This is a genomic window from Plantactinospora sp. KLBMP9567, assembly GCF_033446045.1.
Lineage (GTDB): Bacteria > Actinomycetota > Actinomycetes > Mycobacteriales > Micromonosporaceae > Plantactinospora.
Window position 1 is genome coordinate 1 of the sequence record NZ_JAWQRR010000066.1, and the last position, 50,137, is coordinate 50,137.

Genomic DNA, 50,137 nt, shown 5'->3' on the forward strand with positions numbered 1-50,137 from the left:
GGCAGATCCGGATGCCGGCTCGGTTCATTGACTGACCACCGATGGGAGGATCGGCGGTGTGATTGAACTGCCTGGGGGATCCTGGTGGGACTGGGACGTACTGCACTTCGACGGCTCCCAGCTTCGGTTGGCCGCGGGACACGACCTGACCTACCACCACGGTCTCGAGGTGGTCTTCACCGACGTCGCATACCTGGCCTGCCCGACCCAGTTCTGGGATCCTCGGTTCCGGGAACCCAACCTTGCAGAGCGCGCACTGGTGCGTCGGCATATCGGTGAAGAATCACCAGTGGTCGTTGCCTTCGACGTCGATGCACCGGCCGGGGGCGATCTTCTTTCCTGTCTCGTCGCAGCCGGGTCGGTTGAGGTGGTGCACGGCCCGGTCTACCGCTACTGGCGTGACAATCTCGCTGCTGGAGAACGACTGGCTCCGCACGTGCGCCCGCCGGAGCCATCCTGAGGTCCGCACCTTGCCGGCGCCGCGGCTACTACCGACAGCGACGTCCAGCGCGGCGTAGAGCGCGTGCCAGGCCTCGTGGAGCGAGGCGGTTGGTACCGGCTGCAGTCCACCGGCGGCGGCCTCGTGGTGGCCGTGCACGTAACGTACGGGCACGTGGGTCGCACACCGGTAGATCGGCTGTCGGGTGACCTGATCAGGTATGCGACGGAAGCACCGTCCTGTCAGGTTGTATCCGGTTCGCTGCCGTTGGGCCCCGGGCGGGACGATGTGTGGGTGAACGAACCGAGCAATGGGCACCGGCAGGGCGAAGCTGGCTGGTTCTCCGCCCGATGCATCTTCCGTCTGGGGTCCGACCCGGCGAGTCAGCTGTACGAAGAGCGGCTGACGCTGTGGCGGGCCGAGGACTTCGATCAGGCGATCGCGTTGGCAGAGGCAGAGGCGCTCGGGTACGCGGCTGAGCAGCCGGACATGACCTTCGCGGGGCTGGTTCAGGCGTATCGGCTGTTCGACGAACCAGGACACGGTGCGGAGGTGTTCTCATTGGTCCGAGAGAGCGGGCTGGAGCCGCAGGCCTACCTGACGAGGTTTTTCGATACCGGCAAGGAGAGGCAGGGTGACGCCAGCCCTGACGCCTGACCACACGGCGACCGAGCCGACCGCAACCCTTGCCCGCCACCTCACGCCTGACCTGCGGCGGATGAGGATGCCCAGCTCCAACACGGTGTTCACGCTGCGGCCCGGCATCGGGCTGGCACCGTCTTCGCTGCGGCACGATGGATGCTCGGCTGGAGCGACCCGGCACGGTACACCGAACGACACCAGGGTGCGGAGAGGAACCGTACGATCCGGCGGTGATCGAGATGCCATCACCCGTCGCGTTCCTTGGCCTGCCGCTGTGGCTTGGCCCTCCGGTGCTGCTGATCATCATGGTGACTCGGGTACGCGTCGTGCGCATCACATTCGGAGTCGGGCTGGTCGTCGCTCTGACCTTCCTCTTCGCCATCGCCTGCCAGCTACTGCAGGGCCAGGGTTTGCCAAACTGGAGCGAAGGGTTGGTGCTCTGGGGACCGACCACGCTCGCATTGTGCGCCATAGCCGTCCTAGCCGATGGACCCACATCGGCCGGCTCTGGACGAACGGCGAACCGTACCTCGCCATCGACGCCGCCGTTCGCCGTTCCTGGCGCGGCATGAGCGATGGCGAGTACGAACGGATCGTCGACATGCCCCCCGAGGACACCAGCATCGCCGTCGCCGGCTCTACCGCTCTTCTTGTCGGCGCTGACGGGGTCGTTCGTGACGACAGCTGGATGGAGGTGTTCGAGTCCGCGGAGGGCACCCTGGCGATCGTCCAGGCCTCGGGCCCGGACTATCGCGGAACCCTCGAATCGGCACTGCACCATTCATCGACCACCGATGACGTCGGTGATGCCCTCAGCATTCCCAGCGGCGACATCGCAATCTTCAGCGCCGCCCTCGACGGAACAGGCGAGCACGCGATGCCGCTGTCGCCGCCTCAACCAGGCCCGCCCCCGGCTGAGCATGGACCTCCGTCACGGGAGCCGGACACGGGACTGCTCCTGCCAACCCGCAGCAACGGATACAGGCTCAAAGTCAGGTGGTACACCAAAATTGACGACCAGAGCTGCTTCGCCCGGTGGCTGCTCCTCCCGACACACGACCGCCGACCCACATGATGCTCAACCAGATGCACGCGCCTCGGTGCAACCGACGCCGGCGAGCAGCGCCCGCCGTCGATTTCGGTGACGAGCGGATCGCGGCTTTCCGCATAGGGATGTGTCACAGGTGTGCGCCGCCGGTGGCGTCGAGATGCTGGCCGGTGACCCAGCGGGCCTCGTCGGAAGCGAGGAAGGCCACCACGTCGGCGATGTCGGCGGGTTGGCCGACCCGGTTGAACGCGGAGAAGGAGCCCCAGAAAGCGAGTTGTTCAGGGTTGTCCCGCAGCCAGACGGCGTTGCTGTCCACGTCGACGATGCCAGGGACCACCGAGTTGACCGTGATACCGCGTTCGCCGAGCTGCTTGGCGAGGGTGAAGGTGAGAGTGTGGATGGCGCCCTTGGTCAGCGAGTAGGTGATCATCGCCGGTGCGGCGATGCGGGTGACGCCGGAGGAGATGTTGATGACCCGGCCGTTGTTCCGCAACTGGTTCAGGGCCTGCTGAAGGATGAAGAACGGGGCTTTCACGTTCACGGCGACGATCTTGTCGAATTCGGCCTCGCTCGTGCGGACCAGGTCGTTGGAGCTCGCGATGCCGGCGTTGTTGACCACAATGTCGACGCCCGGTTCGGCGCCGGATTCGGTGAGGCCGGCGTCGAAGGCGGACCACAGCGCCTGTGCGTCGCCGGGTACACCCAGTTCAGCGCGGACCGCGAACGCGCGGCCGCCGGCTCCGGTGATGGCGGTGACGGTGTCGTTCGCGGCCGCCTCGTTGGTGCCGTAGTGGACGGCGACGAGGGCGCCGTCCGCCGCGAGTCGTGTGGCGATTGCCCGACCGATGCCTCGGCTGCCGCCCGTGACCAGAGCGGTCTTGCCGTTGAGCAGTACCATGATGCCGCGTGACCTTTCTGTAGTAATCACTATGTATTGCCTGGGCATCAGGCTAGCGAGCGCTATAGAATGTGTCAATGGCCAATGATCATCCCCGCCGGCGTGGCCGGCCCCGAGCCTTCGATCGGGACCAGGCCCTGTTGACGGCGCTGCACAAGTTCTGGCAACGCGGCTTCGAGCCGGTGTCGGTGGCCGAACTCACCGCGGCCATGGGCATCACGCCACCCAGCCTCTACACGGCGTTCGGCGACAAGAAGACTCTGTTCCGCGAGGTGGTCGAGCGCTATCAGCAGACTCACGGCGCGTTCTTCGCGACGGCACTCGCGGCGGAGGAGTCCGTGCGCGACGGTGTCGCCCGCGCGCTACGCGCCGCTGCGGTGGAGTACACCCGGCCCGAGCATCCACCTGGTTGCCTCGTCATCAGCGCGGCCGTCAACTGCACCGCAGCATCGGCTGACATCACCGAACTGCTGCGCGCCCAACGGACCGCCAACATCACCGCGCTGCGAAAGCGGATCGAGGCCGATGTCGCCGACGGCCGGCTGCCCGCCGGCACCGACGCCGGCCGTCTGGCCGTCCTCGTCGGCGTCATCCTGCAAGGCATGTCCCAGCACGCGCGCGACGGCGCCGGCACGGATGAGCTTCTCGCCGTTGCCGAAGCCGCTATGCTCGCCTGGCCCGCGAAGATCGACGCGTAACCGTTGCTTACACGCTGCGCATGATCCGATATCCGCTCATCAGCAGTTCCGGGCTCCCGTCAGACCGCCTCCACGTGACCGTGCGTGACGCGCGGATCGCGGCTACGAGCGTGCGTCTGTCAGCCATCATGTGCGGATGGCAGCAGACATCTCGACCACGCCCTTGAGCGATGCGGAGATGGAACAGCTCGTCGAGTTCCTCGCCCGGTAAATCAACACCGAGCTTGACCAGTTTGAGCATTGGCGGGTCGAGTCAGCCTACGGACCCGCGTTCATCGACATCTCACGCCACGCGTCGCACGACGCCCACTGGGCGATCTGGCCATTGCCCGCTCCCGTCGGCAAGGAGTCCTGAACGACAGCGCGTGCTCACCGGCTCGGCATGAAGTCTTCCGACCATGCGCCCGCCGCTTCGGTCAACGCCCAGGCTCCTTTCCGGTAGTGGCTCCTTCCACCCGAGTGGATGACCCACGAAGATCAACCACAAGAGCGGAACCGAGCCGGCCGTTCCATGCTGACTAGGATGCGGCGATGCAGATCTCCATGTGGGTCCCCTATGACGAGAAGCGACTACGGCGCACGCTCCGGTTCCTCCTCCGTCCGCAGCTGAAATCCGTCCGCATCCTGGGCGGAGTGCTGATCGTCCTCGGCCTCGCCCTGGTGGCACTGGAGCCCTCGATGCCGATGGCCTACGGAGCTTTGGTCCTCGGACTGCTGTTCGTGGTCGCGATCGCACCGATCACGGTGGCTCGGTCGGTGCGTATGCAGTCCGACGTCATCAAGGACGGGTTTCACATGACGCTGGACGACGAGTGGGTCACGGTGGCCAACCCGCTCGCCGAGTCGCGGTTTCGGTGGGCCGGCCTCGGCCGCGTCATCGAGACCCCCGAGGTCTGGTACATCATGTTCGGCAAGATCCAGGCGATCACGATCCCGAAGGACCTGTTGACCGAGGAGCAGCGGGCCGAGTTCGCCGCGTTCGTCAACGGGTTGCAACCCGCCTGGAAGTGACCGCCGCCCATGGCGAAACAGTCACGAGCCAAGACGATGGGGCCGCGAGCCGGCCGATCGTCGGGTTCGGCGCAGGCGAGCTTGACTACCCCGCCCTGAGCACGTCGTCGAGCGGCCAGGCGCGGCGCAGCATAAGCAGCCCGCGGACCGTACGAAGGCGCTGGTGTTCGTCGCACAGTGAACCCGACAGGGCGGTGTACAGCGCCGAGCAGGTGACGGCGATCGGACGCTGGGGCATGTCGTCTACCCATGCCGCACTCGGCAGGACCAGCCACGACCCCACCCGAGCAGGAGGCCCAAACGCACGACATTCGGCAGATCCGTGCGCTGGGGAAACGGCTGGGCTTAGCAACAGCATCACGCAACGTCACCGACTTGGATCGCCGTCAGGCCAGGCGGCGTGTCGCCGGACGTAGACCGAACTCAAGCGCCGGTGTGCACTTGCAGCCGTACCTACCTCTGCACTCGGACCTGTACACCGACACCACCCAGCCCAAGCCGGCCGGTCCCTCGACCTGGCCGGGCTCCCCACCGATCTGGCCCGCATCCGCCCCGACCAACTATCTGGCCGGCAACGGCAACAGGTCGCGATCGCCCGCGCCCTCGTCGGTAAGCCGGGCTGCTGATCGCCGACGAGGCGACATCCATGCTGGACGTCTCCACCCGGGCCGGCGTCGCCACCACCCTGCGCCACCTTGCCGACAGGCATCGGCTGGCTGTTCTGTTCATCACCCATGACCTCGGCGAAGCCGTGCAGAGCTGCCACCAGATCCTCGTGCTACATCGTAGAGCGGCCCAAGCCGGACGGCCCGACGAGGTCGTCGCAAATTCGAACCCCGGCGATCGAGCGGATCTGGTAGCTGCCGCTCGCCGACACCTCCGACCCCCATCGTCAGACCGCGACACCGAACGGCAGTGATCACCGCCAGCAGCCCCGGCAGGACGGCATCGGACACGGTACTCCACGCTACCCAGGCCCGTTGCCACACCAGCACAGATTCGATGTGGTGCGGCGCCTCGCTGACGGTCTCGGACCCGGCAAACTTCGACGAGCCGGGCGGGTCAACGGGCCGACGTAGCCACTACCACCAGGCACATCGCTCCGGAAAGAAGGACGGTTCGCGGCTGCCCCGACCATGCTCCGACCGCTGGAGCAGGCCACCCCGAGAGGCCCAACAGCCTCCACCTCGTGAGACGATGTGATACGCGAAGCCAGCGACATTCGCAAGCATCGCTCGAGAATGCCGCTGACCTGCGACTTCAGGGTGGGCCGGAGGTACCACCATGCGAACCACACCGCCACGATCGCCGGTGACCCGCTACCGCTGACTTTGCCCAGCTCAAGGGCACTGGACGGTGCCCGATGAACCCGACCCGCCCGTCCAAACCACCGGTGCGGTTCACCGATGCGGAAGAGATCAACCCGTTCCAACTCCTCGATCTTCATGGCCATGCCGTCGCTCGGACGCCGGAATCCGGACGCGTTGCCGTCTTGGCGGATCTGGCGTTGTCCGCTGCGATGGTGTCCTGGTGGACTCGCTGGCAACCCTCGACGATCCACACCGCTCTACGGGCGAGCGCGGACCTGACGGACGTCGCGAAAGCGACCGGTCTCGACGCGAGCGACGTCCTCCGGTGGTGGCGGCGATGGGCTGATGTCCAGACGCGGCTGGACATCGGCGGACGTCCGTCCGTGGACCCCATCGAAATCCGGGCCATCGAGCGTCGGCTCGGGCTGGGGGTGGTTCGGTGACGCCGACCCGGCTTGCCCGAGACGTGAGCACGGTGGCGGTGGCCGGGATTGCTGCCTGGTCGTCATGGAGCCACATGGTCGCTGTGGCGTTGAGATTCGGTGAGCGTCCCGAGGTTGCCTATGTGCTGCCGCTGTCGGTCGACGGGATGCTGGTTGTCGCGTCGGCTGCCATGGTCGAGGACAAGCGCGCCGGTCGGAGGGTGCGCTGGTCGGCCCGGACGGCGTTCGCGGTTGGGGTGGCGGCCAGCGTGGCGGCGAACATCGCCGCCGCCGAGCCAAGCCTCGGCGCGCGGATCGTGGCGGCATGGCCGGCGGTGGCGCTGCTGCTGGTCGTGGAGATGCTGACCAGAGCGCAGCCGGCCTGGGGCAACGACCACCGAGCTTCAGACACCGCCCAGCCGCCTGTCTCTGACACTGTGTCTGCGTCGCCACAGGTGTCGCTTCCGTTGGAGGTTGTGACCGAGATGAAGGAGGCGCAGCGGACTGGGGTCGCCGACGGTCCGGCGACGAGCCAGGTGTCGGCGCCCCTCCGGCGGCGACCCTCACGACGCAAGCGGGTGACGGGACGCGCGGAGCGGACAGCAGACGTTGTAGCCCGGCTGCGTGCCGAGCGGCCGCAGGCCAGCCCGGCGGAGTTGGCTCTGGCCGCCGGCGTGTCCGAACGCCATGTCCGACGCCTTGTGGCGGAGAAGCCTGAGGACGCACAGCCAGCAGAGAGTTCTTCTTGATGGTGCTGATGACCTATGACAGCCTCCCAAATTCCGTTTTCCTCTCTCGCTCCACGGCATATGGCTCCGGGCTGCGACGGCCGGGACACGAAGAGTGGACCAAAGTCGCTACACTCCCCGGCTGTACCCAACGGGCGACGGGGAGACGTGACGCGGTGCGCAAAGCAAATCTGGGCGTGTTCGGCGTAAGCCTCGGCGTACTTGCCGCCACCATCGGCTGCGGAACCGCACCGGAGGCGCAACAGCCACCAGCCCAAGCGACAGCGAGCGCACCGAGCGAGCGGCCCACCTTTGACCCACCGCGCACATTCGACGTCTCCGACCCCATTCCGCTACCGGACAGCGCGTCACTGTCGAAGATCAACCTGGGTGGACAACGCGTCGAGCCGCTACCCCTGTTACTCGACGGGAACCGCCTCTGGATCTCGTCGGTGGACCGGCTGGAAATCGTTGACATCACCTCCGGCATGGTCACCGGCACGCTGCGACCCGCACATCAGCCTGCACTGTCGCCGTCGACGCAGAACCCGTTCGTCGGCGGTAACCCCGCTCAGCCGCCGATCCTGGCCGGAACCGGTGCGCAGCGCCGTGTGGTGACTGCCTTCGCCGCCACTGCGCCCGGCAAGGGCACGACACCGCCGCGCCCGGTTATCGAAATCCTCGCCGTTGACGCCGGGACCGGGCGTGAAGCTCAACGTGTCGAGATCGAGCCCAGTGACGAAGATCAGCACGAGTTGACGCGGAAGCACCCGGTCGTCATCGGCGCGTCCGGCCCCGTGGTCGTCGCCCAGGTCGGCACCGACACCGTCGCCGTGAATCTCGATGATCGACGCGAGATCTGGCGCCGTCCGGATTTCGCCCTCGGAGCCGTCGCTGGCAATGTGGCGGTCGGTACCGACGCCAAGGCCGCAGTCGCGCGTGCGCTCGCCATCGAAAGCGGCGCGGAGCGCTGGCGCACCGAGCCCGCAGGGACGATCACCATCAAGCCGGGCAGCCCGAAGATCGTGACCGCCACCGGCGCATCGCAAGGCCGCAAGCAGTTCTTCCGCCTCCTCGACACCGCCACCGGCCGCATGCTGGACGAGTCAACGGCTACCAGCAGCACTGCCTACAACATCACCTGTCTCCACGACGGCCGCAGCGTCACCATCTGCCAGGACCAACGCCAGGACTGGACGGGTGCCTTCGACGACAGCGGGAAGTGGCTCTGGGAACTACCCGGCAAGAAGGCCAACCGCGTTGCCCCCACCGTCACGACCGCATGGCACGGAGCCGTTTACGGCCGTACGGCGAACGGCCCTGTCATCCTCGACGCTCGCACCGGCGAGGACCGGGAGACGGCTCCCGGCCTCACACCGTGGCTCGTCAACGAACACGCCGCGATCGCCAGCCCACCGGATGCCAGCGGCGGGGTGAAGCTCTACCGCGCCACCGGCTGACTGGTGCACGACCCGAGCCAGCCGTAGGTACCGCAGCCCTCGATGCTGTGGCTCAGCAATCACCTTCGGTGGCCGTCAGTTCGTCTGTCCGGTCGGTAGGTGCCGGCCGATGTAGCCGACATAGATCCGTCCGCTCTGCGCCGTATCGTCGTAATAGTGCATGCGAGGGCTGATCATCGCGAACTGAGCGATCTTGAAATGCGCACCCATGAAGATTTCGCCCGCCGCAATGACGGAGACCGGCACGGGTAGCACCCGCTTCCTCCAGAACGCCGGGTTGGTTCGGACCGCCTCGCTCTCGTCGCGGGCGTGTCGTCGCGTCGGCCACTCGTGGCAGCCATCCGGAGTGTTCTCCAGGAAGCCATGCACGTCGCGATCCCAGCGCCCGTCTGCCTTCGCAGCTGCATAGTCCTGGAGCACCAACAACGCGTCCCAGGTCTTCGAAGCCCAGGCACCCAGGGGGTCGTTGCTGTCGAGTTCCTCAGCACAGTCAGGATCGCCCGTGAACACGACCTGCTGGAGCCTTGGCAGCCAGCGGAGCAACTCGCCGAAGCTGTCCGGCCGGGAGACGTCCGCTTCCGATGGCTGTGCCGTCCAGGCCACCTCTGCTTGCCCCATGGAGGCGAGCCGGTGGCGTAGCGTCCGTTCAGTCTCCGCGGACCGGGTCAGGCGCTCTACCGCGTCCCGGTTCTCAATCTGCTCATCATCCAGCTGCCATTTGACGTCGTGATACGCCTTCTGTGTCTCATCGAGTTCGGCTTGGAGCTGCGCGAGTCGGGATGCGATGTCTTTCTGTGCCTCCTGCGATGACCGACCGACCTCGATCAGACGCACGATCTCGTCGATTCGGTCGACGGTGAGGTCATCGATTCCTACCTTGATCGTCAGGTAGTCCAGCAACATGCCTTGCTGCGCGCTGACGTCGTCTTGCCGGCGATCACTCTCTCGCGTCTCGACGGCCGCCTGGGGCTGCGACGGAACGAGCGATGGCCGCTTCGAGCTGATGTCGCCGAGCCGGTGCACCAACATGTCGTCGGCGATACGTTCCAGCATCCGGTGTACCCGCGCCACCGATGCGGGTAGCGGCTGTTCGAGAGCCTGAAGTTGGGCGTTGGAGGCGAGGACCCGCGCGAGCCGGGGCTGTTCGTTATCGTCGGCGATCCGTTCGGCGCTCAGCACCCGATGCCGCAACCCGTCGACGACGGAATCCGGTTGAACCTGAGAGCGGTAGGTACGAAGCCGGCCGGGCAGTACGGCGTGGGCCTGGCCGAGCCGGTCGTTGAGCGACTGTGTGGCCGCCCCGTCCAGCACGTAGCACGAGGCCATGCCGATGGTGAACCGGGTCAGGTTGGCGATCCGGTTAGTCCATGGGACTGAAGGCAGCGAGTCGTCGTTGCCTGCGACGAAGACGACACCTCGTCGCTCGGTGTCGATGAGCGCTCGGTGGACCTCGTCGACTTCGTCGCCGCGGATGACGATTGGTCGCGTTGTGAGGCGTGCGGCACCGTCCCAGGCATCGATGATTTCAAGCATAGGGGCGAGGAAGCGGGGGGTGCCTGCGAGGCGGGGGCGGCTGCGTGGGTCCTCACTGTCGGGGTCGGGTGATTCGATGTCGATCCAGGCCCACGCCGCCCGCTCTCTCGCGTTGGGCGAGTGTACAGTCAGTTGGATGATCCACTGCCCGTCCGGCTTCGTCTCGACGATCCGTACGCGCGTTGATGTCGATCCATCCTGCCCCTCGTGCTGCAGCAGGAGGGCCCTGACGTTGTCGCCGATGGTCGCCCACCGATTCTCATGAAGCGCGGACGGATCCCAGCCCTTGGGGCCCGCGATCCAACGGTCGAGTTGTTCCCGTACCAGTGGCTGCAAATGGTTCCGCTCGCAATGGGTCGTGAACACAGACCTGAAACCGAGCATTGCGCCGTCCCGAGGGGTTACAGGCGAGAAGGCTGCGTCGAACGCGTCGCCGCACTCGCTCGATGCGGCCCCGGTGGCCTGCGTCTGCTACCCCAGCACCTGGTCTTGGTTCGGAAGCTGGAGTAGCGGCGGCGGTGTCGAGGGCGGCATCTGGACAAGGAAAGGTCAATCCGCTTGCTTGCTGGTCACCGAGATGAGCTGTTGATCATGGTGCGGATTCCAGGTCATTGAGGAGCGCATGTACAGGCGCCCAGCACATCCGCACCGTGTCCAGGTCGGGCACGAGCCCATAGTCGATCTGGTGACGGGGGTGGACGAAGTTGCGGTAGTCCCGGACCTTCTCCATGAAGTCCTTGGCATCGGTCTGAACCCACTTCTTCCGATGCGCGTACTCGAGGAGCAGGTGAAGGCCCGCTCGTTCGGCCCGAACCCGTCGGCCGTTACGGTCGACCAGGCCGTTCCTTCGCACGGTCTCGTCGCGGTCAGTCACCACGACGTGCAGCAGTCCTTCGACGAAGCTGCCGATTCCGATGATCGCCAGCGCGTAGGCTCCGTTGTTCTGGCAGATGGATGCTTCGTCGGCGCGTGCCATGAGGATGTCGACTGCCTTGCTGTTGGGGGATAGTCGTCGCACCCGCTCGTGGAGGTCCGGCGGCGGCCCGTACAGGGGAACGTCACTGCTCTGGCTGATCTGACCGAGCACGGGGCGCCCACCGACGTAGGTGATGGTGAGCTGTTCGGGAGCCAGGATGCGGTTCAGTTCTTGTGCGATCGGTTCGGCGGCCTCGACGCCGCCGTCGTACTCCAGCGGATCACCGATGCGACAGAGCAGCCGGTCGAGGGCGGCGGCATCGTCGGCATGGGAATTGAGTACTTCTGTCAGCCAGGGGATCCGCGGCGAGCCGTCGTACTGCGGATCGCCAGGCCACCGGACCCGGTGCAGGAACCGCTCGATCTGCGTGCCGGTCCGTTCGTAGGGACCATCGACGTCGCAGATCAGGCGGGCGACGCGTTCCAGGGTCAGCGGGTCGAGGGCAATCATCGGGATACCTCCCGGTCGGCGCGCTGCTGCGCGATGTCGAGTGCTTCGGTCAGGTGCTGGAGGATGACTGAGCCCCGTTTGCGGAAGCCAAGTTCGCTCATGGCCTCTTGGAGGCGCTCATCCCGATCACGCTGGAGCTGGTCGCTCACCAGCCAGGTGCAGATCTGTACCAGCTGTTCCCGCGTGTAGTCGGTGATCCGAAGACCGATCGGCACGTCGGGGCGCGGACCACGGCGGGTCGCCGGCGGCGCCGGTTGCTGAGCGGGCCGGCGTGCCGGCGGTACGGGGTGGCTCCTCGCGGCGTGGTTGGCGCGGTCGACCGCCTGCTTCCAGCGGGCGATGAGTCGGGCTGTCTGGCCTGCTGGGTCCAGGTACCAGTCGGTCGACCAGATGCGGTGGAACTCCCATCCGAGGCGCTCGAGGTGCTGCTGGCGTAGCCGGTCCCGGTCCCGGGCGCTGTGTGCCTGGTGGTACGAGTGACCGTCGGTCTCCACAGCGAGGACCATGCGGCCGGGCTGGTCCGGGTGGGCGAGTGCCAGGTCGATGCGGTAGCCGGAGACGCCCCACTGCGGCACGGCGTTGATGCCCTGCTGCTGGAGAGCCTTCAGGACGCTGCGTTCGAGGCCGTTGAGCTCGACCCCGGTGTGCTGTCGCGCGCCCAGGTCGCCGCCGAGGTCGACGAACTCGAGGTAACGGCGGAGCAGTTCGGGTCCGCGGTTCCGTGTTGCCGCGGTCTGGTTCGGGTCCATGTCGTGGTGGGAGAAGGCGCTCACCACGGTCATCCGACTCCGCGCTCGGGTGACCGCGACGTTGAGGCGCCGCTCACCGCCCTCCTGGTTGAGCGGTCCGAAGCGCAGCGGAAGTCGGCCGTCTCTGGTCTTGGCGTAGCCGATACTCAGGATGATGGCGTCCCGCTCGTCGCCCTGGACGTTCTCCAGGCTCTTGATGAAGAACCGCTGGCTCGCGGCTCGGTCCTGGGAGAAGAAGTCGTCGAGGTGCTCATGCTCTCGGCGTCGGCTGCGCAAGGTCGCCTCGATCCGAAGGGCGTGCTTCTGCCCCATCGTGATGACGCCGAGGCTCTCGTTCGGTCGCTGCTCGGCGTGCTCGAGAATCAGCTCGACCGCCCGGATGACCTCCTCCGTTGACGAACCGCCCTGCCCGGGGGCGACACGGCCATCCACCGTCTCCAAGCGCAGCGGGCTGTCGACCTGCACCCCAGGGAACGTAACGAGGGACCGGTTGTAGATCTCGACGTTCGAGAAGGCGATCAGGCGCTCGTCTCGGCTGCGGTAGTGCCAGGTCAAGCGGTACCGGTCCGAGATGAGGCCACCGAGGACGTCAAGAACGGACTCGTAGTCCTCAAGGCTTTCGTCGCCGAGATCATCGTCTTCGCCAGCCGGGCTCTGCTGAACGAGGCGCCGGAAGAACGGCGTGGGTGGGAGCTGCTTCGGGTCGCCGGCGACGACGAGTTGGGTGCCCCGCATGATCGAGGCGACCGCGTCGTGCGGCTCGATCTGGCTCGCCTCGTCAAAGATGACTACGTCGAACGATCGCTCGGGCGGCAGGATGCGGCTGACCACCAGTGGTGACATGGCCCAGCACGGGAACGCGGTGAGGAGCACCTCCGGAGCGCTGCTGAGCAGCTTCCGAAGAGATAGGTGCCGGCTCTTCTTGGCCGCCTCCCGCCGGACGAGGCCGTTCTGGTCGGGATAGGCGTCCCGGGACTTACGCAGGTTCACTGCCACGTTGCGGCGCACGTGTCGGGCCGCCATCTCGATGTGCCGGCTGTCCGCGGCGCGGAAGTCCTGGACCACTGCGGCATGCTGCTGTCCCACGAACTGACCGAGGTACGGAACCCGCATGCGCATCTCGTCGAGGACCACCTGCAACCAGGAACGCAACAGAGTGTCGGCTGCCTCGTCGCTCGAGACCTGCCGGGCGGCCAGGTCATCAAGCATGTGGCTCAGTCCCAACGAGCGGAACAGCTGCTGCTGTTTGTTCAGGTCGGGCATCAGGAACAACGTCTCGCGGTCGGCGTTCAACTCGGCGAGCGTGTTGGCCGCAGTGGTGGTAGGTCCACGCTCAAGGCCGTCGATTCGGGCACATGCCGCCACCGCGGCGAGGTGGTTACGCACCTGCGTGAAGGACGACATGCACAGGTCGGCACCCGCCAGAGCAGTGGGTGCGCTGTCCTGACGGCTGAGCTTCCGCCACCGCTCACGTTGGTCCACCGCAGCGACCAGGCCCTGGTACATCTCGGATCGCTTCCGGGGGCCGGCCGGACAAGTCCGCCGCAGCTCGCGGCGCAGTTGGAACCGGCGGAAGATGCCGAGCGGCTCCGGCCGGCGCGGCCGGGATCGCCCTGGTGCTGTCGCGTAGACGAAGTCGTCCAGATCCCGGCCGAAGACCTGCTCGCCGTAGCTGGCGATGGTGCGGTCGACCTCGCTGAGCAGGTCGAACAAATCCGTCCAGGCAGCGAGGTCGTCCGGTACGTCCAACCCCGCCCGGTCGACCAAGTCCCGGATCTGGCGCTGTGCGCCCTGCAGGGCACCGGCCGCGAGTTCGTCGAGATGCACCAGCACCTTGCCGACGTCGTCTGGGGTGCGGATGGAAGCCTTAGCCCACGGCGACTCCCCGCGCCAGATCCTCAGGCCGCCGCGATCCACGAACGTCCGAAGGTCCTCCCGCGCGGACTCAAGCCTCGACCGGTCAAGGTTCCGCAGCTCGGACGCGCGCAGGTTGTAGCCGCTGACGTCGCAAGTCGGAAGCGCGAGGAGCTGCTCGATGACCTGAAAAGCGCTCACCCCCCAGGGCTGCCGAACCTCGTGCAGCTCGGCCGGGTGCCGTTTCGCCGCAGCCCGGCGGCTGTGTAGGCGGCGGTGCAATTCGTCAGTGTCGACGGGTGGCTCGGCGCTGGTTTGGGTGAGGACGTTGGCGATGCGCTGGGCGACCTGCCGCTTACTGATCTTGCGGTCGTGCAGGTCGAACACCAGATTGTCGAGCCCGACGTCGCCAAGGCGGTTCATCACCGCTTCGATGGCAGCCCGCTTCTCGGAGACGAACAGCACGCTGCGGCCCATCGCGGCCATGTAGGCGATGATGTTCGCGATCGTCTGGCTCTTCCCCGTGCCGGGTGGACCCTCGATGACCACATGCCGGCCGGACAGCACCGCGTCAATCGCCGACTGCTGAGACGAGTCCGCGTCGTGGACCAGGAACTCCTTGGTCGGATCGATCCGATCGGCACTGGAGCTGGACCCCTGAGCTTGCTCAGTGCGCAGCTGTTGCCGAGCGTCGCGATCGCCCGCCATCGCGCCGATCACCGGATGTGATGCCAGCAGCTCGGCCGAGTTGCGCAGGTCCTCGACCATGGGGAGCTTGTCGAAGCTGAAGACGCCGGCAATCACCGCGGGCTCGAGCCGGAGAGACAGGCCGCTGGGAGCGACTGCCTCGGTGATCAGCTCGTATGCAGCACTGAGCTGCTGGTCCGGGTCAGCGATCTCGGACAGCATCGCGCTCAGCTTCTCGCCGAGGGCGCTGATATCCGCCTCCACGCCATACTGCCGCTCCAGCGCGTACAGGAGAACGGGATTGATCTCGGGTGACTCCGACAGCTCCAGCGTGAAGTCGTTCTCCGTCGCCGTCCTGCTGTCCAGCGCAAGCTGCTGCAGAATCAGCGGCGCCCGCAGCGGTTGCATCGGCACGGACCCCCGGGTGTAGGGACCGACCATGCAGAGCAGGCCGCGGGTCACCCAACCAGCCTGGATGCCCTGCTCCTCCTCCAGCTCAACCAGCTTCCGGCGGAGGCTGCGGGCAGTATTGCAGGCGGTGTTGTGCCGGTCCTGGTCCGGGAACAGCGTCCGCAGGCGAACCTTCTGCCCCCGGAGCAGGTCAGCGACCACGCCGGGAGCCGCGTCAGCGAGATCGAGGGTAGTGGTCTGTCGCTCCTTGAAGTAGAGCAGCGTGTTGCGCGGGCCGAAGTCGATCAGTTGGTCTGCCCACCGGCCGGCAGCCTGTTCAACGAGGTGGAGCACATCCGGTTGGGTCAACAGCATCTCGTCTCCAAGTCAGTCGACGTACACCAGTGCTGATCCGCCGGGCCGTCGGCCCGAGGCAAAGCCCTCCAGGATAGGGCGCTCGACACGTTCATCTATGCATCAGATTTCCGACACCGACGTCATCGGAACGACCCCACTCAGTAACCTCCACCTCGTTGCCTGGAGTGCCGCCGCGCCTTGTCGGCACATCGAGCAGGCCGAGATGTTGCAGTACCGGGGCGCGGCTTGGCGCAGCTGAAGGCCAACTCGAACAGGCGCTGCGTGGCGCGGGAGAGGCCGTAGCGGGCGATCCTCGCCGGGACTTGGTCTCCGATGCATCGATGGGGGAAGTCAGGGTCAGCGAGTGACGGCGGCCGGCGGCTTCGGCGGCTCGTGTGCGCGAAGAAGGTTGGTGGCATCGACGGTGGCACTGACCAGGGCGCACGTCGTCGCGGTGAGGGCGAGCCAGAACGTCACGGTGCTCTTCCACTCCTCGGCGATCTTCACGGTCACCACCTGGGTGACCTCGGTAGCCTCGGTAGACCGGCCTCGCCGATTGCTCGGGTCAGGCTGACGACGCCAGCCGAAGCGGGCAAAGAACTTGGCCCAGGTGTGGTTCGACCGGCCGCAGCCGAAGATCACACCGTTGACCTTGCGTCCGCACCGGTCGCCGTTCTGGGTGGTCACGCCGCACGTCGTCGGCGCCTTCACGGCGAGCAGCCAGGCCGGGATGGCGATCGCGATCGACGCCGACCAGGCGAGGCTGATGAGGTCGAGCGTGACGAGGTAGTAAACGACGCCGACTATGGCCAGCGCCTCAACGCCGAGGATCAGCATGGCCTGATCTCGCTTCAGCATGTAGGGGCCTCCGAGTGGTCAAGGAGCGCGACGATGTCGAGGAGTTCGGCGCGGAGCCGGGTCAGCTCGGCTGCGGTGACGCCGAGTTCGTAGTGGTGGTGGTGACCGGCGCGGGACAGCGCCCACCACAGGTAGCTGGCCCGGCGCCCGAGGTCGGGGCCGGCGTAGTGGGCGAGCAGCAGCAACTTCGGTCGCTGCACCCGGGTCCGTCCGATCTCCGGACAGACCCGATCCCAGTACCGGTTCATCGCTGCTTCCAGTTCGTGACGAAGCAGCCACGCGCACGCACGGGGCCAGGCTCCACGGGTGCCTCGGATGACGCTGCTGAGCATCCGGTCGGCGGTGGCGAGGTACAGGGACGTCGTCATCGCAACCGCCCCACGAGCGCAGCGGTGTTGGCGACCATCGCCCGGACAGGCATGCTCCGGTGTCCGTGGACCGCCTCCGCCACCGCTTTGACCGTCCGGGTGGCCTGCGTGCCGTAGTCACGGTCGAGACGAGTGAAGAGCTCCGGGCGGGGTACGAGGCGGCCGAAGAGCCCGAGGCTGAGTCGGTCCTTCACCGTATGGGCGCGGCTGAGTCCTTCCAGGATCTGCTGGTAGGGCGTGCCGAGCTGATGCTGGGCGGCGCGGTAGCGATCCATGCTCACCGACTCGATCGCCGACCGGCAGAACCCGGCGACCATCAGGTACTTCACCTCGTCCGAGATCTCCGCAGCGACCAGGGCGCGGGCATCGTCGAGGTAGCGGTCCGCCGGGTCACAGACCTTGCGGACCTCGACGATGGAGCCCTCGCGGCGGGTGACCTCCCGGACGTCGGCCTCGATGTCGAGGCGGCGAATCGCTTCCGGCAGCCGGTCGTCGTGGGTGAACACGATGACCTGCCGGGTCAGGGCGATCTCCCGCAACACCTCGGCCAAGCCATCAATCTTGGTGGGGTCCATGCTCTGCACCGGATCGTCGATGATCACGAACCGGTACGGGCTGGTCTCGGCGCAGGCACGGGGCAGGAAGACCGCCAGGCCGAGGGCGTGCAGCTCACCCTGGCTCATCACCGCGAGCGCGCTGGTCTCGACGCCGTCGGCGGCCACGGGGAACAGGACCCGGCGGGTGTTGTTCACTCCTTCCATCCGCAGCCGGTGCAGCTCGACGTTGCTCTCCTGCCGCAGCTTCTGCCACACCCGGTCCGACTGGGCGGCGAAGCTGCCCAGCCGGTCGGCGCGGATCGCCTTCTCGGCGATGTCGAGAGCCGCACGAGCCTTGGTGAGAAGAGCCAGAGCCGGCGCCTCGGCGCGGACCACGGCCGCGGCGTCGACCCAGCGGCGGGTCGCGGCGCCGGAATCGCGCCAGGCATCGTGACGCTGGGCGAGCCAGCCGGCCGCCGCCTTCATGAGGGTGGTGTGCGCCGCGACGACACTGTCCCAAGCGGCCCGATCGGGGCTGAGGCTGGCGAGAGCATCCCGTACCGCCGTACTCGCCGTGGGGACGTGGGGTGCCAGCGCGGTGGCGGCTGGTTCCAGGAGCCGGCGTATGTCGCCGATCAGACCATCGACCGCACGGCGGGCGTTCGCGCATGCCTGCTGGGCGGCGCGGGCCACCGCGGCGGCTGCGGCCAGTCGGGCGAGTTCTTCCTCCGCCTGCGTACGCCAGTCCTGGTCGAGGGTGCCGGCACGGCACACAGGGCAAGGGCCGTCCCCACGGTCGTGGTGCACGTCGAGCGCGGCCCGCAGGAGCTGAGCGCTCCGGTCGGCGACGCCGCTGTCGGTGGCGGTGGCCTGCCGCACCGCCGCCTCGGACTCGTCCAGGGCAACCAGTGCCCGACCGAGGTCGGGCAAGTCCTGCTCGGCGAGCCGCCGAGCGGCTTCCGCTGCGGGCTTCTCCGATGCGGCGGTGTCGCTGCAGGCAAGGTCGGCCAGCCTGGTCAGGTTCGCCCGGCCGGCCTGCGTGCTCAGGGCGTTCAGGGCGTCGCGGGCACGGTTGTCGTCGATCTGGCCGAGCTGTTCGCGCAGCTCGGTGAAGGCCGCCTTGAGCGCCTTGACGCGGTCGTCGTAGACCTTGCGCCGCTGTTGCAGCCGGACGTCGGTGTCGCGTAGCGGTCCCAGGCCGAGGATCGGCGCAATCGAGTCGTACAGTTCGGCCGGCTTGGCGGTGATGACCCGTTCGAGGTCGCGGGCGGACAGGAAGGGCCGGTACCTGGCGGCCTGACCGATCCACTGCGGCACTTGACCTGGCGGCATCGCGGCGCCGCCGGTGGTCGTGGTGACCGTCGCAGAAGTCAGATCGGTGGCCCCGGTCGGCCAAGTGCGGAGGGTCGTCACCTGCTGGCCGTCGTCGAGTCGTAGGCCGAGTCGGATTTCCGATACGCCGTCGTGGTGCAGGTTCCGCCAACCCTCACGGAAGGCCGCCGGGCGCTGAGCCCAGCGCAGGGAGTCCTCGGTCAGCGTGTACTCGATGGCCTCGGCGATGCTGGACTTCCCGGAGCCGTTGCGGCCCACGAAAACGGTCAGCCCGGTCTTGGGCAGCCGACCGACCGTGACCTGCTGACCGATCCCGCGGAAGCCGGCGACCCGGACCTCTTCCAGGAATGCCTGTGGCGAGGAACCGTCCGCCTCGGCCGACTCGGGCGACGCCGGAAGAGCCTCACCCCGCAGCACGGCATCGAGAACCTGCTCACCGTGGAAGGCGGCAAGAACCAGGTCGCCGACCGCGCGTGGCACCTGGGACTGCTGGAGGCGGTCGGAGAGCTCCTGGTAGAGCGTGAGCGTGTCGTTCATCAGACCCCCTGATGTCGTTGGCACATCGAGGGAACCGCAGTTAGGTCGCCTACACTGTCCTACATACTGTTATCCCCGGATAACAGACAGGTGTTCGTCCTTGAGACTCCGGGACTCGTACCGTGATGGCCGAAGCGGGAGGTGAGCCATGGAGACGGAGTTGATGTCGCAGCGCGAGATCGCACTGCTCGCGCGAGTCAGCAAGCCTGCGGTCACAGCCTGGCGCCGGCGGCACACCGACTTCCCTGCACCCGTATCGGGCGACCACGGCCAGCCCCTTTTTCCCGCAGACGCGGTCGTGGCTTGGCTACTCAGGACCGGACTCGGCCACGCCGACCCGAACACCCTGCGCGCTGAGCAATCCATGCACACGCTGGCGGCGTACGCCCGGCGGCACGGCGGCCGACGCGCGGTCGCCGTCCTCGGCGCCGCGCTCTGCCTCCGCCACCTCGCCGGCCGCGCGCTGCCAGCCGACCCGCTGCCGCTGGCCCGCCGCCTCGATCCCGATGACGAGTTTCTGCTGCACGAGCTGGCCGACGCGCCCGAGCCGGCCGGGCTGGCCCCGCTGGTCGAGCAGCTGATCGAGGGAGCCTTCGACGCTTGGCACGCCTGCCGGTTCCTGCTCAGCTCCGCCAACCGCCTCGGCTGGCCCGAACTGACGGCAGACGCGCTCGCCCCGGAACTGGTCGCCCTGATTCGCCGCGTCGCCGACGTGCCGACCAGGCTGGGCGCCCGCCACGCCATCACCATCGCCGACGGCAATGCCGGCACCGGCGACCTGCTGACAGCGCTGGTGAGCGACCTGGACCGCGACAACCTACGGGTCACCGCGTCCGTTGCCGACGAGGAACTCGCCCGTTTGGTTCGCCGGCAGTTGCTCCTCGCCGACCTGCCCGAGTTCCAGTTCGACATACGCGCCGACGAGCTGGCCGAGGAGTTCGCCGAACCGGACCTCATCGTCACCCGGCTCGCCTACCGGCCCGCCGAGACCCGAGACGCTCTCACCGACCTCGACCGGGTCGAGGCGATCACCGATCTACTCGGCTCGGGCCGCACAGCCATCGTCGTCGGTCCCGCCAGCAGCCTCGTTGACGAGCTACGGGACGGCGCTGCAGTGATGCGTCGAGCGGCGCTGCTGGGCACCGGCATCGTCGAGGCAATCGTGCGGCTACCGGGCGGGGTCTTTCCGGCCAGGCCGGGCCATCCCGCCGCGCTGTGGCTGCTGACCCGGGACCCGGTGCCAACGGTCAAGGGCCGCTTGCTGCTCGCCGATCTCAGCGGTACCGCGCTCGACCAGGCCACGGTCGATTCCGCGGCCGAGGACATCCTCCTCTGGCGCGCCGAGGGGCACCGTAGCGACGGCCACGATCCGCGGATCGGCCGGACCGTCCCGCTGGAAAGCCTCGACCTGCGCCGAGGTGCCGCGCTCCGGCCGCCGGGTCCGACATCGGTCGCACTACGTGCCCGGCTCGCCGCCGACCGACCAGCCCTGATCGGCGAGGTCGAGCGCCGTCTCACCGACGCGGAGCAACAGAGCATCCGGTACGCGCAGGAGCACGGTCCACTGGACACCAGGTCGGTACAGCGAGACGGAAGCAGGCCGAAGGAACTCTCCCTCGGAGCGCTGCGCACGGCTCGTCGGGTCCGCCCTCTTCCCGGGCACCGCCTGTCACCTGGGCATGCCGGACCGCGTGGCCACCACCGGGTCATAGGTGCCGAAGAGGTTCTCGCGCAGTCATCGAACCGCTGGATGGACCGGCTCACGCTCGCCGCCGAGTACCCCCACCTGGCCCTCACCGAACCGGGTGACCTCGTGGTCACCACCGTCCCCAAGTTCGGGGTCTTCCTGGAGGAGGACGGCTTCTCGGTGATCGAGTTCCCGGCTCGCGGCCTGCGCATCTCCCCCGGCGACCCGCTCACCCCGCGAGTCCTCAAGGCACTGCTGGACGCCGCCCGCAACACCACCCGTAGCCCCGGCGCGGTACGCGGACCAGGGTTGCGGGACGCCACGGTCCCCGATCTGCCCCTAAACGAGGCGGCCCGCCTGAACGAGGTCCTGCGCCGCCTGGAGGAGCGCGAGCGTCTACTACAGCGGCAGGCCGGCCTTCTCGCCGAGTTGCGCGAACTCGCCGTGACCGGCTTCGCCGACGGCACCCTCACGACTCTGTACGGTACGAACTCCTGAACGAGAGAACGGAACACACCGTGCCCCCACGCAAACGCGCCAACGGACAGGGCGAACTGCCCGGCATGTCCAGCACCAAGCAGATCCAGGACATCCTGTGGAAGGCCGCCGACAAGCTGCGCGGCTCGATGGACGCCGCGCAGTACAAGGAGTTCGTCCTTGGCTTGGTCTTCCTCAAGTACGTCTCGGACGCGTTCGCTGAGCGCCGCACCCAGATCGAAGACAGCCTATCCGACATCCCGGAAAACCGCCGCGCCCAGTTCCTCGACGAACGCGACGAGTACACCAGCGCCAACGTCTTCTGGGTTCCCGAGAACGCCCGCTGGGACCACCTGGTGGAGAACGCACCCGGTGGCGTCGGCGCGCTGCTCGACAACGCCATGGACGCGATCATGCATGAGAACCGGCCGCTGACCGGCGTCCTTCCGAAGATCTTCAACCGGGACAACGTCGACCAGAAGCGGCTCAAGGAGCTCGTCGACCTGATTAGCGACGCCCGCTTCACCGGCCACGGCGACCGAAAGGCGCAGGACGTCCTCGGCGAGGTCTACGAGTATTTCCTGGAGCGCTTCGCCCGCGCCGAGGGGAAACGTGCCGGCGAGTTCTACACCCCGTCCAGCGTGGTGCGGGTCCTCGTCGAGGTGCTGGAGCCCTACTCCGGACGGGTATACGACCCCTGCTGCGGCTCCGGCGGCATGTTCGTGCAGTCGAAGAAGTTCGTCGAGGCCCGCGCCGGCCGCGAACACACCCATGACATCGCCATCTACGGCCAGGAGGCGAACGAGCGCACGTGGCGGTTGGCGAAAATGAACCTCGCCATCCACGGCATGGACCCCGTGGGCATCGCCGACCGCTGGGCCGACACGTTCTTCGACGACAAGCATCCGGACATGCGGGCCGACTTCATCATGGCCAACCCACCGTTCAACATGAGTGACTGGGCGCGCCGCGAGACCGACCCACGCTGGCGCTACGGGGTGCCGCCGCAGAGCAACGCCAACTACGCCTGGCTCCAGCACATGCTCTTCAAACTCGGCGACCGGGGCAGCGCCGGCATCGTCCTGGCCAACGGCTCGATGTCCTCGAAGCAGTCCGGCGAAGGCGAGATCCGCCGCGGGATGGTCGAGGCGGACCTGGTGGCGTGCATGGTCGCCCTCCCGCCGAACCTCTTCCGCACCACCGCGATTCCCGCCTGCCTGTGGTTCCTGACCAAGGACAAGAGCCCGCAGGGCGCGCGCGCGCTGACCGACCGTCGCGGCGAGACCCTCTTCATCGACGCCCGCGCCCTCGGCACGATGGTGGACCGCACCGAGCGCATCCTCACCGAGGACGACATAGCGAAGATCGCTGACACATACCACGCCTGGCGCGGCACCAGGTCCGCCAAAACCAAGGGCCAGACGTACGAGAACGAACCCGGCTTCTGCTACTCCGCAAAGCTCGACGAAGTGGCCGCCCACGACCACGTCCTCACCCCCGGCAGGTACGTTGGCGCTGCCGAAGCCGAAGAGGACCCGGACGCCGAGCCACTGGCCGACCGCATCGACCGCCTCACCAAGGAGTTGTACGCCCACTTCGACGAATCGGCCCGACTCGAAGCAGTCGTCCGCGACCAGCTCGGGAGGCTCGATGTCTGAGTGGCCAGTTGTTCGTTTCGAGGACCTGGCAGCTCGCGAAAAGAGCGCCATCTCGAAGCCGTATGGCTCCGCCTTCACCGCAAAGGATTACGTCGATGTCGGCGTACCCATGGTGCGAGGGGTCAACCTGGGAACGGGAAGATTTGCGGACGACAACTTCGTCTACATCTCTGACAGCAAGGCAAATCAAATCCCCGGCGCCAATCTACAAGGGGGTGATCTCGTGTTTACACATCGGGGCGTCATCGGCCAAGTCGCCATGGTTCCGCGTTCGCCGAGGTTTCCTCGATACGTTCTCTCGACAAGCCAGGTCAAGGCTCGACTTGATTCGAACCTCGCGCTTCCAGAGTTCTACCTGTACTGGTTCCTGTCACCCGCCGGCCAGCGCGCACTACTCAGCAGAATCTCGACCGTTGGGGTGCCCGGTCTGGCCCAGCCCGTTGCAACGATAAAGGCTACCCGAGTTCCCCATCCTCCGATGAAAGTACAGCGATCGATAACAGATGTCCTCGGCTCACTGGATGAAAAGATTGCGGTCAACGACAGAGTTGCATCGATGGCCGATGCACTAACTGTGTCCCTCTTTCAAATCTGGGTTCAACGGGAAGAGCTCAGTACCACCTCCCTGCGGGAGGTTGCCACCGTGGTGCTAGGCGGGACACCGGACCGCAGCGTCCCGGAGTACTGGACCAGCGGAACCGTCAACTGGGTCAACTCGGGTAGCGCGAACCTGCTTCGCATCATGAAACCCTCAGCGCGCATAACGGAACTGGCATTGCAGAAGAGCGCGGCGAAGATGATGCCCCAAGGGGCAACAGTCCTTGCAATCACCGGCGCCACACTTGGTCAAGTCTCTCGGCTCGAAATCGCGTCGAGCGGAAACCAATCCCTGGTAGGCGCATGGGTCGACAATCCCGCACTTAATGATTGGCTGTACTTCTGGGTGCGACAAAACATCGGAGATCTAACCCGGCATGCGACGGGGGGCGCTCAGCAACACATCAACAAGGGCGTGGTCGAGAGCATGACAGTCGCGCTGCCCTCATCAGATGTGCTGGGTTCCTGGCATGAAGCCGTCCGACCACTTATGGATACGATTGCTGAGACGCTGAGGGAAAACGCGACGCTCGCTGAACTACGGAACACGCTGTTGCCGGAGTTGATGTCGGGGCGGCTGCGGATCAAGGATGCCGAGAAGGTTGTTGAAGAAGCGGTTTAGGTAACGAAAGACTCTGGGGAGGGTGGGGATGGGATTGGACGGGCGGATGAACGAGGCGGGCTGGGAGGCGCTCGCGCTGGAAGAGCTCGGCGAACTCGGGTGGGAGCCCGGGATCGGTAAGGACGTCGCGCCGGGATCGGGGCAGCGACAATCGTGGGCCGATCTGGTGCTCATCGAGGACCTCCGTGCCGCAGTCGAGCGCCTCAACCCCGACCTGCCGCCTGTGGCAGTCGCCGACGCGGTGCGGGCCGCCACCGATGTGGCCTCCCGGGAGGCACTCGCCGAGAATCGGGAGGCACACAAGCGGCTCGTCCACGGGATCCGCTCGGTCGTCTACACCGACGCGTTCGGCGCCGAGCACAACCCCACCGTACGCCTGGCCGACCTGCACGACCCCGACCGCAACGTCTACCGGGCGATCAGCCAGGTCACGGTCATCGACGGCGACGCCCGGCGCCGGTTCGACATCGTGCTCTACCTCAACGGCCTGCCCGTCGCCATCGTTGAGCTGAAGAACGCCGCCGACGAGAACGCCACCCTGCCCGGCGCGCACGCCCAGCTCCAGACATACCTCGCGGAGTTCCCGCTGGCGTTCCGGCATGTCGTGCTTTGCCTGATCTCCGACGGGATCACCGCGAAGTACGGCACCCCGTTCACCCCCTACGAGCACTTCGCACCGTGGAACATCAACGACGAGGGTGAACGCGTCGACACCAGCTCCCCCGAGTACGACGGCCCGGAGGCGCTGACCGTTGCCCTCCACGGCCTGTTCAACCAGCGGCGTTTCCTGGAGTTGACCTCCGGGTTCGTCAACTTCACCTCGACGACCAAACGGATCGCCAAGGCCCATCAGCACTTCGCCGTCATCCGGGCCCTCGGGTGCATCGTGCGAGCGGCGCAGGGCGATGGAAAGGCGGGCGTCGTCTGGCACACCCAGGGCTCCGGTAAGTCCGAGGAGATGGTGTGTACGGCAGCGCTGACCGTCCGCCATCCTGCCCTGAAGAACCCGACCATCGTGGTGCTCACCGACCGGACCGACCTCGATGACCAGCTCTTCGACACGTTCCAGGAGAGTCAGGGCCTGCTTGGTCAGGAGCCGATCCAGGCCGACAGCCGCGCCGAGCTGCGGTCAGAGCTGTCGAACCGGAACGCCGGCGGCATCATCTTCACGACGTTGCAGAAGTTCGGGCGTACAAAAGAGGAACGGGAGGCCGGAAGGCCACATCCGCTCCTCTCTGACCGCCGCAACATCCTGGTGATCGTTGACGAGGCGCACCGCAGCCACTACGACAGCCTGGACGGCTACGCCCGGCACCTGCGCGACGCGCTGCCGCACGCCACCTTCATCGCCTTCACCGGCACCCCGATCGCCACCGCCGAGGTGAACACCCGCGCCGTCTTCGGCGACTACATCGACGTGTACGACCTCAAACGTGCCGTCGACGACGACGCGACGGTACGCGTCTATCACGAGCCGCGGATCATCCCGGTGTCGCTGCCACCGGAGATGGATCCGGAGAGCATCGATGAAGAGGTGGAGAGGCTCACTGCCAGCCTGGACGACGCGGAGCGGCGCAAGGCCGAGGCGTACGTGACCACCATGAACACCATCTACGGCGCCCCCGACCGGGTCGAGAAGCTCGCGAAGGACCTGGTCGAGCACTGGGAGAGGCGGCGCGAGCTGATGCGTCCGCAGCTCGGCGTGCCGGGCAAGGCCATGCTCGTCTGTGCGACCCGGGAGATCTGCGTCCGCGTCTTCGACGCCGTCAGGGAGCTGCGGCCCGACTGGGCGGACCCGGCCGTCGACAAGGGCAAGATGAAGATCGTCTTCCACGGTGTGCCGAGCGACAAGGAGGTGCTGCGCCCGCATCACCTGCGCCCGTCGCAACAGAAGACCGTCCAGGCCCGCGCCAAGGACCCGGATGACGAGCTGGAGCTGCTCATCGTGCATTCGATGCTGCTCACCGGCTACGACGCACCCCCCATCCACACCATTTACATGGATCGGCGGATGAAGGGTGCCAACCTGATGCAGGCGTTGGCGCGGGTCAACCGGCGTTTCCGAGAGAAGCAGGACGGCCTGCTGGTGGGCTACGCCCCGCTGACCGAGAACCTGCGGAAGGCGCTCACCGAGTACACCCCCAGCGACCAGGAGGACCAGACCCTCGGCAGGGAGATCGACCGGGCGATCAGCGAGGTGCACAACGAGATCTCCGTCATCGAGGCCATGTTGGCGCCGGTGAAGTGGCGGGCGATCCTCGACGACAAGAAGAACCCGACCCGCTGGCTTCGGGCGGTACGGAAGGCCGCCAACTTCCTGCGCGACCCGCGGACCCCCGGCAACCTGGCGGAGCCAGGCGCGAAGCCGCTGCATCAGCGGTTCCGCGAATCGGCGGGCCGGCTGGAACGCTTCTACGCGCTCTGCGCCACCAGCCGCGACTTCATCGGACGTGCCGGCGACATCCAGCGCCTACGCCGCGACATCCACTACTTCCGCGACGTCCGGGTCTGGATCGTCAAGGAGGAGGCCGCCGACCGGGAGGCCAAGGGCCTGCCCAACACGGCCGAGGTGGAACGCTACCTGTCCCAGCTCGCCGCCGAGGTGGTTGACGCAGCCGACATCACCGACATCTACGAGGAGGCGGGTCTCGGCAAGCTCGACATCACCGAGCTCAACGGGGTGGCGTTGCAGCGCCTGCAGAACTCGGAGACCCCGCATCTGGCCGTCTCGGCGCTGCGGCGCCTGATCCAACAGAAGATGCGCGAGGTCACCAAGCACAACGTGGTCCGCCAGGAACGCTTCTCCGCCCAGCTTGAAGACCTGATGAACCGCTACATGCGTCAGCAGCTGACCAGCGCGCAGCTGATCGTCGAGCTGGTCGAGCTGGCCAAGGAGGTGTCCGCGGACGCCCGGCGCGGCCAGCGGTTCGACCCTCCGCTCAACCACGCCGAACTGGCCTTCTATGACGCCGTCGCCCAGAACGGCGCGGCCACCGAGCTCATGGGGATCGGCAAACTGGCGGAGATCGCCCGGGAACTGGTCAAGTCGATCCAGTCGTCGATCACGGTGGACTGGTTCTCCCGCGAACCAGTACGCGCCAAGCTCCGTACCCACATCCGCCGTCTGCTGGCCCGCTACGACTACCCACCGGACCACGAGCGTGCCGCCATCGACCTGGTCATCCGCCAAATGGAGACCTTCGCCAACGAGTGGACACCCGGCGGGCAAGCGTCGGAGCGCTGACAACGCCACAGGATCGCCAGGCACTCGTATACGACGATCAGATTGGACGTGAGATCTCGAAGGCACAGCCCCAGGAGAGAGTGACGCCAGCCCCGCTGTGGCCGTAGTTGTGGATCACCCTGGCGCCATCGAGTTGCTCTTCTTCGATCCTGACGTTTGGCCGTGTGGGGCGTAGGCCGACCCGGTGCTCGACGACCTGGACGTTACGGAGACGTGGCTCGATTTCCGCGCAGCGGGCAAGTATGGCCGCAGCAGTGCCTGAGTCGGGCTCCTGGCTACACTCACCAGGTTGGGCGGTGCCGCCGAGGACCAAAGTCTCGCCCTGCGGATAGAAGTGCAACAGGTCGGGCGAGAGCCCGGTGTCTTCCGAGAAGAACTCCGTGATGCCGGGGTTCTCGACCACGACGAGTTGCCCGCGGATCGGGGTCAGGTTGGGGTCGGGTACGAGGTCGCGGGCGCCCATTCCGGAGCAGTTGACGATCAGTGGGGCAACCTGAACGGCCTCGCCAAGTGCATCGATTCGACGGATATCGATCATCCCACCGGCTGCCTTCAGTCGTCCGCGCAGGTAGCCAAGGTAGACCGGCATGTCGACCAGCGGTGCCCTGTACCGCCAGCCGGTGGCAAAGCTGTCCGGCAGTTCGCTCGGCTCGCACATCCGGAACCCGTCGAGCTGATCGCCCCACTCCGGCGGTTCGACGGGCTTGCGGGACGCCTCGATTCCGGAGACGAGCCGGACCCCGGTCGCCGGATCGGTGGCGAGCTGCCGCAGCACGTCGAGTGTCTGGGCGCTCCAGACGCGTACCCGGTCGACGGGTTCGACGAGGTAAGGGCCCCACATCGCGCCTGCGGCGTACGAGGTGGTTCGCTCGGGTGGCTCGGCGGCCCAGATTTTGACCCGTAGTCCGGCTTCGGCGAGGCAGACGGCGGTGGTGAGGCCGGATACGCCGGCTCCGATGACCAGGGCGTCGAAATCGGTGCGGGTCATCGTTTTACCGTAGTGTCAGGTTGGTTGGCGCGCGAGCGCGTTCTCAAGGTCGGGGAGCAGGTCAGAGACGCCCTGGTTCCGCTTCCGTCGGCGGAGTTCCTGCGCGAGCGTGCCGAGCAGGGCGGTGCTACGGGGTGAGCGGACTTGCTCGAGCCGGGGCAGGGCCATCCGCGTTACGGTACAGGCGTCGTCGAGTTTGCCGTGGGCGGTGTAGCCAAGAGCGAGCCAGGCGCCTTCGTAAAGGGCCCGCCGCTGGTAGGGCACGTCCGATCGACGGGCGTACGCGCCGGTCCGCAGGAGTGCCTCGCCCTTGCGGAGCAGGGCTTTCCCGTCGCTTGCTCGCCCGTTCGCCACGACCTGCCGTCCGGCGAGGATCATCGCGTAGCCGACCTGGCAGTCGAGGTGGTTGGGAGTCAGGTAGTACATCCACTCCGGGTCGCAGTCGGGATGCCGCCTCGCGAGGTGGTCACGGGCTTCCGTCCAGGCATGCTCGCACTGGTCGACCTGCCCGGCGGCGGCGTGGGCGAACGCGAGGCGGGACAGAACGGATGCCTGGACGCTCGCGGCAGACCGGTCGGCGACCCGGCGGGCGGCGCTGCCGAGGCGCAGGCCGTCGTCGGCGTCGCCGTGTGAGGCGGCCTGGAAGGACAGGTCGGCCAGGATGTGCGCTTCCATGGCCCGGTATCCGGCGTCATGGGCGGCGCGTAGGCCGGTGAAAAAGTAGCGCTGGGCGAGACCCTGCTGTCCGGCGTCGAATGCCTTCCAGCCGGCGAGTTGGGCGAGGTCGGCGAGGGCGACCAGGAGTCGGCGGGTCGTGGCGTCCGTGTGGCCGCCGTCGCGGAGTACGAGCAGGACCGCGCGGACCTGGGCGCCGACGTAGCCGAGGCCGGCCGCGCCGCCGCGCTCGTCGTCGAGCAGTTGTAGGCGCGGCACGCTGGCTTCGATCTGGTCGACGAGAGGGTCGTCCGGTGTCGCGGTCGGAAGGGCGGTCCCGTTCGCCGGAAGGTGCAAGCCGAGGTAGATGTTGACGGCCTGGGCGAGGGCTGCCCCGGAGACGGAGAGGAACATCCTCCTGTCCACCAGTCCTCCCAACAGCCAGTCCTCGGCGACCAGCATGGTGCTCGCGAGTGTCCACGGCCCGTCCATGCCGGTGCTGGCCGCCATTACCAGCGTGCCATCCGCGGTGTCCAGCTGCCCGTGCCATAGGTCCCCTGCGGTCACGATGCGGCCAAGGCGCCGGGAGATGACGTACGCGGTCAGCGCTGGCAGCGGCGGGCGGGGGATGCCGCCGGCATCGCGCCAGTGGTAGGGCGCGGTTTCGGCGAGTGTGCCGGGTCCGAAGAGTCGGTTGATCTCTCGTGCGAGGGTGCGCGGGGTGAGGCCAGCTTCGGCCATGTGCGCGGCGAGGGTCTGGTTGGTGCGGTCGGGTGGCGATCCCATCGACTCCTCCGCAGGGTCAACCGACAGTACCGCGAAGGTACCGGATCGTGTTGGCCGCTGTGGCCCATGGAATTGACGCTCTTGACGGTTCTATCCCCTGCCCGAGCGGTGCCGGTTCGCGGTCTGCTGAATGCGTCCCCGCCGGCGCACCGCCAGGAAGGCTGCGCCGGCGGGTGAACCCCGACGGGCGAGCGGAGGACCTGATGCGTACTTCGGCGATGACCCAGACCAAACCTCCATGGGACTGGGAGTTCGACTGGCACCTCACGAACCGCTGCAACTTCTTCTGCGAGTACTGCCACCCGCAGATCCGCTACGTGCTCAACCGCAAGCACCTTGACGAGCCGGCCCCGGAGCTGGTAGTCCAGCGCTTCGACGAGCTGGGCAAGGTCTGTCTGGTGCACATGTCCGGTGGCGAGCCGTTCATGTTCCCCGGCTTCGTCGAGCTGTGCCGGGGGCTGGCCGGAAACCACTTCATCAGCATCAACACCAACCTCGCTTCCGACGACGTAACGGAGTTCGCCGAGCGTGTCCCGGCGGGCCGGGTGGCGAAGATCGTCGCCGCGATCCACCAGCCCGAACGCGAGCTGCGCGGTCTGGAACTCGACGCCTACGCCCGCAACTACCTGATCCTGCGGCGCGGCGGCTTCGACGTCACCGCCCTGTACGTGCTGTACCCGCCGCTGCTCGGCCGGTTCGCCGCCGACCTGGACCGGCTGCGCGAGCTGGGTGTGGACCACGTCCGGGCCAAGGTGTTCAAGGGCGTGTACGAGGGCGTCCGCTATCCGGAGGGCTACACCGACGAGCAGAAGGCACTCGTCTTAGCCAACTCCGGCGAGTACGTCTTCAACCGGCCCTACCTCGACGGGATGCTCTCCTTCCGAGGCCAGGCGTGCACCGCCGGTGTCACCTCGTTCAAGGTCACCGTCACCGGTGACGTACGCCGATGCGCTTCCGTGCCCACCGGCTACGGAAATCTCTACGACGGCACCTTCCGGCCCGCCGACGTCAACGAGCCGTGCCCCGCCAAGCGGGTTCTGGTCCTGTCGCAGTGTCTGTCCTACCTCGTCGACCCTCCAGCCCGCCCTGAACCGGGCGTCGACCCGGACGACCTCTGACCTTCGAAGGGCCTCCCATGCAGATCTCGATCCGTCATGCCTGCGACGACCCGGACGACCAGCCGTTCGACGTCGCCGAACGCAAGGGCATCGGCCACCCGGACAGCCTCGCCGACCTGGTCGCCGACGCCTTCTCCCAGCGCTACTCGTCCTGGTGCCTGCGCGAGTTCGGTGCCATCCCCAACCACTGGGTCGACAAAGTGAACCTCGTCGGCGCCGCCGCCGACGTCCGCTTCGGTGGCTTCGATATCCTCAAGCCGGCCGACTGCTACCTCTTCGGGAAGATCACTGACCAGGTCGGTGACACGCAGGTGCCGATCGAGGAGATCTTCCGGGCCGTCGTCCTCGACGTCCTGCCGGCCGCGCTCGGTGACCGCCGCATCCTCGAACACCTGCGCCTGCACATCAACAACACGCGCGGCACCGCCGTCGACCACGACCCGAGGTTCTACCGCCCCGAAGCGGCGCTGGACATCAACGCAGTGCTCGCGACGGAGTCCGTCGCCAACGACACCGTGGTCTGCGTCGGCACCAGCCGGCGCGGCCTCGCCGCCGATCTCGCGATACGGCTCGAACGGCGACTCACCAGCGAAGGATTCCGGCAGGTCGTGGCTACTGCCGGGACCGACGTGAAGGTCATGGTGGTTCGAATCGGCTCCGCGCTGGAGGTCACGGCTGCCGTGCCGTTCCATCCCGAACTGGTCGGCTCATGGCAGGCGTACCGAGAGACACTCGGCGAGGCGCAGAGCATTGTCTCCGCCGAGCTGAAGTCCCTGCTCGACCAGGATTCCCGAGCCCGGGACGTGACCGGCCTGTCGCTGCACCTCAACACGAAGGATGTGCCGGGTCGCGGCTATCTTGCACCGTTCGGCACCTCGCTCGGCAAGGGCGACTGCGGCGCGGTCGGGCGCGGCAACCGGTACAGCGGCGTCATCGAGCCGCTGCGCCCGGCGAGCGGCGAGGCGCCCGCCGGCAAGAACCCGGTCCACCACGCCGGCAAGATCTACACCGCCATCGCCGCCGAAGCGGCCGAGCGGGTGCTGGCCGAAACCTCGGTGTATGCCGAGGTCACGATCGCCGCCCGCAACGGTGGCCAGCTCGACGCTCCGGCACACGTCCTGGTTTCGGTGGACCGTGAGGTCGACGCCATCGCCGAGGCCGAGATTGAAGAGGTGGTGCGGCGCGTCGTCGCCGGGGCCTCGACCTTCGCCACTCGCTTCCTCGCCGCCGAACCGCTGGCACGATTCCGGGACGGAGCCCCGCTATGACGACGAAGACCCTGTCCGAGGTGCACCAACGACACATCGCCGCCCTCCGCGACCAGCCCGCGGTCATCGACGCGGAAGGTTTACGCATCGGCTCGCAGTACGTGATGTTCTTCGCCGAGGCCGACCTGATGCGCGAGCACGTCACCCGCCTCACCGAGGGTTTCACCCGCCCCAATGTGTTGGAGGTTGGGCTCGGTCTCGGTGTGTTCGCCGCCCAGCTATCGAGGCGTGAAATCGGCTCGTACACGGCGATCGAACCGCACCCCGGCGTGGCGCTGATGGCTCGCACGCGGGTGGTCGAAACCCTCGACGCACCGGCACGGGTCTACGCCGACCCGTGGCAGCTCGTGACGCTGCCGACCGGCGTCTTCGATGCGATCATGTACGACACCTGGCCGCCGGACGGACACGCTGACTCCGACTTCGCCGAGTTCGTCGCCGACGTCGCGTTGCGCTGCCTCCGTCCGGGTGGCCGGTTCAGCTTCTTCCACAGCGGCACCTCGATCGGCCCGGCCCGCCGCGCGGTCCTCGACCGGCACTTCGCGGCCTGGACCGCCAGCCCGCACACCATGCCAGCCGAGCAGACCCCGCCGCACTGGACCAAACCCAGCCGAGACTTCCTGATCCCGATCGCCATGAAAGGCGGCGCCTGATGACATCGCCGATCGCGCCGGCGGTCTCCGCGCAGCAGATTGACCGGTTCGCCACCCACGGGTACCTCGTCCTGCCGGACCTGATCCCGCCCGCCACCATCCAGGACCTGCGGGTCGAGGCCGACACACTCCTCGGCCACCGGCTCGCCCGGATGGTCGCCACCAGAACGCTCGACCCACGCGTCACCTGGTGGCGCCTGGCCAGCGGCGACCCGTACGTCCTCAAGGTCAAACCTGTGGTCGACCTGTCCCCGGCCGCCACGGCGGTTGCCGACAGCCCCGGGCTGCGCGCCGTCGTCGCCGACCTGCTCGGCACGCCCCCGACACTGATGGACAACAAGCTCATGTACAAGCAGAGCGTCGACATCACCGCCGGATGGGCGGCGCTACCGGTGCTCGGCGAAGAGGTCCGCAAGCACACCGACGCCGCCTACTACGCGACACGCGGCTACCCCCGGGTGCTCACCGTCGCCGTCTGCCTCGATCCCTGCACCGAAACGGCCGGTGCGCTGCGGGTCTGGCCCGGCAGCCACCGCCACACGATCGAGATGATCCCGACCGACAACCAGGGACCCGTCGTACCCGACACCGCCGCGCCCGACACCGCCGCCGTGACTCTGATAGCCGAGCCCGGTGCGGTCCTGATCTGGGACGCCGCCCTGGTCCACGCCAGCGGACCGAACACCTCGGGCCACCCGCGCCGGCTGCTCGTGCTCGGCTACAGCCCCGCCCGCCCAGACGACGGGAAACCGCGATGAAGATCCTCATGCTCGGCGGCACCCGATTCGTAGGCCGGCACATCGTGGAGGAATGCCTCCGACGCGGAGACGACGTCACCGTGCTCTACCGGGGCCGCTCACCATCGCCCTTCGCCGGAATCGCCCACCACGTCCTGACCGACCGGCGCGCACCAACCCTCGAAGCCGCCGCCGTCCTCGCCGAACCGTGGGACGCGGTCATCGACACCAGCGCCCGCGACGTCGACGACCTGCGCCAAGTCCTGCCCCTGATCGGCAACGTCGGACAATACATTCTGGTCTCCACCTGCGGGGTTTACCGCAGAGCGCCCAGCCGACACGGCCTGACCGAACGGGCCCCCACGATCGAGGCTGACGTCTCCCACCCGGTACACGCCTCCGCCACCCGCAAGCTCCGCTGCGAGCGATACCTTCGACGCCGCCTCGACCGAACCAACACACCCCTACTCATTGCCCGCCTCGGCCTGGTCATCGGCCGATACGACGACAGCGATCGCCTCGCCTACTGGCTGGAACGCGCGCTGCGCGGCGGCGACGTCCTGGTCCCGATGGACGACCGCCAGGCCATCCAACTCATCGACGCCACCGACGCCGCCCACTTCCTGCGCAACGCCGCAGCCCGGCAACTTACCGGCGTCGTCAACGTCGCCGGCGCCCGAACCAATGCCCGAACCCTGGTGGACACGGTCCTGACCCGTGCTGGCCGAGCCGTCACCGCTTGCCGGGTGGGCGAGGCCTTCGCCCTCACCCACCGAGTACGCCCATGGACCGAAATCCCGCTGTGGCTGCCCGCCAGCAGCCCCGAACTGGCGCTCATGTCGGTCGACAACAGCCGCGCCACCAGCGCCGGCCTCACCCTCCGACCCCTGCCCGACAGCATCACCGATGCGCTCGGCTGGCAGGCGCTACGACGCGGCTGGTCACAGCGCTGGCTCGATCACGCCCGTGAGCGGAACCTGATCCAGCGGTGGAGGGGATGAGGCATGCTGCCCTACACCCAACCCGCGCCGTACCACTCGCAATGGGGCGAGGACCGCTGGCTCGCCGAGAACTATTATCTCCCGGCGCACGGAGTCTTCGTCGACATCGGCGCGGGTGACGGCGTACGTGGCAGCAACAGCCTGTACTTCGAAAACCTCGGCTGGCGCGGACTCTGCGTGGACGCCGACCCCCGCAACCACCAACAACTCCGGCAGCGCTGCTGCGCCGTGGACACCTGCGCGGTATCCGCCACCCCCGGGCTCTGGCCATTCGGCATGTACACCCACAAACCCTCGTGGTCTGGCCTGCAACGGCGCGGCACCGACTACCAAGAGATCCTCGTCGCCTGCCGGCCTCTGGAAGACCTCCTCGACCAGTGGTGCATCGACCAGATCGACCTGCTCAGCATCGACGTCGAAGGCACCGAACTCGACGTCTGGGACTCCTTCGACCACACCCGGCACCGGCCGACCATCGTCATCGTCGAATTCGACAACGACCACCCCGACCGGCAGCGCCGCACCATCCAGCGCCACCTCGGCCCAGACACCTACGAACTGGTCCACGAGACACCAGCGAACCTCATCCTGCTCCGAACAGACCGACCATGGCGGCGACGCCAATGAACAGGCCCGGACTCTCGATCAAGCAGCTACTACCCGCCGGCAAGGTGATCGTTGTCTGCGGTCGCGCCGACGACGCGGCAGCCTGGCAAGACCTGCTCGGCCCAACCCGTTGCCTTGCCCTCGCCCTGGACGACGCACCGCCCGAAACCCGACGCCGGACGCTGCGCGGCGCGTCCGAACAACTCGCGTGGCAACACCACGCCATCGCCGGGCTCGACGGCTCCGGCTGGCTCGCCGGGCCGGCGGACGCTTTCGACCCCGACAACACCGCGACGCTCGTCTTGCCCGACCCGCTCGATCCGCCGCGTGCCGGCATCCGGAGACGGATCGGTGTCAGGCCGCCTGCGTGGCGGCTCTTCGAGGACAAGACCGTGGTCGACACGCTCTGGGACGCCGCCGGTGTCCCCCGAGCACGGTCGATCGTCAGCGACGGCACCGCCGATCTCGCCATGCTTGGAGCGATCGTCGATCAAGGCACCGGAGTCGTCTGCTCCTGTCAGCGAGTCGGTGCCGGACCGTCGGCCGGCGGCGACGGCATCTGGTGGTGGCGCAACGGTCCACCACCGACAACCATCCCCACCGAGCCCGGAACCTGGCGAGTTCGGCTGATGCCGCTCCTCGAAGGAGCCCCGATACGCCTGCACGGCCTGGCCCTCACCACCAGGGTCGTCCCCTTCCCGCCCATGGAACTTGTGACGCTTGCCCGGCCTGAGCGAGGGACTTTCCTCTGCGCTGGTGCTGTTCCCACTCTCGGTCACGCTGCCGACCTCGTCGCCCAGACCGAGCAGATCGGGACTGGTCTGCGCGAGCGCCTCGGTTACTGCGGCGGCTTCTCCGTTGACGGCATTCTCACCGCCAGCGGGTTCCTCCCCACCGACTTCAACGCCCGGCTCACCTCCGCTATGGAGGCGGCGCCTTCCGAACGTCGAGTCCTGCTCCACGCGGTCAATCTGCTCGCGAGGGATGGATTCGAGCCCGACATCAGCGCTGTCGAGGAACTGGTGGAAAAGACCTTTACCGCAGGCACCACCTGCACGATCTTTGGTGCCGCCACGCACGCCGACGAGACGGCCTCTCGGGTAGCGCTCCGTTGGGATGGCGACCGGCTGGTCGCCGATCCGAGGGGGGCCGATGGAGCTCTCGTCCTCACCCCGTCCACGCGCGGCTGGCTGCTGACCGCGACCCTTGCCACCGACCGGCTCCCGATCGGTGGCCGGGTCGGACCCTGGGCGCCCGAGGTCTTCCGGATCAGCGACGAGGCCCTCGGCACCAACTTCGGCCACCTCGCACCACCATTCGACACGCGCCCTGTAGTAGCCCGATCCAGCTCTACGTCGGTGAATCGCTTTACAGCAGCCGAAGTAGCGCGACGTACCTCCGCGCAATAGGGCCGCATGAACTCGCAGACGAACGGTGATGGGATTGCAGCGCATGACGACCGAAGGTATTTGAGCGCGGTCGCGGCCAGATGAGGTATTCGGAGCCTTGTGTCGCCGCTGACTCGACAGATTCCCATCGTGACCCAGGATCCTCGATGCCCGGCAACGCCGAATCGACCCGCCGTCACAGCCTGACTGCACCCTGGTAGGTGGTGGGCTTGAAGGATCCTCGGAATCTACACGTCGCCTTTGGTGCGATGAAGGTGCCCGCCCAACGGGTCTACTCGTCTCCGGGGAGTTTCAAGGGCTCGTCTTCGTTGGACGGAAGCAGCTGAAGAATTTGACCGGAAGACGTCATGAGGTAGCGAATTTCGGTGTCGCCATCCACTCTGGGTGGGGAGACCTGGGCACGGAGCTGCTCTTGCCGGGCCACCACCGATTTGTCGGAGTCGTACCATCGGCCCTTGAGTTCGATTTGGGTGAGGCGCTCGGTCAGTCCAGCCGAAATTGTGTCAGCCTCGTCCAACTGATGCACCTGCGACTCCAAGAACTTGCGCAGCGCGGCGAAAGGGTTATTGGGGTCGGCAAGGGCGTTTGCTGCAGCGTCGGCGACCATTGCCTTGCGTCGTATCGCAATGGCTGCTCGCGCCAAGTGAAGCTCCCGGAAGAAGTGGTCCGCTTCCTTCACCTTTCCGCCGAGCGCGTCCTCCAGCCGTCGATAGTCGACCTTGCCGTCGGCGTCCGCTAGTTCGTCGATGACACTGCGGAACTTCTCCAAGAACTGCTGAGAGCGGTGGAACTCGTCGTACGCGCTCTTCAATGCAAGCTCAAGATTCGGATTGCGGCCGTCAAGCATTAGACTGATCGCGCGGGACAACTGATCATCTGCGGATCGTTGATCCTTGATCCGTTCGATGTAGTGGCGCTCCTCTTGCCGGCCGAGGATGGCCTCGACTCGCCGCTGATGCGCCCGCTGTTCACGTTGAGTCAACATTTCCATTGCCATGACGGTTCCGGCGACGGCCAGGACGGGCCAACCGGCTGCAACTGCCCCGCCGGCTGCGACAGGCTTCAGCACGGCCTGGTTCGTGATCCTCCTGCCACTGCGGGCAAATCCTCTGAACCCGGAGGTTCCGGCGGCTTTTACGAGCTCTGCACCCTTCGGCAGCACTACACGAAACAGTGTCGGACTTTCCGGGTTGAGGGCGTTGACTATCCCGACCATCGCCTGTTGAGCCGCCGCGTTCACGGGCACAGTGCGGAATTTCGCGATGTCCGACTCGCTCACCGGGTAGTACTCAACGGCGACTGGCACTGCTGCGGCTTCGAGTGCATCCCAGATCGCAGTCGGCGTCGAGCCGGCGGATCGGAAAACGTCATTGGGAACCAAAAGCCCTGCTGGAGGAAAGTCGAGGTCACTTACGGAGATGGGGCCTGACACCACTCCTGTTCGCGGGACACGGGCCCGTCGCGAGAATCGCCAGATGAGCCCTGCGGCGATCACTGCGATGGCCACGACGGCGATCAACGTAGGAAGCATGACCATGAGGCTAGTCATGTCATCCAACAGATGGTGGTGTGGCAGACACCGAACGCCTCATCCGGTCATCGGCTACTTGCGGCGACGTCTGCTGCTACGTCATCAGGTCAAGCGGTCGAGTGCGGTTCGCAGGCGAGCCAAGGTTCGTTCGCGTCCGAGGACTTCGATCGACTCGAACAGCGGCAGCCCGACGGTGCGGCCGGTCACCGCGACCCGTACCGGCGCCTGCGTCTTACCGAGCTTGAGTCCCCGCTCGGCGCCGATCGCCTCCAGCGTGGACTTGAGCACCTCGGCTCGCCACTCGCACGTCTCATATGCCCCGACCACGGCGGTCAGCAGCGCCGGGGCGTCGGCCTTCATGGCCTTCGCCCACGCCGCCTCATCGGCGACCGGCTCATCCAGGAACAAGAAGTCGATCATCGGCACGATCTCGGAGAGAACCGCGATCCGGGTCTGCGCAAGTTCGGCGACAGCAGCGAACGCCTTAGTGTCGTACGCCTCCGGCCGCCACGGCGCGGAACCAGCGCTCAACCACGGCTGGCACGCCTCGACAAACTCCTCCACCGACAACGCCCGGATGTAGTCCCCGTTGAAGGCCCGCAGCTTCTTCACATCGAAGAACGCCGGCGAGGGGTTGACATCCTCCAGCCGGAACTCCGCCACAATGTCATCCCAGGGCAGAATCTCACGGTCACCCGAGGGTGCCCACCCGAGCAACATCAGGTAGTTCCGCATCGCCTCGGCGAGGTAGCCCTCGGCGCGGAAGTCCTCCAGGGCTACCCGGTCTCGGCGCTTGGACAGCTTCTGCCGCTTCTCGTTGACCAGGATCGGCGCGTGCACCCACACCGGTGGCTCAGCTCCCAGCGCCTCCGACAGCAGCTGCTGCTTCGGCGCGTTCGGCAGGTGCTCCTCTGCCCGGATCACGTGGGTGATGCCCATGACCATGTCGTCGACCACGTTCGCCAGGAGGAAGACCGGCGACCCGTCGCTGCGGGCGATCACGAAGTCCTCGATCAGCGCGTTGTCGAAGGTCGGCTTGCCGCGTACCAGGTCGACGATCACAGTCGAGCCATCGCCCGGCGTACGGAACCGCAACGCGCGACCTTCCCCGGCGGTCAGTCCACGGTCCCAGCAGAAGCCGTCGTAGCCCTTGTGCTCGCTGCCCGTCCGCGCGATGACCTGATCCCGGGGGCAGTCGCAATAGTAGGCGCGCCCGGCGGCGAGGAGCCGCTCGATGGCCTCGCGGTGGTGCTGGGCGTAGTCGGACTGGAACAGCGGGCCCTCGTACTCACTCGGGCCGATCCCGAGCCACGCCATCGCGTCGAGAATGCCCTGGACCCACTCCGGGCGGTTCCGCGCCGCGTCCGTGTCCTCGATCCGCAGCACCATCGTTCCGCCCGACTGTCGGGCCAGCACCCAGTTAAACAGGACGGACCGGGCATTGCCGACGTGGAACATGCCCGTCGGGGAAGGCGCGAAGCGCACGCGGAGATCGGAACTGGCCACGGATAGCAGGCTACCGAACCACCGAGGTACAGCCTTACCTATATCCGGCTCGAAGCTTCCAGGATCGGGAAGCCGCACTCGTCCCGGAGGGCCAGCGCAGGCATGATCGGCTTGCCGCTACCCGGCTTGGCTACTTGCGCCACCAGGCGGCCCTGCCGCGCATGCCGTGGTGCCACGTGTCGGCTTGGAGTCGGGCGTGGTCGATGACCTGCTGGTCGCGTTGTGAGCGGTACTCGCGGTAGGGCTGGAGTGGGTTCCAGTCGCCGGTGAAGGGCCGTAGGTCGTCGGGCTCGGGCTCGATGTCGAAATCGATGCCGGCGAGGGCCTGGTCTCCTCGGGTGGGGTCGAGGCGGTCGGCGGCGGCTCGTGCCCACGTAATCCATCGGGTGCGGTTCTCGGAGTCGGCTGGTTCGTCGGGCGCGGCTCGTTCGAGGGCGTCGCAGAAGGCGCGGATCTCGCTGGCGGAGACCCAGGAGTCGTAGGCCCGCCGGAATTCCTTCTTGCGGAGGAGTTCGGCGGCCTGGGGGCGGGCCTCGTCGAGGGCTGTCTGCCAGCGGCGACGCTCCTCAGCCCGCTGCCTCTCCTGCTCGGCGACGTATTCATCATGGGCTCGCTTGGCGGCCAGCTTCGCTTCCTCATCGGCGACGATGCCGGCCTCGACGTCTCGGACGATTCGAGATAGGCGTTTCTCCAAGGTTGTGCGCTTGTCGTCGGTCCAGGTGTCCTTCTTGTCCCAGCCGGCACGGGCGATCTCCATGCGCAGACGACCGGAGGCCACCCGGTCGGTCTCGGGAAGCACCAGCCACCGGTTGCGCCGCAGCTTCCGGGCCTCCTCGTCGGTAGGAACGTGGGGGACTTCGTCGTACTCCTCAATCAGCCTGACCCTTCGACGGGTCTTGTCGACTTGGAGGTAGACGGAGGGGTTCTTGGTCTTGGTGTTCACCCCGACCCGGTGGCCTCGTCGTCGGGCCTCGGCGGCGAGGCCACGAATCAGGTCCAGCGCTCTGGGGACGGATGCTTCCGTGACCTCCAGCCCGGCCGGGTTCTTCTCCAGGGCGGCGAAGACGAGGTTGGGGTCGGTGGTGACGCGGCGGGTGTTGAGTCGGATCCGATTCCAGTCCGTCTCATGTGGGGTTTCGTCGTCGGACAGGCGGATGATCAAATCCCCGGCGGCGCGGCCGGTGTGCTTGAGATGGAACCCGGCAGGTACGAGGCCGTGCTGCTTGGCCGCGTGGATGACCCGCCGATACAGTGCGCGTTCCTCGGGATCGGGGCTCTCGACTCGCACGGTTCCGCCTTCGGCTTGGAGGCGTTCGACGAGTTGGCGGGCCTGCTCGACCGTCGCGGCGGCTGGGGGCCGCGTCGAGCCGCCCGCGGTGGTGGCCTCATCGGGTCGCGACCGGGCCGCGGCCGACTCACCTTGCTGGGCGGTGACTGTGGCCCGGACGCGCTGTCGGGGCGCCGTCGTGCCGCCCGAGAGGCGGTCGGGGTGGTCAGGGTGAATGCCGTTGTCGAGGTAGAACTGGCCGGCGTCGGTGATCTGGGCCCGCCACACGCCGCCTCGGCGGCTGATGTCGACGAGCCGACGGGTCTGTAATGCCCGAGCCGAGTGACGCTGGTCAACCCCTTCAGGGCCGCTGAGGTCGTCCCCGTCGCCGATTCGCCGCAGCAACAGCAGTTGATGTTCCTTCAGCGGATCCCATCTCTGCACGCTCTCGACCTTCGACGGCTACGACCTGATCCGCAAGGAACGACACCCGCCTTCGTCTGGACTCAGAAGGACTCAGACGCACGGGGCAGGACGCAGCAGCACAGGGAAGGAAAACAGTCAATAGCCGTTACCGTATCGTTATCCTCAAGGGGATTGACCTGGGATGGGTTGCCGGGGCGTACTGGATGGGCGTTCCCGGCGCGGCCCGCTGTTTCGGTCGCGTCACGTCGCGGGCGGCACCTCATGTGGTGGCGCCTGTCGTCGTTCGCGGCACAGACAAAGCTGCTGCCGCCGGCTCGGGGCGCGCAGCGATGGGAGGACCGCTGATGAAGGACTTTACGCCGGCGAGTTAGCCGCCGCCCACGGCAGGAGCTGTCGCGACTGTCGTGGCGAGTCCCGCCGACGCGCACCGCGGCGCTGACACTGCCGTGAGGACCGTCGGCACCGCTCAGGTCGTGCCCGACTCCGCCGCCGCCCCTGTTCCCATCGACGACGACCCGTCTGTCAGGTCGCCGCGACTTCTGCTGCCCGAATTCCGGTCGGCCCCTTGCGGGGCCGGCTTGTTCGTTGACACCTCCACAGTGACACCTGACCTCCGCATCTCGAGATCCGCCCGGCCGGGCGTTACCCGGCGCGGATACGCCTGCCCACCGTCACGACGCCCACCACGCTGTCCCGTCCATTCCGTGGACGAACCCCTTCTCACCTTGGAGTACACCCTGTCCACGCATCCACTCTCGCCGCCGCTCGCGGCTACCGCATCCTCGACATCCCAGGCTGACAGACCCGGCCTTGCCCTCCTGTTGCCGGTCCCGCCGGGTCTCCTGCTTCACGTCCCGCTTCACCCGGACCCCCCAACGGACCCCGACCTTCGTCTCACACCGCAGGTCAGCGCCTCTGTCCAGACTCGCTGGCCTGCTGCGACTGACCCTCTCCACGGGTCTCTCCCCCGGGGAAGGCGGTGACGGATGGCTGATCCGGTGCTGCGGGTCCAGTCCCAACTCACCACCCGTGACCTCGTCCTGCTCGGCTGGCTCGCCGACCACGGGGTCCTCACCTCCTTCCAGATCGCCCACGCCCTGTTCCCCTCGGTCGACTACGCCCAGGAACGCCTCCGCGCCCTCACCCAGGAATTGGGGGTGGTGGACCGGTTCCGGCCACAGAGACCCGATGGCGGTTCCTACCCCTACCACTACGTCCTCGCCCAGCTCGGCGTGGAAGTCGTCGCCGCGCAACGCGGCGACGAACTACCCCGCAAAGACCGCGCCCGCAAACGCCGCTGGCACCTCACCCAGCGGGCGAACCTGCCCCACTTGCTCGGCGTGAACGGCTTCTTCACCGACCTCGCCGGACACGCCCGAACCCACCCCGGCAACGCACTGCTGCGGTGGTGGCCGGCAGCCCGCTGCCAGCAGACCGGCGCCTTCGCCGAACCCGGCGACGACGTCACCGCCTTCGCCTACACACCCAGGTCACGGCCCGACGGGCACGGCATCTGGACCGAAGACGGACAGCGAGTCCCCTTCTTCCTCGAGTACGACCTCGGCACCGAACGGCCCCTGTCCCGCCTCGTCGACAAGATCCACGGCTACCACGACCTCGCCCACATCACCGGACGCTTCTGGCCGGTGCTGTTCTGGCTACCGTCGCCACTGCGCGAGCGGCACCTGCATCAGGAACTCGCCGCCGCCGGGGTCCGCTACCCGGTAGCCACCGCAGTGCACCGCGAAGCCACCGGCAAAAGCCCGGCGGAGGCGGTGTGGCGGCTGCACCGCGCCGCTGTACCGCCGCTGCGCCTGGCCGACCTCGCACCGCTCGACAGCGACTCGGGAGAGGATGCCTGAACGGCAAACCCCGCCAACCGCAGACCGGTCACGCCCTGTACGCGGCGCACGGGCGCGCACCCAGACCGCGTCCCGACATCCAGCCGGAGCCCCGACAGCGGCAGCACCAGCCCCTGACGGCTGGAAATCGCGGAGGGTACCTCCGTTATCGGGGTGACAGCAATGCCCCGATCTGTCAGCCGCTCACGGCATCCCACCATGAGTTTTCCCCTGAGTCGCTGACAGATCCAAGACTTCCGTTGACAGATCGCGGAGGTAGCGTCCGCGACCCAGCATTCAGAAACCGGCCAGCCGCCATCAACATGCTCTACCGCATCAACCGGATCGATCGCACAAATCCGCGTAGGAAAGGAAGACACATGAACGAAGGACTCCGACCCCAGCAGCGTCACACGCTTTTCGGAGGACCGTGGCCCACGCGCCCCACCACGAAAACAACGTCCGGAGCTATCCTGACGAACCGCATCCTGGTACCGCCGCCAACAACGGCGGTGCGAAAACTTCCCGCACCCACAGAAAGGAACCCAACATTCCCCTGCGGGTCGCGCGGATCGACACCGTATCCATGACCGCCGCCGACCTCGACAACGCCGCCGAAGCACTCGCCGTCCTGCTCAACCACTTCATCGACGACCACCCCGACCTCTTCCAGTAGCCAGCTTGACCGGTGGCGGACACCTCGGCCGCCACCGGTACCACCCCTCGACCTCGAAGGACACCACCAGATGACAGCCCCACCCCTTGCCCCGCCCAAGCGACGCGGACGACGCGCCCACCACGCCGACTCAACCGAGCGGCCCGCCGGACCGAGCCGGGTCAGCATCTACATCCGCCGCTCCACCAACGACGAACACCAACCCTTCTCCCTCGATGCCCAACGCGCCGCCCTCGAAAAATACGTCGCATCCCAGCCCGGCTGGACCATCGTCGCCGAATACGAAGACGACGCCTCCGGCGCCACCACCGAACGCCCCGGACTCAAAAAAGCCCTCAACGCCGCAAAAGCCGGCCTCTACGACGTCCTACTCGTCTACCGACTCGACCGATTCAGCCGCAGCGTCGCCGACCTACTCGACCTCGTCACCATCCTCGAAGCATCAAACGTCCGCTTCTCCTCCGCCACCGAACCCATCGACACCGGCGGACCATTCGGCCGCATGATGCTCCAACTCCTCGCCGTGTTCGCCGAATTCGAACGCAACATCATCATCGACCGAGTGAAGAGTGGCATGACCGCGAAAGCCAGCAAAGGCAAATGGGCCGGCGGCACCCGCCCCTACGGCTACCTCGTCAACCCCGACCACCGCCTCGTCCCGCACCCCGACGAGGCACCCATCCTCCGCGACATCTTCCGCCTCTACACCCGCGACCGCGTCGGCACCCGCGCCATCGCCACCACCCTCAACGAACGCGGCGTCCCCAACCGGACCGGCAAGAAGTGGTCCGGACACACCATCAACCGGATCCTGGACAACCCCGCCTACGTCGGAGACATCGCCTACCGCGACATCTACGTCCCCGACGCCCACGACCCGCTCATCGACCGGGACACCTTTCAACGCGCCCAGGACATCGCCGCAGCCCGTGGCGATGTCCAGACCCAGCGAGCCATGTCCGACTCGGACTACTACCTCAGCGGCCTGCTGACATGTCCCCGCTGCGGACAGCGGTACATCGGCACGTCCGCCAAGGGACGAACCCGCCGCTACCGCTACTACACCTGCTTCACCCGCACCCGCTACGGCAACCACGCCACCTGCACCGCACCCCGGCTACCCGCTGACGAACTCGACAGTGCCGTCCTGCAGGCGCTGTACGACTTCTACACCACCGCCGAACCCCTCCTGGTCGCCATGATCGAACGCGCCCACACCCAGCGCCACACCACCACCGACGACCACGGCGCCGAACTCACCGCCGTGGCCAACCAGATAGCCTCCGCCGAGGCCAGCATCTCCAGGTACCACACCGCATTCGAGAACGGCACCATGGACGACACGACCGCCGGACCCCGCATCCGCGAACTCCGCCAACGACTGGCCCAACTCCACACCCGGCACGCCGAACTCGAAGCCGGTCTCGCCGCCCAACCCGCGCCACCGGCACCCGGCACGATCGCGATGATCCGCGACTACCTCAGCACGATCATGGCCAGCGGCAGCGACACCGAGCGCAAGGCTGCCATAGAGACCCTCATCGCCGAAGTCCAACTCACCGACCAGGGAGTCGTACCCGTGTTCAAGATCCCCACCGACACGACGATGCCCCCGCCCAACCCGGACGGGGGCACTCACGAGGAACAACCACCGGTTCGCACAATGGTGCGGTCGGTGGAGCCGAGGGGACTCGAACCCCTGACCCCCACACTGCCAGTGAACCAGCCAGCCTGTCGGAGCCCGCCAGGCAGTGCCGGATCATGACGAACGCGCACGTCACTGGCCCAGTCAGAGTCCGGACCGCATCGGCCTCCGCCGGGTCTTGCCAGACCGTCCGTGAGACGGTTGTGAGATATCACGGCCATCCGGCCCGGGAGGGGCGCTGGGAGATCAACAATTAGCCCCCTCCCTCTTAGCTAGCGGCGGGCGTCGAGCAGTTGGTCGAGGGTCACTGCGGCGCCGATCAGTGAAAGATGGCTGAACGCCTGCGGGAAGTTGCCGGTCTGCTCGCCGGTCGGGGCGATTTCTTCGGAGTAGAGGCCGAGCGGGCTGCTGTAGGTGAACATCTTCTCCAGCACCAGCGTCGCGTCGTCGAGGCGTCCGGATTGCGCCAGGGCTCGGACGTACCAGAAGGTGCACATGGTGAAGGTGTTCTCCCTGCCGGGAAGGCCGTCGGACGAGGCGGCCGGATCGTATCGGTAGACCAGGCTGTCGGAGACGAGTTCCGCGTCTATGGCCGCCAAGGTTGACTGCCAGATCGGGTCGGTTGGTGCCACGAATCCCACCGCTGGCATGGCCAGCAGCGCCGCGTCCAGGACGTGGCTCGCGTAGTGCTGCACGAAGGCGCGGCGTCCGGGATGGAAGCCACGGTCCATGATCTGTTCGTAGATCTGGTTCCGGGTGTTCGTCCATCGGCTGGTGTCGCCCGGTCGTCCGCGCTCGTGGGCGAGGCGGACGGCGCGGTCGAGGGCTACCCAGGACATCAGGCGTCCGAAGGTGAAGTCCTGGCGATCGCCACGCGCTTCCCAGATCCCCTGCTCGGGCTGGTCCCAGTTCTCGCAGAGCCAGTCCACCATCCGCACGGTGCTCAGCCACTCCTGGTGTGAACTCATCAGGCCGTGACTGTCCGCGAAATGCAGAGCGTCGAGCGCCTCGCCGTAGATGTCGAGCTGCAGTTGGCCGACCGCGCCGTTGCCCACCCGCACCGGTGCTGAGCCCCGATACCCCTCAAGGTGGTCCAGCACCTCCTCGGCGAGATCCGGTGAGCCGTCGACGCGGTACATGATCTGCAGCGGTACGCCGCTCTCCTCGGCGTCCCGGATCCGGTCGTCCACCCATCGCCGGTACTGCCACGCCTCGTCGGTGAAGCCCAAGCTGAGCAGCGCGTACACGGAGAACGACGCGTCACGGATCCACGTGTAGCGGTAGTCCCAGTTCCGGCTTCCACCGATTTGCTCGGGTAGCCCGGCGGTGGGGGCGGCGATCACCGCGCCGGTCGGTGCGTACGTCATGAGCTTGAGCGTCATCGCTGACCGCTCGACCATCTCCCGCCAACGGCCGGTGTAGCGGGAGCGGCCTATCCACCGCTTCCAGAAATCGCGGGTCTGCAGCAGCATGTCGCTCACTTCACCGGGGCTGTAAAGGCGCGGCCGGTCGGGTGTCCCGCCGGTTTCCAAGACCACACCGGACTGCTCACCCTCACGCAGCACGAAGGTCGCACCCACGCCCCCCGCCTCGCTCCGCTCGCGCGGCCGCTCGCCAATCCGGGATTCCGGATATCGAATGGCGCTCATCATGAGGGAGTATGCGGGGGTGCGGAAAACCTCCCCCTCGAGGCACATGTCGAGCTCGTGCGGATCCCTGCCGTAGTTGAAGCGGGGCTCGACCTGGAAGCGGAACCGCATGACTCCGCGGACAACCCGCACCATTCGCACCAGGCGGTGACGATCGGTGGGACGATCCCCCGCGACGGGCATGAAATCGACGAGTTCTCCGACGCCGTCCGGACTGACGAAGCGGGTGATCAGAATCGGAGTGCCGGGTAGATAAAGCTGTTTGCTCACGTACTCGACGCCCACGGGCGATGCCTGGAAGTAACCACCCCTGTGCCGGTCGAGCAGGCTGCCGAACAAGCTGGGCGAGTCGAATCGAGGGGCACAGAACCAATTCACTGTCCCGTCTGCCGCCACCAACGCCGCGGTCTGCAGATCGCCGATCAGGCCGTGGGTCTCCACCGGAGGGTACAAATCCACTAAACCTCCTCATCTCGTCTGAGTCACGGATACCCCGGACCCGACCCGACACACCACGTTGCGCCGCCGGGTCCGCGGATGCCGTCAGCACATACGCTGGGCACGCCATCCGCGCTCTGCCAGCCGGGGCCGCGAGCGACTAGACACATCCGCAGGAGCGGCGACGGTCAGGGGTCATAGGGAGTGTGACGACGATTTCCGTGTTTGGGCCCGTGGTGTGATCGAGGTTGTTAGATGGTGATCCGGTCGCCGTAGGCGAGGATCAGGGCGTTGAGGGCCTTGGCCCAACCGTAGACCTGGCCAGTGATACTCCCTCCGCCCTTACGTTTCTGCTGGACGACGAGGTGTAGGACCTAGTACTCCAGCAGGAGATCTGTTTCAGGGTTCGGTGAAGGCTTGTCTGGCGTAGTGACTGGTCTTGGCGGCGTCTTGGTGTCTGCGGCGGTAGATGGACCAGGCGATTGCATCGGCGGTGCGTCGGGCGGGTTCGATGACCAGGGCGTGGAACAGGCGGCGTAGCTCGTTGACGGTGATCGCGATCAGGCCGTGTGGGCTCGGGGTGCACAGGGCGGTCGCGGCTGCGAGGAAGGCGTGTGCGGCGATGACCAGGGTTGTCCAGCGGTGCCAGGCTTTCCAGCGGCGGTGCTGATGCTGGTCGAGGCCGAGTCCGGTCTTGGCGGCCTGGAATGATTCCTCGATGCTCCACCTGCGGCCGGCGACGGTGACCAGGTGGTGCAGCGGCACGAGGTGCGGTGACCAGCAGCGGTAGAACGCCAGCTCACCGTTGGTGCGGTTGCGGCGGATCAGCAGCCAGTGATGGCCGGCGTGCTGGTCGGCGGCCGCGGGCAGGGTGACGAATGCCCAGTCGTAATAGCGGTGCCCTTTCGCGCCCTCGCCTGCCGATATCCGTTGCCAGGCATGTGCGGGCAGGCCGGCGGCGATCTGGTCGGCGCGTTGAATACCGAGGCCGGTCGGTGCCCGGTGCGAGCAGGCGACGGCCAGGACGTAGCCGAACCGATGCCCTCGTAGCGCCGTGGCCAAAGCAGGGTCGCCGCCGTAGGCCTCGTCGCCGGTGACCCACCGGCAGAGCAGCCCGCCGGTCACCGCCGACTCGATCAGACGGCGGGCCAGCTGCGGTTTCGTGGCGAACCCGACATGCTCGGGCACGCCCGCTTCCGCCCGCCGCTGCGGGTCGTCGGACCACGATTTCGGCAAATAGAGCGCGACGTCGACCAGGGTGTGCCCGAGCGGTGAGGCATAGGTCAGATGCACCGCGAGCTGGCAGTTCTCGATCTTTCCGGCGGTGCCGGAATACTGCCGTTGCACCCCGACAGTGTGGACGCCCTTCTTGAGGTCGCCCGTCTCGTCGATCACCAGCACCGCGTCCGGGTGACCCAGCCGGCGGGTCACGAAGTCTCGGACGTCGGCACGCACCAGCGCGTCGTCCCAGCTGGCCCTGCCGATCAGATCCTGCATCCCGCCCGGGTTGTCGTCGCCTGCGTGCTCGGCGATCGTCCAACAGTTCTTCGTCGGCAACGGCGCCAACAGGCCGGCCACGAAGTCCCGGACCCGTCTGCGCGGCTCCGGCCGGCTGAAACGTGCTTCGATCGGGTCCATCAACTCGCCGAACAGCTGCGACCATCGCCGAGCATCTACCCTGTAGGCGGCAGCCACCGCCGCATCCTGATTGGTCCTCACAAACCTCAGGCTCGACGGTGGCTGCTCGCCGTCCACGGACAAAACCACACCGTCACCGCAGGCCAGGTTCTGTCCGTGGGCTGCTCGACGAGGAGTAACCGCCGATCAGGCGGGCCCAGTGAAGATGTCATAGTCCCGGCCGTCGGTCGACGCCGCGAACCGGCCGACCGCCTCGAACCCGAGGGATCGCACCGCCTTCTGCGCGCGGACGTTGAACGCGGCGATCGTCATCCGGAACACCTGCGGCGCGAACTGCCGTGCGCCGAACGCCAGCCCGGTTCTGATGGCCTCCCGGCCCAGGCCGCGTCCGGTGAGCTCCGGCCGCAGCCCTCCGCCGGTGTCGAGCGCCGCCGCGTCGTAGACACCGCCCGGCACCCGGCCATCCGGACCGAACGAACGAAAACCGATCAGCCCGCCGTCGTCGACCAAGGCGTGGAAACCGCTGGCGGGATCGACGAGGAAGTCCGGGGCGACCCCGGTCATGTCGTAGCAGTCGTAGGGCGCCGGGTACTGCCAGGTGACGATGTCGGCCGCGTACTCCGCCGTCATGGGCACGATTCGCACGGACACAGTCAATGCACCGGCCGGACGGGAGTCAAGCCGACCACCGGTTCCCGACGGCCGCGACGGATCTCCTGCTGGAGTACTAGA

Annotated in this window: 38 protein-coding genes; 23 read left to right on the top strand and 15 right to left on the bottom strand. The window is 67.2% G+C overall.

The window, feature by feature from the left end; translation table 11 throughout:
* Positions 1 to 58: 58 nt before the first annotated feature.
* The 4 genes from R6Y94_RS43525 (at position 59) to R6Y94_RS43540 (ending at position 2,156) form a co-directional block, all read left to right on the top strand.
* On the top strand, positions 59 to 460 hold the full coding sequence (locus R6Y94_RS43525; protein ID WP_318397996.1) for a hypothetical protein: 402 nt from the start codon (positions 59 to 61) through the stop codon (positions 458 to 460).
* A 273-nt stretch (positions 461 to 733) separates the two neighbouring features.
* On the top strand, positions 734 to 1,096 hold the full coding sequence (locus tag R6Y94_RS43530; RefSeq protein ID WP_318403160.1) for a DUF4288 domain-containing protein: 363 nt from the start codon (positions 734 to 736) through the stop codon (positions 1,094 to 1,096).
* A gap of 215 nt (positions 1,097 to 1,311) precedes the next feature.
* On the top strand, positions 1,312 to 1,653 hold the full coding sequence (locus R6Y94_RS43535; RefSeq protein WP_318403161.1) for a hypothetical protein: 342 nt from the start codon (positions 1,312 to 1,314) through the stop codon (positions 1,651 to 1,653).
* Positions 1,650 to 2,156: a hypothetical protein gene (locus tag R6Y94_RS43540; RefSeq protein ID WP_318403163.1), complete on the top strand. Its 507-nt coding sequence runs from the start codon at positions 1,650 to 1,652 to the stop codon at positions 2,154 to 2,156. Before R6Y94_RS43535 ends, R6Y94_RS43540 begins: the two co-directional genes overlap by 4 nt.
* Before the next feature lie 103 nt (positions 2,157 to 2,259).
* Here R6Y94_RS43540 and R6Y94_RS43545 read toward each other — a convergent pair whose 3' ends face one another.
* On the bottom strand, positions 2,260 to 3,027 hold the full coding sequence (locus R6Y94_RS43545) for an SDR family oxidoreductase (RefSeq protein WP_318403165.1): 768 nt from the start codon (positions 3,025 to 3,027) through the stop codon (positions 2,260 to 2,262).
* Positions 3,028 to 3,104: 77 nt separating this feature from the next.
* Between R6Y94_RS43545 and R6Y94_RS43550 the strand changes: the two genes are divergently transcribed.
* The 6 genes from R6Y94_RS43550 to R6Y94_RS43575 all read left to right on the top strand — a co-directional run bounded on the left by R6Y94_RS43550 (position 3,105) and on the right by R6Y94_RS43575 (position 8,656).
* Positions 3,105 to 3,725: a TetR/AcrR family transcriptional regulator gene (locus R6Y94_RS43550; RefSeq protein ID WP_318403167.1), complete on the top strand. Its 621-nt coding sequence runs from the start codon at positions 3,105 to 3,107 to the stop codon at positions 3,723 to 3,725.
* A gap of 531 nt (positions 3,726 to 4,256) precedes the next feature.
* Positions 4,257 to 4,736 carry a YcxB family protein gene (locus R6Y94_RS43555; RefSeq protein ID WP_318403169.1) on the top strand — a complete coding sequence of 160 codons (480 nt, stop codon included), beginning with the start codon at positions 4,257 to 4,259 and terminating at the stop codon, positions 4,734 to 4,736.
* A gap of 646 nt (positions 4,737 to 5,382) precedes the next feature.
* On the top strand, positions 5,383 to 5,655 hold the full coding sequence (locus R6Y94_RS43560) for a hypothetical protein (RefSeq protein ID WP_318403171.1): 273 nt from the start codon (positions 5,383 to 5,385) through the stop codon (positions 5,653 to 5,655).
* Between the two features lie 444 nt (positions 5,656 to 6,099).
* A complete protein-coding gene (locus R6Y94_RS43565) occupies positions 6,100 to 6,489 on the top strand; it encodes a hypothetical protein (RefSeq protein WP_318403173.1) in 390 nt (129 codons plus the stop codon).
* Positions 6,486 to 7,217, top strand: a complete 732-nt coding sequence (locus R6Y94_RS43570; protein ID WP_318403175.1) for a DUF2637 domain-containing protein — start codon at positions 6,486 to 6,488, stop codon at positions 7,215 to 7,217. Before R6Y94_RS43565 ends, R6Y94_RS43570 begins: the two co-directional genes overlap by 4 nt.
* Before the next feature lie 155 nt (positions 7,218 to 7,372).
* Entirely contained in the window at positions 7,373 to 8,656 is a 1,284-nt protein-coding gene (locus R6Y94_RS43575; protein WP_318403176.1) for a hypothetical protein, read from the top strand.
* Between the two features lie 75 nt (positions 8,657 to 8,731).
* Here R6Y94_RS43575 and R6Y94_RS43580 read toward each other — a convergent pair whose 3' ends face one another.
* From R6Y94_RS43580 to R6Y94_RS43605, 6 genes are all read right to left on the bottom strand, one after another.
* A complete protein-coding gene (locus R6Y94_RS43580) occupies positions 8,732 to 10,573 on the bottom strand; it encodes a hypothetical protein (RefSeq protein WP_318403177.1) in 1,842 nt (613 codons plus the stop codon).
* A 205-nt stretch (positions 10,574 to 10,778) separates the two neighbouring features.
* Complete coding sequence (locus tag R6Y94_RS43585; RefSeq protein WP_318403179.1) at positions 10,779 to 11,615, bottom strand: hypothetical protein; 837 nt, start codon at positions 11,613 to 11,615, stop codon at positions 10,779 to 10,781.
* On the bottom strand, positions 11,612 to 15,670 hold the full coding sequence (locus R6Y94_RS43590; protein ID WP_318403181.1) for an AAA domain-containing protein: 4,059 nt from the start codon (positions 15,668 to 15,670) through the stop codon (positions 11,612 to 11,614). Before R6Y94_RS43590 ends, R6Y94_RS43585 begins: the two co-directional genes overlap by 4 nt.
* Positions 15,671 to 16,009: 339 nt before the next feature.
* On the bottom strand, positions 16,010 to 16,510 hold the full coding sequence (locus R6Y94_RS43595) for a hypothetical protein (protein WP_318403182.1): 501 nt from the start codon (positions 16,508 to 16,510) through the stop codon (positions 16,010 to 16,012).
* On the bottom strand, positions 16,504 to 16,878 hold the full coding sequence (locus R6Y94_RS43600; protein WP_318403184.1) for a hypothetical protein: 375 nt from the start codon (positions 16,876 to 16,878) through the stop codon (positions 16,504 to 16,506). Before R6Y94_RS43600 ends, R6Y94_RS43595 begins: the two co-directional genes overlap by 7 nt.
* The gene (locus R6Y94_RS43605; protein WP_318403186.1) at positions 16,875 to 19,283 is read right to left on the bottom strand and encodes an AAA family ATPase; all 2,409 of its coding nucleotides are present in this window, start codon (positions 19,281 to 19,283) and stop codon (positions 16,875 to 16,877) included. The genes R6Y94_RS43600 and R6Y94_RS43605 overlap by 4 nt, the downstream gene beginning before the upstream one ends.
* A 148-nt stretch (positions 19,284 to 19,431) precedes the next feature.
* On the opposite strand from R6Y94_RS43605, the gene R6Y94_RS43610 reads away from it, so the two are divergent.
* Genes R6Y94_RS43610 through R6Y94_RS43625 form a run of 4 tightly spaced genes read left to right on the top strand, consistent with a single transcriptional unit; the run spans position 19,432 to position 27,568 of the window.
* A complete protein-coding gene (locus R6Y94_RS43610) occupies positions 19,432 to 21,468 on the top strand; it encodes an SAM-dependent DNA methyltransferase (protein WP_318403188.1) in 2,037 nt (678 codons plus the stop codon).
* A gap of 20 nt (positions 21,469 to 21,488) precedes the next feature.
* A complete protein-coding gene (locus tag R6Y94_RS43615; RefSeq protein WP_318403190.1) occupies positions 21,489 to 23,105 on the top strand; it encodes a class I SAM-dependent DNA methyltransferase in 1,617 nt (538 codons plus the stop codon).
* Positions 23,098 to 24,324 (top strand): restriction endonuclease subunit S, encoded by a 1,227-nt coding sequence (locus tag R6Y94_RS43620; protein WP_318403192.1) that lies wholly within the window; start codon positions 23,098 to 23,100, stop codon positions 24,322 to 24,324. Before R6Y94_RS43615 ends, R6Y94_RS43620 begins: the two co-directional genes overlap by 8 nt.
* A gap of 28 nt (positions 24,325 to 24,352) precedes the next feature.
* Positions 24,353 to 27,568, top strand: coding sequence for a type I restriction endonuclease subunit R (locus R6Y94_RS43625; protein ID WP_318403194.1), 3,216 nt, complete (start codon positions 24,353 to 24,355; stop codon positions 27,566 to 27,568).
* Positions 27,569 to 27,605: 37 nt separating this feature from the next.
* Here R6Y94_RS43625 and R6Y94_RS43630 read toward each other — a convergent pair whose 3' ends face one another.
* Positions 27,606 to 28,556 (bottom strand): FAD-dependent oxidoreductase, encoded by a 951-nt coding sequence (locus R6Y94_RS43630; protein ID WP_318403196.1) that lies wholly within the window; start codon positions 28,554 to 28,556, stop codon positions 27,606 to 27,608.
* Between the two features lie 15 nt (positions 28,557 to 28,571).
* Entirely contained in the window at positions 28,572 to 29,996 is a 1,425-nt protein-coding gene (locus R6Y94_RS43635; RefSeq protein WP_318403198.1) for a carph-isopro domain-containing protein, read from the bottom strand.
* A 218-nt stretch (positions 29,997 to 30,214) separates the two neighbouring features.
* On the opposite strand from R6Y94_RS43635, the gene R6Y94_RS43640 reads away from it, so the two are divergent.
* From R6Y94_RS43640 to R6Y94_RS43670, 7 genes are read left to right on the top strand one after another with little or no spacing between them, the layout of a single operon-like run.
* Positions 30,215 to 31,114: a radical SAM protein gene (locus R6Y94_RS43640; RefSeq protein WP_318403199.1), complete on the top strand. Its 900-nt coding sequence runs from the start codon at positions 30,215 to 30,217 to the stop codon at positions 31,112 to 31,114.
* A gap of 17 nt (positions 31,115 to 31,131) precedes the next feature.
* Complete coding sequence (locus R6Y94_RS43645) at positions 31,132 to 32,382, top strand: methionine adenosyltransferase (protein WP_318403201.1); 1,251 nt, start codon at positions 31,132 to 31,134, stop codon at positions 32,380 to 32,382.
* Entirely contained in the window at positions 32,379 to 33,035 is a 657-nt protein-coding gene (locus R6Y94_RS43650; protein WP_318403203.1) for a class I SAM-dependent methyltransferase, read from the top strand. Before R6Y94_RS43645 ends, R6Y94_RS43650 begins: the two co-directional genes overlap by 4 nt.
* On the top strand, positions 33,035 to 33,793 hold the full coding sequence (locus R6Y94_RS43655) for a phytanoyl-CoA dioxygenase family protein (protein ID WP_318403205.1): 759 nt from the start codon (positions 33,035 to 33,037) through the stop codon (positions 33,791 to 33,793). The genes R6Y94_RS43650 and R6Y94_RS43655 overlap by 1 nt, the downstream gene beginning before the upstream one ends.
* 8 nt (positions 33,794 to 33,801) lie before the next feature.
* Entirely contained in the window at positions 33,802 to 34,773 is a 972-nt protein-coding gene (locus R6Y94_RS43660; RefSeq protein WP_318403220.1) for an NAD-dependent epimerase/dehydratase family protein, read from the top strand.
* Between the two features lie 3 nt (positions 34,774 to 34,776).
* Complete coding sequence (locus R6Y94_RS43665) at positions 34,777 to 35,400, top strand: FkbM family methyltransferase (protein ID WP_318403207.1); 624 nt, start codon at positions 34,777 to 34,779, stop codon at positions 35,398 to 35,400.
* Entirely contained in the window at positions 35,382 to 36,788 is a 1,407-nt protein-coding gene (locus R6Y94_RS43670) for a hypothetical protein (protein WP_318403208.1), read from the top strand. Before R6Y94_RS43665 ends, R6Y94_RS43670 begins: the two co-directional genes overlap by 19 nt.
* Before the next feature lie 271 nt (positions 36,789 to 37,059).
* Here R6Y94_RS43670 and R6Y94_RS43675 read toward each other — a convergent pair whose 3' ends face one another.
* The 3 genes from R6Y94_RS43675 to R6Y94_RS43685 form a co-directional block, all read right to left on the bottom strand.
* Positions 37,060 to 38,319, bottom strand: coding sequence for a hypothetical protein (locus R6Y94_RS43675; protein WP_318403210.1), 1,260 nt, complete (start codon positions 38,317 to 38,319; stop codon positions 37,060 to 37,062).
* 102 nt (positions 38,320 to 38,421) lie between these two features.
* The gene (gene gltX / locus R6Y94_RS43680) at positions 38,422 to 39,825 is read right to left on the bottom strand and encodes a glutamate--tRNA ligase (protein ID WP_318403212.1); all 1,404 of its coding nucleotides are present in this window, start codon (positions 39,823 to 39,825) and stop codon (positions 38,422 to 38,424) included.
* Positions 39,826 to 39,955: 130 nt separating this feature from the next.
* Complete coding sequence (locus tag R6Y94_RS43685; RefSeq protein WP_318403213.1) at positions 39,956 to 41,536, bottom strand: hypothetical protein; 1,581 nt, start codon at positions 41,534 to 41,536, stop codon at positions 39,956 to 39,958.
* A gap of 968 nt (positions 41,537 to 42,504) precedes the next feature.
* Between R6Y94_RS43685 and R6Y94_RS43690 the strand changes: the two genes are divergently transcribed.
* Positions 42,505 to 43,380 (top strand): replication-relaxation family protein, encoded by an 876-nt coding sequence (locus tag R6Y94_RS43690; RefSeq protein WP_318403215.1) that lies wholly within the window; start codon positions 42,505 to 42,507, stop codon positions 43,378 to 43,380.
* A 725-nt stretch (positions 43,381 to 44,105) separates the two neighbouring features.
* Positions 44,106 to 45,800 (top strand): recombinase family protein, encoded by a 1,695-nt coding sequence (locus R6Y94_RS43695; RefSeq protein ID WP_318403217.1) that lies wholly within the window; start codon positions 44,106 to 44,108, stop codon positions 45,798 to 45,800.
* A 152-nt stretch (positions 45,801 to 45,952) separates the two neighbouring features.
* Here R6Y94_RS43695 and R6Y94_RS43700 read toward each other — a convergent pair whose 3' ends face one another.
* The 3 genes from R6Y94_RS43700 to R6Y94_RS43710 form a co-directional block, all read right to left on the bottom strand.
* Complete coding sequence (locus tag R6Y94_RS43700) at positions 45,953 to 47,788, bottom strand: glycoside hydrolase family 15 protein (protein WP_318403218.1); 1,836 nt, start codon at positions 47,786 to 47,788, stop codon at positions 45,953 to 45,955.
* 378 nt (positions 47,789 to 48,166) lie between these two features.
* Positions 48,167 to 49,405 (bottom strand): IS701 family transposase, encoded by a 1,239-nt coding sequence (locus R6Y94_RS43705; protein ID WP_318396683.1) that lies wholly within the window; start codon positions 49,403 to 49,405, stop codon positions 48,167 to 48,169.
* Positions 49,406 to 49,591: 186 nt separating this feature from the next.
* Entirely contained in the window at positions 49,592 to 50,050 is a 459-nt protein-coding gene (locus tag R6Y94_RS43710; RefSeq protein ID WP_318396684.1) for a GNAT family protein, read from the bottom strand.
* Between the last annotated feature and the right edge of the window lie 87 nt (positions 50,051 to 50,137).

Bases quoted from the DNA above. Each gene is read 5' to 3' on its own strand.
- R6Y94_RS43540 (WP_318403163.1), top strand. From the start codon at position 1,650: ATGAGCGATGGCGAGTACGAACGGATCGTCGACATGCCCCCCGAGGAC.
- R6Y94_RS43545 (WP_318403165.1), bottom strand. From the start codon at position 3,027: ATGGTACTGCTCAACGGCAAGACCGCTCTGGTCACGGGCGGCAGCCGA.
- R6Y94_RS43550 (WP_318403167.1), top strand. From the start codon at position 3,105: ATGGCCAATGATCATCCCCGCCGGCGTGGCCGGCCCCGAGCCTTCGAT.
- R6Y94_RS43555 (WP_318403169.1), top strand. From the start codon at position 4,257: ATGCAGATCTCCATGTGGGTCCCCTATGACGAGAAGCGACTACGGCGC.
- R6Y94_RS43560 (WP_318403171.1), top strand. From the start codon at position 5,383: ATGCTGGACGTCTCCACCCGGGCCGGCGTCGCCACCACCCTGCGCCAC.
- R6Y94_RS43565 (WP_318403173.1), top strand. From the start codon at position 6,100: ATGAACCCGACCCGCCCGTCCAAACCACCGGTGCGGTTCACCGATGCG.
- R6Y94_RS43580 (WP_318403177.1), bottom strand. From the start codon at position 10,573: ATGCTCGGTTTCAGGTCTGTGTTCACGACCCATTGCGAGCGGAACCAT.
- R6Y94_RS43585 (WP_318403179.1), bottom strand. From the start codon at position 11,615: ATGATTGCCCTCGACCCGCTGACCCTGGAACGCGTCGCCCGCCTGATC.
- R6Y94_RS43590 (WP_318403181.1), bottom strand. From the start codon at position 15,670: ATGCTGTTGACCCAACCGGATGTGCTCCACCTCGTTGAACAGGCTGCC.
- R6Y94_RS43595 (WP_318403182.1), bottom strand. From the start codon at position 16,510: ATGCTGAAGCGAGATCAGGCCATGCTGATCCTCGGCGTTGAGGCGCTG.
- R6Y94_RS43600 (WP_318403184.1), bottom strand. From the start codon at position 16,878: ATGACGACGTCCCTGTACCTCGCCACCGCCGACCGGATGCTCAGCAGC.
- R6Y94_RS43605 (WP_318403186.1), bottom strand. From the start codon at position 19,283: ATGAACGACACGCTCACGCTCTACCAGGAGCTCTCCGACCGCCTCCAG.
- R6Y94_RS43610 (WP_318403188.1), top strand. From the start codon at position 19,432: ATGGAGACGGAGTTGATGTCGCAGCGCGAGATCGCACTGCTCGCGCGA.
- R6Y94_RS43620 (WP_318403192.1), top strand. From the start codon at position 23,098: ATGTCTGAGTGGCCAGTTGTTCGTTTCGAGGACCTGGCAGCTCGCGAA.
- R6Y94_RS43625 (WP_318403194.1), top strand. From the start codon at position 24,353: ATGGGATTGGACGGGCGGATGAACGAGGCGGGCTGGGAGGCGCTCGCG.
- R6Y94_RS43630 (WP_318403196.1), bottom strand. From the start codon at position 28,556: ATGACCCGCACCGATTTCGACGCCCTGGTCATCGGAGCCGGCGTATCC.
- R6Y94_RS43635 (WP_318403198.1), bottom strand. From the start codon at position 29,996: ATGGGATCGCCACCCGACCGCACCAACCAGACCCTCGCCGCGCACATG.
- R6Y94_RS43640 (WP_318403199.1), top strand. From the start codon at position 30,215: ATGACCCAGACCAAACCTCCATGGGACTGGGAGTTCGACTGGCACCTC.
- R6Y94_RS43645 (WP_318403201.1), top strand. From the start codon at position 31,132: ATGCAGATCTCGATCCGTCATGCCTGCGACGACCCGGACGACCAGCCG.
- R6Y94_RS43650 (WP_318403203.1), top strand. From the start codon at position 32,379: ATGACGACGAAGACCCTGTCCGAGGTGCACCAACGACACATCGCCGCC.
- R6Y94_RS43655 (WP_318403205.1), top strand. From the start codon at position 33,035: ATGACATCGCCGATCGCGCCGGCGGTCTCCGCGCAGCAGATTGACCGG.
- R6Y94_RS43660 (WP_318403220.1), top strand. From the start codon at position 33,802: ATGCTCGGCGGCACCCGATTCGTAGGCCGGCACATCGTGGAGGAATGC.
- R6Y94_RS43665 (WP_318403207.1), top strand. From the start codon at position 34,777: ATGCTGCCCTACACCCAACCCGCGCCGTACCACTCGCAATGGGGCGAG.
- R6Y94_RS43670 (WP_318403208.1), top strand. From the start codon at position 35,382: ATGGCGGCGACGCCAATGAACAGGCCCGGACTCTCGATCAAGCAGCTA.
- R6Y94_RS43675 (WP_318403210.1), bottom strand. From the start codon at position 38,319: ATGCTTCCTACGTTGATCGCCGTCGTGGCCATCGCAGTGATCGCCGCA.
- R6Y94_RS43690 (WP_318403215.1), top strand. From the start codon at position 42,505: ATGGCTGATCCGGTGCTGCGGGTCCAGTCCCAACTCACCACCCGTGAC.
- R6Y94_RS43695 (WP_318403217.1), top strand. From the start codon at position 44,106: ATGACAGCCCCACCCCTTGCCCCGCCCAAGCGACGCGGACGACGCGCC.
- R6Y94_RS43705 (WP_318396683.1), bottom strand. From the start codon at position 49,405: ATGGACCCGATCGAAGCACGTTTCAGCCGGCCGGAGCCGCGCAGACGG.